50 protein-coding genes, 1 tRNA gene and 3 pseudogenes (2 of these 54 running past the window's edge) are annotated in these 56,996 nt (G+C 66.7%); 27 read left to right on the top strand and 27 right to left on the bottom strand.

Annotated features, from left to right (window positions below; translation table 11 throughout):
• The 3 genes and pseudogenes from AVT10_RS02715 to AVT10_RS18670 form a co-directional block, all read right to left on the bottom strand.
• Window positions 1–628, bottom strand: the 5' portion of a protein-coding gene (locus AVT10_RS02715) for an NAD(P)-dependent alcohol dehydrogenase (RefSeq protein ID WP_066687959.1). It extends 494 nt beyond the left edge of the window; the window shows 628 of its 1,122 coding nt (coding positions 1–628); it begins with the start codon at window positions 626–628; the stop codon falls past the left edge of the window.
• A gap of 11 nt (window positions 629–639) precedes the next feature.
• The gene (locus AVT10_RS02710; RefSeq protein ID WP_066687956.1) at window positions 640–1,386 is read right to left on the bottom strand and encodes an SDR family oxidoreductase; all 747 of its coding nucleotides are present in this window, start codon (window positions 1,384–1,386) and stop codon (window positions 640–642) included.
• 29 nt (window positions 1,387–1,415) lie between these two features.
• Window positions 1,416–2,864, bottom strand: a pseudogene (locus AVT10_RS18670) (aldehyde dehydrogenase family protein).
• A 193-nt stretch (window positions 2,865–3,057) separates the two neighbouring features.
• Between AVT10_RS18670 and AVT10_RS02700 the strand changes: the two are divergent.
• Window positions 3,058–3,948, top strand: coding sequence for a LysR family transcriptional regulator (locus AVT10_RS02700; RefSeq protein ID WP_066687953.1), 891 nt, complete (start codon window positions 3,058–3,060; stop codon window positions 3,946–3,948).
• A 2-nt stretch (window positions 3,949–3,950) separates the two neighbouring features.
• Here the strand turns inward: AVT10_RS02700 and AVT10_RS02695 are convergent, their stop codons facing one another.
• Window positions 3,951–5,660 (bottom strand): GMC family oxidoreductase, encoded by a 1,710-nt coding sequence (locus AVT10_RS02695; protein ID WP_066688133.1) that lies wholly within the window; start codon window positions 5,658–5,660, stop codon window positions 3,951–3,953.
• 27 nt (window positions 5,661–5,687) lie between these two features.
• Window positions 5,688–6,569 (bottom strand): transporter, encoded by an 882-nt coding sequence (locus AVT10_RS02690; protein ID WP_198158473.1) that lies wholly within the window; start codon window positions 6,567–6,569, stop codon window positions 5,688–5,690.
• A 131-nt stretch (window positions 6,570–6,700) separates the two neighbouring features.
• Here AVT10_RS02690 and AVT10_RS02685 point away from each other — a divergent pair, with 131 nt between their 5' ends.
• Window positions 6,701–7,612: a LysR substrate-binding domain-containing protein gene (locus tag AVT10_RS02685; RefSeq protein ID WP_164523818.1), complete on the top strand. Its 912-nt coding sequence runs from the start codon at window positions 6,701–6,703 to the stop codon at window positions 7,610–7,612.
• A 332-nt stretch (window positions 7,613–7,944) separates the two neighbouring features.
• Window positions 7,945–9,609: a carboxylesterase/lipase family protein gene (locus tag AVT10_RS02680; protein WP_066687940.1), complete on the top strand. Its 1,665-nt coding sequence runs from the start codon at window positions 7,945–7,947 to the stop codon at window positions 9,607–9,609.
• A gap of 15 nt (window positions 9,610–9,624) precedes the next feature.
• Here AVT10_RS02680 and AVT10_RS18040 read toward each other — a convergent pair whose 3' ends face one another.
• On the bottom strand, window positions 9,625–10,035 hold the full coding sequence (locus AVT10_RS18040; protein ID WP_157092665.1) for a hypothetical protein: 411 nt from the start codon (window positions 10,033–10,035) through the stop codon (window positions 9,625–9,627).
• On the opposite strand from AVT10_RS18040, the pseudogene AVT10_RS02675 reads away from it, so the two are divergent.
• Window positions 9,916–10,806, top strand: a pseudogene (locus AVT10_RS02675) (SDR family NAD(P)-dependent oxidoreductase). The gene AVT10_RS18040 and the pseudogene AVT10_RS02675 overlap by 120 nt on opposite strands.
• Before the next feature lie 357 nt (window positions 10,807–11,163).
• Here AVT10_RS02675 and AVT10_RS02670 read toward each other — a convergent pair.
• Window positions 11,164–11,253 (bottom strand) — tRNA-Ser (locus AVT10_RS02670).
• 116 nt (window positions 11,254–11,369) lie between these two features.
• On the opposite strand from AVT10_RS02670, the gene AVT10_RS02665 reads away from it, so the two are divergent.
• The 10 genes from AVT10_RS02665 to mazG all read left to right on the top strand — a co-directional run bounded on the left by AVT10_RS02665 (window position 11,370) and on the right by mazG (window position 20,733).
• Window positions 11,370–12,392, top strand: coding sequence for a lytic murein transglycosylase (locus AVT10_RS02665; RefSeq protein WP_066687939.1), 1,023 nt, complete (start codon window positions 11,370–11,372; stop codon window positions 12,390–12,392).
• Window positions 12,389–13,159: an SPOR domain-containing protein gene (locus AVT10_RS02660; RefSeq protein WP_066687937.1), complete on the top strand. Its 771-nt coding sequence runs from the start codon at window positions 12,389–12,391 to the stop codon at window positions 13,157–13,159. Before AVT10_RS02665 ends, AVT10_RS02660 begins: the two co-directional genes overlap by 4 nt.
• A gap of 17 nt (window positions 13,160–13,176) precedes the next feature.
• Window positions 13,177–14,343: a D-alanyl-D-alanine carboxypeptidase family protein gene (locus AVT10_RS02655; RefSeq protein WP_066687935.1), complete on the top strand. Its 1,167-nt coding sequence runs from the start codon at window positions 13,177–13,179 to the stop codon at window positions 14,341–14,343.
• A complete protein-coding gene (gene tmk / locus AVT10_RS02650) occupies window positions 14,340–14,966 on the top strand; it encodes a dTMP kinase (protein ID WP_066687932.1) in 627 nt (208 codons plus the stop codon). The genes AVT10_RS02655 and tmk overlap by 4 nt, the downstream gene beginning before the upstream one ends.
• The gene (locus AVT10_RS02645; protein ID WP_066687929.1) at window positions 14,963–15,949 is read left to right on the top strand and encodes an AAA family ATPase; all 987 of its coding nucleotides are present in this window, start codon (window positions 14,963–14,965) and stop codon (window positions 15,947–15,949) included. Before tmk ends, AVT10_RS02645 begins: the two co-directional genes overlap by 4 nt.
• Window positions 15,950–15,960: 11 nt before the next feature.
• Window positions 15,961–17,508 (top strand): methionine--tRNA ligase, encoded by a 1,548-nt coding sequence (gene metG, locus AVT10_RS02640; RefSeq protein WP_066687926.1) that lies wholly within the window; start codon window positions 15,961–15,963, stop codon window positions 17,506–17,508.
• Window positions 17,505–18,284, top strand: coding sequence for a TatD family hydrolase (locus tag AVT10_RS02635; RefSeq protein ID WP_066687923.1), 780 nt, complete (start codon window positions 17,505–17,507; stop codon window positions 18,282–18,284). The genes metG and AVT10_RS02635 overlap by 4 nt, the downstream gene beginning before the upstream one ends.
• Window positions 18,281–19,045 carry an MBL fold metallo-hydrolase gene (locus tag AVT10_RS02630; protein WP_066687921.1) on the top strand — a complete coding sequence of 255 codons (765 nt, stop codon included), beginning with the start codon at window positions 18,281–18,283 and terminating at the stop codon, window positions 19,043–19,045. The genes AVT10_RS02635 and AVT10_RS02630 overlap by 4 nt, the downstream gene beginning before the upstream one ends.
• Window positions 19,042–19,647, top strand: coding sequence for a retropepsin-like aspartic protease family protein (locus AVT10_RS02625; RefSeq protein WP_232307841.1), 606 nt, complete (start codon window positions 19,042–19,044; stop codon window positions 19,645–19,647). Before AVT10_RS02630 ends, AVT10_RS02625 begins: the two co-directional genes overlap by 4 nt.
• A gap of 342 nt (window positions 19,648–19,989) precedes the next feature.
• Window positions 19,990–20,733: a nucleoside triphosphate pyrophosphohydrolase gene (mazG, locus tag AVT10_RS02620; protein WP_269746888.1), complete on the top strand. Its 744-nt coding sequence runs from the start codon at window positions 19,990–19,992 to the stop codon at window positions 20,731–20,733.
• 251 nt (window positions 20,734–20,984) lie between these two features.
• On the opposite strand, the gene hflX is transcribed toward mazG, so the two are convergent.
• From hflX to dusB, 7 genes and pseudogenes are all read right to left on the bottom strand, one after another.
• Entirely contained in the window at window positions 20,985–22,271 is a 1,287-nt protein-coding gene (gene hflX / locus AVT10_RS02615; RefSeq protein WP_066687916.1) for a GTPase HflX, read from the bottom strand.
• A pseudogene (gene hfq / locus AVT10_RS02610) lies at window positions 22,268–22,774 on the bottom strand (RNA chaperone Hfq); the annotation flags it as partial. The pseudogene hfq and the gene hflX, both read right to left, overlap by 4 nt.
• Before the next feature lie 117 nt (window positions 22,775–22,891).
• Window positions 22,892–24,274, bottom strand: a complete 1,383-nt coding sequence (gene ntrX, locus AVT10_RS02605; protein WP_066687913.1) for a nitrogen assimilation response regulator NtrX — start codon at window positions 24,272–24,274, stop codon at window positions 22,892–22,894.
• On the bottom strand, window positions 24,271–26,538 hold the full coding sequence (locus AVT10_RS02600) for a sensor histidine kinase (RefSeq protein ID WP_066687911.1): 2,268 nt from the start codon (window positions 26,536–26,538) through the stop codon (window positions 24,271–24,273). Before AVT10_RS02600 ends, ntrX begins: the two co-directional genes overlap by 4 nt.
• A 68-nt stretch (window positions 26,539–26,606) precedes the next feature.
• Complete coding sequence (ntrC, locus tag AVT10_RS02595) at window positions 26,607–28,061, bottom strand: nitrogen regulation protein NR(I) (RefSeq protein WP_066687909.1); 1,455 nt, start codon at window positions 28,059–28,061, stop codon at window positions 26,607–26,609.
• Window positions 28,058–29,128 (bottom strand): two-component system sensor histidine kinase NtrB, encoded by a 1,071-nt coding sequence (locus tag AVT10_RS02590; protein ID WP_420038487.1) that lies wholly within the window; start codon window positions 29,126–29,128, stop codon window positions 28,058–28,060. Before AVT10_RS02590 ends, ntrC begins: the two co-directional genes overlap by 4 nt.
• Window positions 29,104–30,099, bottom strand: a complete 996-nt coding sequence (dusB, locus tag AVT10_RS02585; RefSeq protein ID WP_066687907.1) for a tRNA dihydrouridine synthase DusB — start codon at window positions 30,097–30,099, stop codon at window positions 29,104–29,106. Before dusB ends, AVT10_RS02590 begins: the two co-directional genes overlap by 25 nt.
• Window positions 30,100–30,190: 91 nt before the next feature.
• On the opposite strand from dusB, the gene AVT10_RS02580 reads away from it, so the two are divergent.
• Genes AVT10_RS02580 through AVT10_RS02570 form a run of 3 tightly spaced genes read left to right on the top strand, consistent with a single transcriptional unit; the run spans window position 30,191 to window position 32,389 of the window.
• Window positions 30,191–31,333, top strand: a complete 1,143-nt coding sequence (locus AVT10_RS02580; protein ID WP_066687905.1) for a bifunctional 2-C-methyl-D-erythritol 4-phosphate cytidylyltransferase/2-C-methyl-D-erythritol 2,4-cyclodiphosphate synthase — start codon at window positions 30,191–30,193, stop codon at window positions 31,331–31,333.
• On the top strand, window positions 31,330–31,845 hold the full coding sequence (locus AVT10_RS02575; protein ID WP_066687903.1) for a hypothetical protein: 516 nt from the start codon (window positions 31,330–31,332) through the stop codon (window positions 31,843–31,845). The genes AVT10_RS02580 and AVT10_RS02575 overlap by 4 nt, the downstream gene beginning before the upstream one ends.
• Before the next feature lie 4 nt (window positions 31,846–31,849).
• On the top strand, window positions 31,850–32,389 hold the full coding sequence (locus AVT10_RS02570; RefSeq protein ID WP_066687901.1) for a CinA family protein: 540 nt from the start codon (window positions 31,850–31,852) through the stop codon (window positions 32,387–32,389).
• Here the strand turns inward: AVT10_RS02570 and AVT10_RS02565 are convergent.
• The gene (locus AVT10_RS02565; RefSeq protein ID WP_066687893.1) at window positions 32,311–32,811 is read right to left on the bottom strand and encodes a type II toxin-antitoxin system RatA family toxin; all 501 of its coding nucleotides are present in this window, start codon (window positions 32,809–32,811) and stop codon (window positions 32,311–32,313) included. The genes AVT10_RS02570 and AVT10_RS02565 overlap by 79 nt on opposite strands.
• Window positions 32,811–33,737, bottom strand: coding sequence for a lipoyl synthase (gene lipA, locus AVT10_RS02560; RefSeq protein WP_066687890.1), 927 nt, complete (start codon window positions 33,735–33,737; stop codon window positions 32,811–32,813). Before lipA ends, AVT10_RS02565 begins: the two co-directional genes overlap by 1 nt.
• Before the next feature lie 106 nt (window positions 33,738–33,843).
• Here lipA and AVT10_RS02555 point away from each other — a divergent pair, with 106 nt between their 5' ends.
• Complete coding sequence (locus AVT10_RS02555; RefSeq protein WP_126012803.1) at window positions 33,844–34,470, top strand: carbonic anhydrase; 627 nt, start codon at window positions 33,844–33,846, stop codon at window positions 34,468–34,470.
• 144 nt (window positions 34,471–34,614) lie between these two features.
• Here AVT10_RS02555 and aspS read toward each other — a convergent pair whose 3' ends face one another.
• Entirely contained in the window at window positions 34,615–36,408 is a 1,794-nt protein-coding gene (gene aspS, locus AVT10_RS02550; protein WP_066687878.1) for an aspartate--tRNA ligase, read from the bottom strand.
• 190 nt (window positions 36,409–36,598) lie between these two features.
• On the opposite strand from aspS, the gene rnd reads away from it, so the two are divergent.
• On the top strand, window positions 36,599–37,774 hold the full coding sequence (gene rnd, locus AVT10_RS02545; RefSeq protein ID WP_066687875.1) for a ribonuclease D: 1,176 nt from the start codon (window positions 36,599–36,601) through the stop codon (window positions 37,772–37,774).
• Window positions 37,771–38,076: an I78 family peptidase inhibitor gene (locus AVT10_RS02540; RefSeq protein WP_066687872.1), complete on the top strand. Its 306-nt coding sequence runs from the start codon at window positions 37,771–37,773 to the stop codon at window positions 38,074–38,076. The genes rnd and AVT10_RS02540 overlap by 4 nt, the downstream gene beginning before the upstream one ends.
• A 203-nt stretch (window positions 38,077–38,279) precedes the next feature.
• On the opposite strand, the gene AVT10_RS02535 is transcribed toward AVT10_RS02540, so the two are convergent.
• From AVT10_RS02535 to AVT10_RS02520, 4 genes are read right to left on the bottom strand one after another with little or no spacing between them, the layout of a single operon-like run.
• Window positions 38,280–39,776 (bottom strand): Ppx/GppA family phosphatase, encoded by a 1,497-nt coding sequence (locus AVT10_RS02535; RefSeq protein ID WP_232307840.1) that lies wholly within the window; start codon window positions 39,774–39,776, stop codon window positions 38,280–38,282.
• On the bottom strand, window positions 39,773–41,947 hold the full coding sequence (locus AVT10_RS02530) for an RNA degradosome polyphosphate kinase (RefSeq protein ID WP_066687869.1): 2,175 nt from the start codon (window positions 41,945–41,947) through the stop codon (window positions 39,773–39,775). The genes AVT10_RS02535 and AVT10_RS02530 overlap by 4 nt, the downstream gene beginning before the upstream one ends.
• On the bottom strand, window positions 41,944–42,582 hold the full coding sequence (locus AVT10_RS02525) for a chromosomal replication initiator DnaA (protein ID WP_066687867.1): 639 nt from the start codon (window positions 42,580–42,582) through the stop codon (window positions 41,944–41,946). The genes AVT10_RS02530 and AVT10_RS02525 overlap by 4 nt, the downstream gene beginning before the upstream one ends.
• On the bottom strand, window positions 42,579–43,823 hold the full coding sequence (locus tag AVT10_RS02520) for a hypothetical protein (RefSeq protein WP_066687864.1): 1,245 nt from the start codon (window positions 43,821–43,823) through the stop codon (window positions 42,579–42,581). The genes AVT10_RS02525 and AVT10_RS02520 overlap by 4 nt, the downstream gene beginning before the upstream one ends.
• Window positions 43,824–43,882: 59 nt before the next feature.
• Between AVT10_RS02520 and purM the strand changes: the two genes are divergently transcribed.
• Genes purM through AVT10_RS02505 form a run of 3 tightly spaced genes read left to right on the top strand, consistent with a single transcriptional unit; the run spans window position 43,883 to window position 45,907 of the window.
• Window positions 43,883–44,989 (top strand): phosphoribosylformylglycinamidine cyclo-ligase, encoded by a 1,107-nt coding sequence (gene purM, locus AVT10_RS02515; protein WP_066687862.1) that lies wholly within the window; start codon window positions 43,883–43,885, stop codon window positions 44,987–44,989.
• A 40-nt stretch (window positions 44,990–45,029) separates the two neighbouring features.
• Window positions 45,030–45,551: a phosphoribosylglycinamide formyltransferase gene (gene purN, locus AVT10_RS02510; RefSeq protein ID WP_084401233.1), complete on the top strand. Its 522-nt coding sequence runs from the start codon at window positions 45,030–45,032 to the stop codon at window positions 45,549–45,551.
• Window positions 45,548–45,907, top strand: coding sequence for an MmcQ/YjbR family DNA-binding protein (locus AVT10_RS02505; protein WP_066687858.1), 360 nt, complete (start codon window positions 45,548–45,550; stop codon window positions 45,905–45,907). The genes purN and AVT10_RS02505 overlap by 4 nt, the downstream gene beginning before the upstream one ends.
• Before the next feature lie 696 nt (window positions 45,908–46,603).
• Here AVT10_RS02505 and ndk read toward each other — a convergent pair.
• From ndk to AVT10_RS02490, 3 genes are all read right to left on the bottom strand, one after another.
• Window positions 46,604–47,026, bottom strand: coding sequence for a nucleoside-diphosphate kinase (gene ndk, locus AVT10_RS02500; RefSeq protein ID WP_066687857.1), 423 nt, complete (start codon window positions 47,024–47,026; stop codon window positions 46,604–46,606).
• Between the two features lie 80 nt (window positions 47,027–47,106).
• Window positions 47,107–47,544 (bottom strand): DNA polymerase III subunit chi, encoded by a 438-nt coding sequence (locus AVT10_RS02495; protein WP_066687854.1) that lies wholly within the window; start codon window positions 47,542–47,544, stop codon window positions 47,107–47,109.
• 109 nt (window positions 47,545–47,653) lie between these two features.
• Window positions 47,654–49,123, bottom strand: coding sequence for a leucyl aminopeptidase (locus AVT10_RS02490; protein WP_066688126.1), 1,470 nt, complete (start codon window positions 49,121–49,123; stop codon window positions 47,654–47,656).
• A 171-nt stretch (window positions 49,124–49,294) separates the two neighbouring features.
• Between AVT10_RS02490 and AVT10_RS02485 the strand changes: the two genes are divergently transcribed.
• From AVT10_RS02485 to rsmA, 4 genes are all read left to right on the top strand, one after another.
• On the top strand, window positions 49,295–51,532 hold the full coding sequence (locus tag AVT10_RS02485; protein ID WP_066687851.1) for an LPS-assembly protein LptD: 2,238 nt from the start codon (window positions 49,295–49,297) through the stop codon (window positions 51,530–51,532).
• Between the two features lie 86 nt (window positions 51,533–51,618).
• A complete protein-coding gene (locus AVT10_RS02480; protein WP_232307839.1) occupies window positions 51,619–52,980 on the top strand; it encodes a peptidylprolyl isomerase in 1,362 nt (453 codons plus the stop codon).
• A gap of 13 nt (window positions 52,981–52,993) precedes the next feature.
• Window positions 52,994–53,992 (top strand): 4-hydroxythreonine-4-phosphate dehydrogenase PdxA, encoded by a 999-nt coding sequence (pdxA, locus tag AVT10_RS02475; RefSeq protein WP_084401231.1) that lies wholly within the window; start codon window positions 52,994–52,996, stop codon window positions 53,990–53,992.
• Window positions 53,989–54,822 carry a 16S rRNA (adenine(1518)-N(6)/adenine(1519)-N(6))-dimethyltransferase RsmA gene (gene rsmA / locus AVT10_RS02470; RefSeq protein ID WP_066687840.1) on the top strand — a complete coding sequence of 278 codons (834 nt, stop codon included), beginning with the start codon at window positions 53,989–53,991 and terminating at the stop codon, window positions 54,820–54,822. The genes pdxA and rsmA overlap by 4 nt, the downstream gene beginning before the upstream one ends.
• A 189-nt stretch (window positions 54,823–55,011) precedes the next feature.
• Here rsmA and AVT10_RS02465 read toward each other — a convergent pair whose 3' ends face one another.
• From AVT10_RS02465 to guaB, 3 genes are all read right to left on the bottom strand, one after another.
• A complete protein-coding gene (locus tag AVT10_RS02465) occupies window positions 55,012–55,533 on the bottom strand; it encodes a tetratricopeptide repeat protein (RefSeq protein WP_066688125.1) in 522 nt (173 codons plus the stop codon).
• 28 nt (window positions 55,534–55,561) lie between these two features.
• Window positions 55,562–56,743, bottom strand: a complete 1,182-nt coding sequence (locus tag AVT10_RS02460; RefSeq protein WP_066687839.1) for an RsmB/NOP family class I SAM-dependent RNA methyltransferase — start codon at window positions 56,741–56,743, stop codon at window positions 55,562–55,564.
• 147 nt (window positions 56,744–56,890) lie between these two features.
• On the bottom strand, window positions 56,891–56,996 hold the 3' end of the coding sequence (gene guaB / locus AVT10_RS02455; RefSeq protein ID WP_066687836.1) for an IMP dehydrogenase. 1,352 nt of this gene lie beyond the right edge of the window; 106 of the gene's 1,458 nt are visible here — the last part of the coding sequence; its start codon lies off the right edge, out of view; it ends in the stop codon at window positions 56,891–56,893.

The following is a 56,996-nucleotide window of genomic DNA, read 5'->3' as shown; positions in this document are numbered from 1 at the left end:
CCGCCGCGGCCGCCATGGCCGCCGACAGCCCGACCGAGCCCGCGCCGAAGATCGCGATCGACGAGGCGGCGGGCGGCTTCAGCGCGTTCAGCACCGCGCCCGCGCCGGTCTGGATACCGCAGCCCAGCGGCCCCATCAGCTCGAGCGGCACGTCGCTGCGGATCTTGATGGCGTTGCGCTCGGTGGCGATGGCATAGGTGCCGAAGCTCGATTGCGCGAAGAAGGCGCTGCCCAGCGGATGGCCATGCGCGTCGCAGACGGCCTGGCTGCCGTCCATGCGGCTGCCCTTGAAATTGCGGTCGTAGAATTCGACGCAATAGCCCGGCCGGCCCGAGCGGCACTCGCCGCAGCGGCCGCAATGGCCATAGGACAGGACGACATGATCGCCGGGGGCCAGGGTGGTGACGCCGTCGCCGACCTGCTCGACCACGCCCGCGCCCTCATGCCCTAGGACCAGGGGCAGCGGCACGGGATAGCCCTGATCGCGCACCACCATGTCGGTGTGGCACACGCCGGTGCCGACGATCCGGACCAGGACCTCGCCGGTGCGCGGCGCCTCGAACCGGGCGTCGACGATCTCCAGCGGCTGCGATTTCTCGCGCGCGACGGCGGCTTTTCCTTCGATCATCCCTTCGCTCCTCAAATCGTGCGACCGCCATCCACCGGCAGTTCGACGCCGGTGATGAAATCGGACTGGGCGAGATACATGGCGGCATCGGCGACATCGCCGGGTTCGCAGAACCGACCGAGCGGGATCGAGCCCAGGAATTTCTGACGGTTTTCGGGCGTGTCGGGCATGCCCATGAAATCCTCGAGCATGCCGGTGACGCCCATGACCGGACAGATCACGTTGACGCGGATCTTCCACGGCGCCAGTTCGACCGCCAGGCTCTTCGACAGCATGTTGGTCGCGCCCTTGGAGCCATTATACCAGGTCAGGCCCGGACGCGGCCGGATGCCGGCGACCGATCCGACGTTCAGGATGACCCCGCCGCCATTGTCGCGCATGGCGGGCACCACGGCGTGCACCATGTGATAGATCGACTTGATGTTGACGTTCAGGACGCGGTCGAACGTCGCCTCGTCCACGTCGAGCAGCGGCTGGTTCTTGTGGGTATAGCCGGCATTGTTGACGACGATGTCGGGCACGCCGAACGTGTCGATCGTCGCCTGGACCGCCGCATCGATGGCGGCGCGCGCGGTGACGTCGGCCTGCACGCCGATCGCGCGGCCCTCGCCGATCGCGTCGGCGACCGCGCGGGCCTTGTCGCCGTTCAGATCGACGATCACCACCCGGGCGCCGGCCGCGGCATAGCGGTGGGCGATCGCTTCCCCAAAGCCACTGGCCGCGCCGGTGACGATGGCGATCTTACCGTTCAAGTCCATACCCTATCCTCTTCCTAAGTCCGCGGGGCTCACCCGTGGTTGAGCACCATCGTCTTGGTCTTGCTGAAATCATGCAGGGCGGCGAAGCCCTTTTCGCGGCCATGCCCGCTCTTGCCCGAACCTCCGAAGGGCAGCTCGATACCGGCGCCCGCGCCATAGCAGTTCACGAAGACCTGGCCGGAGCGGATGCGCTTGACGAGCCGCATCTGGCGCGCGCCGTCGCGGGTCCAGACCGCCGCGACCAGCCCGTAATCGGTGCCGTTGGCGAGGCGTATCGCATCGGCCTCGTCATCGAAGGGCTGGATGGTCAGCACCGGGCCGAACACCTCCTCCTGCGCGATGACGTTGCCGCGCGGCACCGGGCCGAACAGCGTCGGCTTCACATAATAGCCGTCCGCCGCGATACCCTCGGCCAGCACGCCCTGCGCGAGCACCGGCACGCCGTCCGCCTCGGCGCGGTCGATGAAGGACTGTACCCGGCGCTGCTGCTTGGCGGTGATGATCGGGCCGCAGTCGAGGTTCATCTCGGGCGCGCCGACACGGACCTTGGCGAAGGCGTCGGCGAGCCGTTCGACAAAGGCGTCATAGGCCGAGCGCTCGACCAGCACGCGGCTGCCCGCCGAACAGGTCTGGCCGCTATTCTGGATGATCGCCTTGACGATCACCGGGATGGCCGCATCGAAATCGGCATCGGCGAAGACGACCTGCGGCGACTTGCCGCCCAGTTCGAGGGTGCAGGTGATGTAATGATCGGCGCACAGCTTCTAGATGACCTGGCCCACTTCGGGCGAGCCGGTGAACGACATGAAGTCGACGCCCTGATGCGCGGCCAGCGCGGCGCCCGCGACCTGCCCCTTGCCGGTGACGATGTTGATCGCGCCCTCGGGGAAACCCGCCTCGGCCGCGAGTTCGACCAGACGCAGCGAGGTGGCGCAGGCGTCCTCCGCCGGCTTCAGCACGGTCGCGTTTCCGACCGCCAGCGACGGCGCCAGGGTGCGGCCGAACATCTGCGCGGGATAGTTCCAGGGCAGGATATGCCCGGTCACGCCGTGCGGTTCGTGCAGCACGCCGACATGATAGCCGGGCAGATAGGGAATGGTCTCGCCGTGCAGCTTGTCCGCCGCGCCGCCATAGAATTCGAAATAGCGGGCGAGCGCGACGATATCGGCATCGGCGACGCCCTTGGGCTTGCCGGTGTCCTTGGCCTCGATCGCCGAGAGTTCCTGTGCGTGCGCCAGGATCGCGTCGCCCAGCCGCATCAGCATCCGGCCGCGCTCGGTGGCGGTGGTGCGGCCCCAGGCGCCCTCGTCATACGCCTTGCGCGCGGCCGCGACCGCCAGGTCGACATCGGCGGCCGTGCTGTCGGCGATCGTGCCGAAGCTCTTGCCCGTCGCCGGTTCGTAGATGGGCATGGTCGCGCCCTCGACCGGATCGGCCCAGGCCCCGTCGATGAAATTGCGGCTGAAGTCGGTTTTCATACGCTCGCTCCCGGTCACCGTCGCGGCCTGGCGGACCAACGATCGGGGGGAGGCGCCGGGTCGCCGGACAGGCGGACGGCCGGACATGATCACCTCTCCCGATCGGGCGCTTACGGCCTCTATGACTTGTAGATATTCGGTCCTTTCAATATCGTCCAATAGGTCGAACCGAGGTTTTTGATTAGTTTTCGATATGGAACTCCGCCATCTCCGATACGCGCTCGCGGTGGCCGACGAGCGGCATTTCACCCGGGCCGCCGCGCGGCTGGGCATCGCGCAACCGCCGCTCAGCCAGCAGATCAAGGCGTTGGAGGACGAACTGGGCGTGCGGCTCTTCCACCGGCTGACGCGCGGGATCGAGCTGACCGAGGCCGGGGTGGCGTTCATGCCGTTCGCGCGGGCCGCGCTGGAGGCGGCGGACCATGCCGCCGATGCGGCGCGGCGCGCGGCGCGCGGCGAGATCGGCGGCATCTCGATCGGCTTTACCAGCTCGGCATCCTTCAATCCGCGCGTGCCGCATATCATCGGCCGGTTCCGCGAGGCCTATCCGACGCTGGAGATCATGCTGGAGGAGAAGGCCACCACCGCGCTCCTGCAATCGCTGCAGGCCGGAACGCTGGATGTCGCGTTCCTGCGGCCGACCCTGGGCGAGACCGACGGACTGGTCAGCCGGCGCCTGCCCGACGAGGATCTGTGGATCGCGCTGCCCGCCCGGCACCGGCTGGCGGGGGCGACGTCGCTGGCGCTGGTCGAGCTCGCCGGCGATCCCTTCATCCTCTATCCGCGCGCCAATGGTCGGCTGCTCTATGACAGCATCATCGCCGCCTGCCGCAATGCGGGCTTCAGCCCCCGGATCGCGCAGGAAGCACCGCAGATGGCATCGACCGTGAACCTGGTCGCGGCGGGGGTAGGGGTCGCGCTGGTGCCCGAATCGCTGTGCCGCCTGCATGCGCAGGGGGTCACCTATGCGCGGATCGCGGGCGACGGTCCCAAGGCGCAGCTCGTCGTCTCGCACCGCCGCACCACGCTGGTGCCGCCCGCCGTGCGCAACTTCATGAGCTGCGTCGCAGCGGACGGCGGATAGCGTCAGGCGTTCGCCGCGATCAGCCTGGCGGCGCGCCAGCCGATCAGGATCGACGGCGCATTGGTGTTGCCGGTGGTGATCGACGGCATGACCGAGGCGTCGGCGACGCGCAGCCCCTCGACCCCGTACACCCGCAACTGCGGATCGACGACGGCGGTCGCATCGGTGCCCATCTTGGCGGTGCCGACCGGATGGAAATAGGTCGACGCCGACTTCTTCAGGAACGCGCGATATTCGACCGGCGACGATGCCGCCCGGCCGGGTAGCAGCTCGGCCTTGCGAATGTCCTTATAGGCATCGGAATTGCCGATGGCGCGCGCCAGATTGGTCGCCTCGCGCAGCGCGATCAGGTCCTGTTCGACCGCCAGATAGTTCGGATCGATCAGCGGGGCCGCGCGCGGATCGGCCGAGGTCAGCCGGATGCTGCCGCGCGATTTCGGACGCATCACGCCCGACAGGATCGCATAGCCGTTGGTCTGTTGAAGGTTCAGTTCCTTGGTCGCGAACGGCACGCTGACATAGAGCGCGTTGATGTCGGGCACCGGCTGCGACGGCGTCGACCGCCACCACATATAGACTTCGGAATGGTTGTACTGGGTGGGCGGTACCGGGCGCTTCGCCTCGTAATTGACGCCGGCACCCAGGACATGGTCCTGCAGGTTCTGGCCGACGCCCGACAGCGCGACCAGCGGCTGGATGCCCAGCGACTTCAACGTCGCCGGGTCGCCGATACCGGACAGCATCAACAGCTTGGGCGTCACCAGCGCGCCGGCCGACAGGATGACTTCCTTATTGGCGCGCACGATGACCGGCTTGCCGGCGTGCAGATACTGAACGCCGACGCAGCGACCCTTCTCGACCAGCAGCTTGAGCACCGGCGCCTCGGTCAGGACCGTCAGCTTGGCGCCCTTCTCCATCGCGGGGCGCAGGAAGGCGACCGCCGAGCTCTGGCGCTTGCCGGCATGGACCGTCATGTTGACCCAGGCGGGACCTTCGAGCGTCCCGCCATTGAAGTCGGGGGTCTCGGGATAGCCGAGCGACTTGGCGCCTTCCATGAACGCACGCGCGCCTTCATGCCCCTTGGCGGGGTCGGGCCGCGATACGTGGAGCGGGCCGCCGGCGCCGCGCATGGCGCTGGCACCGCCCTCCCAATCCTCGAGCGCCTTGTAATCGGGCAGGACCGAGTCCCAGTCCCAGCCGGTCGCGCCGTTATACGCCCAGTCGTTGTAATCCTGCGCGCTGCCCCGGCAGTAGATCATGCAGTTCACGCTGCTGCACCCGCCCAGACCCTCGCCGCGCGGATAGGGAACGACGCGATTGGCGGCGTGCGCCTGGGGCGTGGTCTCATATCCCTTGGTGAAGGCGGAAGCCAGCGCGGCGGGCCATTGCGCAGGGTCGGCAATCAGCGGGCTGTCATCCTGGATGCCGCTTTCCAGGACGAGCACCGACGCGCCGGTGCGCTGCGCCAATTGCCCCGCCACGGTCGCCCCGGCCGAGCCCGCGCCGATCACGATATAGTCGGCCGCCCGAGGCGCGGCCGACGTCCGCGTCGACTGCGCCCATGCCTTGCCCCCGGCCAGCCCGAGCGCGTTGGCGACCGCGAAGCCGGCGCCGGCGGCCATCGCCGCGCTCAGGAAGGCGCGGCGATCGAACGCGCCCCGCGAATAGGCGTTCAGGGCGTCGCCCAGGCGCCGGCCGTCAATGTCGTCCATCATCCTCATCCTCTGTTCTTCGTTTTTTCAGAATACCTTGAGCAGGCGTAGCTGGACCCGCGCGCCCTCGCGAAAGCCGTTATGGACCGACAGGTCGGTGCCGACCTGCGTCAGCAACTGCCATTTCGGCGAGAAGGTGTGCCGGTAGGTTCCCAGCACCGACAAGGTGCGCGTGATGTTGCGCTGGTCGACCCGATCGATGCTGGTTGCGCCACCGTTCAGGTACATCAGGCGGACATTCGCCTCGTTGGCGGGATCGATCAGATAGCGGGCGAAACCTTGGACCCGGTATTGCGCCTTCTGCCGGAGCGCCGCTGTCCCCAATTCGCTATTCTTGCCGAACACCATGGCGTCGCCGCCCAGCTCGGCGACGAAATGGTCGCCGAACCCCTTGGAATAGACGACCTGCAACGACCCCTTCCACCGGTTCTCGCCCAGGTTCAGCGCCTTGGTCCGATCATATTCGCCGGTCGGGATGAACAGATAGGGGGTGATGCCGAGATAGGATTTGTTCGCTGGGTCGTTGTGCACCCACAGGGTCGATACCAGGATGGTGTCGCCAAAGCCGGTCGTCTTGCCGAGCGCGGCCGTCGAGCCTCCGGCTTCGATATGGCCGAAGGGCTGAAGCACCTGATAGTCGAGCGTCATGCCCGCGACCTTGGTAAAGCCGACATAGCGGAAGATGGTGACGGCCACGTCCAGCTCGGCCTTGTCGTCGACCTTCCTGCCGTTCGCATAGAGTGAACCGGAATGCGCGAATTGCTGATAGACCAGGCCCAGATGCGTACCGGACGGCGCCGGTACGTAATCGCCCGCGTCGATCGCCTGGGCCGATGCCGGCGACGCTGCGCCTGTCGCCCATCCAAAAGCCGCTACGGCCGCTGCAACCGTGCAGAGACGCTGTCCCATCATCATCCCCTCGTCCATTTTTCGTGGCTCTCATGACGGAGCCTGAACACAGGAATTATCGCTTTCGTCAGCCTAGTATATCGCCGTATGAACAACGTTGATTTCGCCGTTCGCGAACGATGGAGGCGGCCATGCTGCAGGATCTGGTCTCGCTACGGCTGTTCGTTCGTGCCGCGGAAAGCGGCAAGCTGGGCGAGGCGGCACGACAAGGCAATCTGGCGATCGCGGCCGCGTCGCGGCGCATCGCCCTGCTGGAGGCGCAGTTCGGCGTGCGGCTGTTCGATCGCAGCCGATCGGGCCTGACGCTGACCCCGGCGGGCAGCGCCCTCCTCGTCACCGCGCGCACCCTGTTGGAACAGGCGCGGGCGATCGACGATGAAATGGCCGATTTCGCCGGGGGCATGCGCGGGGTGGTGCGGCTGCACACCAATCCCTCGGCGATCATCCAGTTCCTGCCCGCCGACCTCGCATCCTTCGCCGCGACGCGGCCCGACGTCCGCATCGACCTGGAGGAAAATATGAGCGCCGCAATCGTCGAGGCGGTGGCGGCCAATCGTGCCGACCTCGGCATCATCATCGGTGGCACCGCCAGGCGCGGGCTCGCGACCATGGGGTATCGCCAGGATACTTTGGCGCTCTTGAGTCCAAGGGGGATGTACTCGGATCGGCAGACGATCGAGTTCGCCGAAGTTCAGGACCGCGACTTTGTAGGTCTGGTCGGATCGACCGCGCTCACCCGGACGATGCTCGCCGAGGCGGCAAAGGCCGACCGCGCGCTGCGCCTGCGCGTGCAGGTGCAGAGTTTCGACGGCGTATGCCGCATGGTGGAATCGGGGTTCGGCTTGGGCGTCCTGCCGGAAAAGGCGGCGCGCGCCTTTGCCCGGTCGATGGCGCTCGACGTCGTTCCGCTGTCCGACCCCTGGGCCACCCGGCAGATGGAGATATGCATCTCGCCTTCGGTGCGACCGGGGTCGCTGGCGCGTGTCCTGGCCGAACATCTTTCCGGCTTTGCCGAAGCGCCGGGCGAGGTTTTCGAAGGTTAGGAGGCGCCGACTTTTGGCCTCCCCAAAAACGTCGGGCTCCGATCGAGGTCAATTTTGGTAATAGGGGATCAGGAGCGTACTGGACTAGCTGATCAAGTGCGGCGAGCAGTGGGAGCGGACGTCCCGCAACATCATTGGTGGTGCGATGACGAAAGAGCGTTGGCTTCTGGATAGTCGAATAAGCAGGTGAGAACAGGTTTGCGGGCAACGCTGCCCGTTGGCCTCCAGCTACAAGCGACGACCACTTCCAATCTGATCCAATCTACCGCTACGTTGAACGGCGCCTGGCTCCGCTCCGCTTCCGGGCCCCGCTTCCGCAAGGGATCACACCCATGAACCGTGTTACCACAGCCCTTATCCTCGCCACCGCACTGGCCGCCAGTCCTGCCGCAGCCCAGTCTGCCGGTCCGACGATCCGTACCGACGACGGTACCGTCCGCGGACAGGCCGCTGAGGGCGTCGAAAGCTGGAAAGGTATTCCCTTTGCCGCGCCGCCGGTCGGCCCGCTACGCTGGCGCGCACCGCAGCCGGCAGCGAAGTGGACCGGTGTCCGCGACGCCACCCGATATAGTCCGGACTGTATGCAGAAGCCCTTCCCGAGCGACGCCGCTCCGCTCGGCACCACTCCGGCAGAGGACTGCCTGTACGCCAATGTCTGGCGGCCGACGGGAGCCAGGGGCAAGTTGCCGGTGCTGGTTTGGATCTATGGCGGTGGCTTCGTGAACGGCGGGGCGTCGCCACCGACCTATGCCGGTGCGAACATGGCCACGAAGGGCGTCGTGTTCGTCAGCTTCAACTACCGCCTTGGCCGCTTTGGCACCTTTGCCCTTCCGCAACTGACCGCGCAGAATGCCGATGGCGGCCGGTTGGGCAATTACGGGATCATGGATCAGGTCGCGGCGCTGCAATGGGTCAAGCGCAACATTGCGGCGTTCGGCGGCGATCCGGCGGACGTGACGATCTCGGGCGAGAGTGCCGGCGGCATCTCGGTCCATGCGCTGGTCACTTCGCCCGAAGCGAAGGGCCTGTTCAACAAGGCGGTCGTGATGTCTGGCGGCGATGCGAAGGCGTTCACCGGCAATACGTTGGCGGATGTCGAGACGATTGGCGGCAACTTCGCCCGGAGCAAGGGGATCGATCCCGCCGCCCCCGACGCGCTGCAACGCCTGCGCGCGCTGTCGGCGGAGGACGTGCTCGACGGGCTCAACATGGCGCAGATGTCCGGCCGCCCCGGCGCACCGCCGACCAATTCGGGACCGTTCGTCGATGGCAGGGTCGTGGTCGATGTCCGCAAGGCCTATGAACAGGACCGCTTTGCCCGGATGCCGATGATGATCGGCGCGACCAGCGCCGATATCGGCGGCAAGAGCGGGTTCATGATCGCGGGCGGGCGCGAGGCATCGGCGATGATCGCCGACAGGGGCGTGCCGGTCTGGCAGTATCGCTTCTCCTACGTCGCCGATTCCATCGGGCAGGGCGGCGCCCAGCACGCGACAGACATCCCCTATTTCTTCGACAATGTTCGCATCAAATATGGCGCGCAGACGACAGCGAAGGACGAAGCCGTCGGCGCGGCGATGAGCACGTACCTGGCCAACTTCGTAAAGCGCGGGGATCCGAACGGCGGCGCGATGGCGCTGTGGCCACGCTACACCCGTGCCAACGACACGCTTGCCGACTTCGCGGCCTCCGGCAAGGTCGTGGTAGCGCGAGACCCGTGGGGCGCCGAGATCGACCGCGTGTCGCAGGCGCTGGCGGCGGCGAAGGCTTCGGGGCGCTACACCACGCTGACCACGCCCATCGGCGAGCTCCTCGACAATCCGGCCACGCGCGCGGTGCTGGAGCGGCATGTTCCGGCGTTCCTGAAGAACCCGCAACTCGACATGGCGCGCGGCACGACGCTGTACGGGTTGCAGACCTATCTGCCCGACCAGTTTACCGACGCGTTGCTGGCTAAGATCGACCACGATCTCGCAGCCGTTCCGGTCAGGAAGTAGGATACTGAACTCGGGCTAAAGGGACCGGGACCGGATGATAGTCGCTGCCGGTACAGTGGCATTGGCGGCCGGGTGGTTCGAAGGCGTTCGAGCCGATCCCGTCACCATCAACCGGTTGCAGTAATCGCGGTCGGAAACGCGGTTGAACGGGCTTCCGACCGTCAGTGATGCCTTCGTCGAGTGTTGTGCGATCTTCCCGTTACCCGAATGCCAATGGCCCAGCGCACGGTCCTGGGCGTTCGCTGACCGGCTATGATTGAAGCATGTCGAATGGCCGGTGAATGGCGAGTTTCGGCGTGTACCGCCATGCACCGTCAGGATCATGATCGTCCACTCGTCTGCGATCTCGTCCAGCACCGGGCGGATAAGAGGCGCGTCTATCATCACCGTGCACGACAGGGCCTGCAGGTCGGCATCGCTCGCCATATCTATGCTACTCCGAGCGCGTTCTTGATAGCAGATATGCTTCGTATGTCTGGTTCGCCATCTCGAATGAAAGGGCTGAAGATGGCAAGAATGGCAGGCAAGGTCGCGCTAGTAGTCGGTGGGGCGAGCGGAATTGGTCTCGCGACCGGACGTCGGTCGCACGAGGTTGCCGCCGCGGCTGAGAGTATCGGTCCATCGGCGCACGGCGTAGAAGCCGACGCGGCGTGCCAAGGCGATCTTGAGCAAGTCGTGGCGGAGGCCAAGCGTCTGCATGGTCGCATTGACGCGATGGTGCTTAACGCCGGATTGTCGGAGCCGGCAACAATCGTCGAGGAAACTGGCGAGCATTTCGACCGGCACTTCGCCATCAACGTGCGCGGCGCGCTGTTTGGGATTCAGGCGGCGCTGCCCGTGCTCAGCGACGGAGCATCGGTGGTGCTGGTCGGCTCGATCGCCGACGCGATGGGCGTGACGCCGTTCAGTACTTACGGAGCGACCAAGGCGGCACTGCGCTCCTACGCGCGCAGCTAGGCGGCCGGGCAGGCGCCGCGATGCATCCGCGTCAATGTCGTCGCACCGGGACCAACCGATACGGACATGATGGCTGCGGCACCCGAGGAGATGCGGCAGATGCTCATCGCGCCGATTCCGCTCGGCCGCATGGCGCGCGCCGACGAGATTGCCGCCGCTGCCGTCTTCCTACTCAGCGACGAAGCCAGCTTTATTACAGGTGCCGAACTTTGTGTCGATGGCGGCATGCGACAGGTGTAGCCAGATGAACAGGCGGCGCCTGACGTGCGGATCGGCTAGACCTCACGATCAGCATCGCCCGTCTTCAGTAGGCAGCGAGATCGGCCGATCCGCCCGAACCCGCTTAGGGAAGCACGTCTCGCGCACTTGAATGAATGACCGAAGTTAGGCGGCAAGGAACTAGCCGCGAATGTCTAAATATGGGTCGACCCAGTCCTTTGGGATTGTCCCGTAGGTTGGCTTTCGAAAAGAGAGAAGCCGGCATTCGCCTTCGAGCGTTCTACCAAGCCATCGAGCGTCTATAGACGCTTGCGTTGAGCGTAAGCCATTGGGGTAACTTCAAAATGGAACCGCACCCGCCCTGCTGGCACGACGCGTTGGCGGAAGAGGTGGGATTCGAACCCACGGAGAGCTTGCACCCTCGCCGGTTTTCAAGACCGGTTCCTTAAACCACTCGGACACTCTTCCTTCGGCGATGTCGCGACTAGAGCGGGTAGGCCGCTTTGTGCAAGCCTTTGTCGCGCGGGGGGTTCCATCGGCGTGGGGCCCTGTGCCAATACCGGGTGGTAGCGGGAGGCCGGTGTATGCGTTTGGCAAAAGCGGGGATGGCGTTCGTTCTCAGCCTGATGGCCGGGACATCGGCGTCGGCCCAGGACGCGGAGGGGTTCCAGGCCTATCTGCGCGAGGTCGCCGTCCGTGCGCGGGCGCAGGGCGTGCAGCAATCGACCATCGACGCGGTCCTGCCGACGCTGACCTACAACCCGCGGGTCGTCGAGCTCGATCGGCAGCAGCCAGGATCGTCGAACACGACCACCGTATCGCGTTTCGCCCCCTATCGCATGCGCCATGTCGATGCCGCCCGGATCAATCGTGGGCGTACCGCCTATGCCGCGCAGCGACCGCGGCTGGCGTCGATCGAACGCCAGACCGGCGTTCCCGAGGAGATCATGGTCGCGATCTGGGGCCATGAAACCAATTATGGCAGCTATACCGGCGACTTCGACCTGCCACGCAGTCTCGCGACGCTTGCCTATGAGGGCCGCCGCCGCGCGCTGTTCGAACCGGAGTTCATCGCGACGCTGAAGATGATCGACCGCGGCGTGCCGCGCGACCGGTTGAAGGGCAGCTGGGCCGGCGCGTTCGGCTATCCGCAGTTCCTGCCGTCGATCTACCTGCGCCTTGCGCGGGACGGGGATGGCGACGGGGTGCCGAATATCTGGTCGAACCCGGCCGACACGCTCGCCTCGATCGCCAATTATTTCGTCGATGCCGGCTGGCGCCCGGGCCAGCCCTGGGGCTTTGCCGTCAGCGTCCCGGCCGGCTTCGAACGGTCGATCCTGACGCCGCGATCGCTGTCGCCACGCTGTCCGCGCGTGTTCGAACGGCATAGCCAGTGGCGGAGCCTTGCCGAGTGGCGGACGCTCGGCGTGGTGCCAAACGACGGACGGCAGCTCGACCCGACGATCCAGGCGACGCTGATCGAGCCTGACGGCCCGGGCGAAACGGCGTATCTGCTGACCGGCAATTACCGGGTCATCCTCGATTACAACTGCTCGAACTACTATGCGCTGTCGGTCGGGTTGCTGGCCGACGCGGTCGCACGATGAGCTTCGGCGCTGCGGCACTGCTGATCGCCGGGTGGACGCAGAGCGGTGCGGATACGCCCCCGCCAGTCGTGCATGAGCAGCGACTGGATGATGTCGGGGCGGTAGCGATCGCGACCGGTCCTGCCGATGCGAAACTGACCGTGGCGCATCGCGGATTGCCGCCGGGCAGCTTTGCCGAAGTCACCGATCTCGCCAGCGGACGGACGATCATCGCCTTGGTCGAACCGGAAGCCGTACCGGCCGGCGGTACGATCGGTAGCCTGTCGGCAGCGACCGCGCGCGCGCTCGACCTTGGCACCGAAGGGCCGCGCACCGTCCGCATTCGCCCGGCGATACCCTCACCGGCCGAACAGGCGGCAGTCCGGGGCGGCACGGTCGTTCGTCGGCTCGATGCCCCGACGGCATTGCTCACCGCCTTGCGTAAGCGACTGCCGCAGCCGCCGCCGATGGTCGCCGCCGCCGCGCCGCAACCGGCACCGCCAGCCGTCGCCCCGGTCAAGCCCACGCCCCGACCGGCAACCCAACCCGCGCCCGCAAAGACGCCACCCGCTGCGGCCCGCGGACGGTGGTTCGTGCAGGTCGCGACACTTTCCGACGCTACCCGCGCCGCCGCGCTCGCAAAATCGGTCGATGGCGTTGTGCGTTCGACGGGCAGGCTGTACCGGGTGCAGGCAGGCCCATTCGCCACCCGAGCCGCTGCCGAAACCGCCCGTGCGTCGATCGCCCGTCGCGGCTTCGGCGACGGCCGGATCATCGCCCAGGACTGAACGGAACCACGTGCCCCATGCGTAAGATCGCCCTTTCGAGCATCGCCGCCATCGCCATTGCCACCCCCGGCATCGCCGCCGCGCCGCCGTTCGAAACGCCGGCACCGGTCGCGTTCATGACCGACCTGTCGTCTGGCGCGACGCTCTATGCCAAGGATGCCGACCGGCGAATGCCGCCCGCGTCGATGGCGAAGATGATGACCGCCTATGTCGCGTTCGACCTGATCAAGAAGGGCGAGCTGAAGCTGAACGACATGGCGACCGTCTCGCCGGAAACGTGGAAGAAGTGGCACGGGCCGCAGGCCGGTTCGACCATGTTCCTGTCGGTGAACGAGAATGTCAGCGTCGAAAACCTGCTCTACGGCATCATCGTGCTGTCGGGGAACGATGCCTGCGTGGTGCTGGCCGAAAAGATCGCCGGTTCGGAAGAGGCGTTCACCAACCTGATGAACCAGCGGGCCAAGGAACTGGGCCTGAGCAACAGCCATTTCGGTACGTCGAATGGCTGGCCGGACGAAGGGCGCACCTATGTGACCGCGCGCGATCTGGCGAAGCTCGCCACCGCGACGATCCAGAACCATCCGCAGCTGTACAAGAAATTCTACTCCAAGACCGATTTCACCTGGGGCAAGACGCTGGGCGAAGGCGCCGCGATTACCCAGGCGAACCGCGACCCGCTGCTCGGCCGCGTCCGGGGCGCCGACGGGCTGAAGACCGGCCATACCGAGGAAGCCGGCTATGGCTTCACCGGATCGGCGGAACAGGACGGTCGCCGTCTGGTGATGGTGCTGGCCGGGCTGACCAGCTCGAACCAGCGGATCGCGGAATCGGTAAAGTTCATGAACTGGGGCTTCGGGGCCTGGCGTGCACGTCCGATCGTCGCCGCCGGCAAGCGCGTCGAAACGGCTGAGGTTCAGCTGGGCGACTCCGCGACTGTCGGCCTGGTTGCGCCGCGTGCGCTGACCGTGACCATGCCGGCCGGAACCAACAGCCCGATCACAGCGAAGGTGGTCTATACCGGTCCGATCAAGGCACCGATCGCCAAGGGGCAGCATATCGCCGATCTGGTCATCGCATCGCCCGACACCGGGGAACAGCGCATGCCGCTGGTCGCCGAAAAGGACGTGGCCGAAGCCGGCTTCTTCGGTCGCGTCTGGGCAAGCCTGACCTCGCTGTTCGCTTGAGTGCGGGCCGGTTCCTGACGCTGGAGGGCGGGGAAGGGGTCGGCAAATCGACCCAGGCCCGCGCCCTTGCGGCGGCACTGGAGACGCGCGGCATCCATGTGGTGCTGACGCGCGAGCCGGGCGGCAGCGAGGGCGCGGAGGCGATCCGCGACCTGCTGATGCAGGGCGATGTCCGGCGGTGGAGCGCGCATGCCGAAGCGCTGCTGTTCGCCGCCGCGCGCGCCGACCATGTCGAAAAGCGCATCCGGCCGATGGTGGATGCGGGCAGCTGGGTCATCTGCGACCGCTTCATCGACAGCACGCGCGCCTATCAGGGGGCACAGGGGATCGACGACGCCGCCATCCTCGCGCTGCACGGCTTCGGATCGCGCGGCTTGCTGCCCGACCGGACGCTGCTGCTGACGCTTCCCGATGGTGAGGGGGATCGGCGGGCGCAGGCGCGTGACGGCGGCGCGGCCGATCGGTTCGCCGCGCGCGACGATGGGTTTCACCGCTCGGTCGCGGCGACCTTCGACCGTATCGCGCGCGACGAGGCCGATCGGGTCCGCCGGATCGACGCGTCGGGGCGGGTCGAGCAGGTCACGCAGCGCCTGATCGACGCGATAGCCGACCTGTTGCCGTGAGGCTGATCGGCAATGATGCCGCGCGCGACGCCTTTGCCGCAGCGGCGGACGGCACCGCCCTCCATCACGCGTGGCTCCTGACCGGTCCCGAAGGGGTCGGCAAGGGCATGTTCGCGCGCGAAATGGCGCTGCGGCTGCTCGCGACGGCGCTCGACGGTCGCAGCCGGATGCGCGGAGAGATTGCCGAGGATCACCGGGTCGCGCAGTTGATGGCGGCCGGCGCCCATCCCGATTATCGCGAGCTTGTCCGCCTTCCCAAGGACCCGGACAAGCCCGATCAGGACATTGCCCGCAGCATCAAGATCGATGAGGTTCGCACCCTGCAACCGATGTTCGCGACCAAGCCGGCGCTGTCGTCGCGGCGGGTGATCGTGATCGACGCGATCGACGACCTGGAGCGCCCCGGCGCCAACGCGCTGCTCAAGAATCTGGAGGAGCCGCCGGTCGGCACGATCTTCCTGTTGGTCAGCCATTCGCCCGGTCGATTGCTCCCGACGATCCGCTCGCGCTGTCGCCAGTTGCGGTTCGACCCGCTGACCGACGATCAGGTGGCGGCAGTCGTCCGCACGCACATTCCGGAGATCGAAGCGGCGGAGGTCGCGGCACTGGTCGCAGCGGCCGACGGATCGCCGGGCCGCGCGCTGGCCTATGCCGGGCTGTCGGTGGCGGCGCTCGACCGCGACCTGTCGGAAATCGCCGCGACCGGCGATACCGACAACCGCATCCGCTCGCGCCTTGCCAAGTCGCTCGCCGGCAAGACCGCGCAGCCGCGTTATTCGGTCTTTCTCGACCGGGCTCCGGCGCTGATCGCCGCGACTGCCCGTACCCGAACCGGACCGGGGCTGCGCGATGCGCTGGACGCCTATGACAAGGCGCGGTCACTGGCGGCGATGGCACCTGCGCTGTCACTGGTGGCGGAAACGACCGTCTTCGAAATGGCGGGCCTCGTCGCACGACTGGCGCCGGGGCGCGGGATCGCCTAGAGGCTCGGACCATGTCCGATCCATTCTACATCACCACCGCGATCCATTACCCGAACGGCCGGCCGCATATCGGCCATGCCTATGAAATGATCGCCGCCGACGCGATCGCCCGCTTCCAGCGGCAGGCCGGACGCGACGTCTTCTTTCAGACCGGGACCGACGAACACGGTCTGAAAATGGTCAAGACCGCACGCGACCGCGGCGTCGAGGTTCGCGATCTCGCGGACGAAATGTCCGGGTATTTTCGTGACATGGTGGGCATTCTGAACATTTCGTGCGATCGGTTCATCCGTACCGTCGAGCCGCAGCATTATGCCGCTTCGCAGGCGATCTGGACCGCGATGCGCGATGCCGGCGACCTCTACCTCGACCGGTATGAGGGCTGGTATTCGGTCCGCGACGAAGCCTTTTACGAGGAAAAGGAACTGACCGACGGGGAGGGCGGGGTACGCCTGTCGCCGCAGGGTACGCCGGTCGAATGGACCGCCGAGGAGACGTGGTTCTTCCGCCTGTCGAATTATCAGCAGCCGTTGCTCGATTTCTACGCGGCCAACCCGGACTTCATCCAGCCGGAAAGCCGTCGTAACGAAGTGCTGCGCTTCGTCGAAGGCGGACTGACCGATCTGTCGGTATCGCGCACCAGCTTCGACTGGGGCGTGCCGATCCCCGACAGTCCCGGCCATGTCATGTATGTCTGGGTCGACGCGCTGACCAATTATCTGACCGGGGCGGGTTATCCCGATGCGCCGAACCATTACTGGCCGGCGGCGCTGCACCTGATCGGCAAGGACATCGTCCGCTTCCACGCGGTCTATTGGCCCGCCTTCCTGATGTCGGCGAAGCTGCCCTTGCCGCATAAGGTGTTCGGCCATGGCTTCCTGCTGAACCGGGGCGAAAAGATGTCGAAGTCGACTGGCAATGTGGTCGACCCGATCAAGCTCGCCGAACTCTATGGCGTCGATGCGCTGCGTTATTTCCTGCTGCGCGACATCAGCTTCGGGCAGGACGGCACCTTCTCGGACGAGGCGATCGTCGCGCGCGCCAACAGCGATCTCGCCAACAGTTTCGGCAACCTTGCCCAGCGCACCCTGTCGTTCATCGCCAAGAATTTGGAAGGCGCGCTGCCGGACGAGGGGCGGGGTGATCCCGCCGATGCCGCGCTGTTGACGGCCGTGGGTGAGGCGATCGACGGCTACCGCTCCGCCTTTGCCGAACTGGCGCTGGGGCAGGCGCTGGAGGCGTGGATGCGCGGTGTCTTCGCCTGCAACCAGTATATCGACGTGCAGGCGCCGTGGGCGCTGCGCAAGACCGATCCGGAGCGGATGCATGCCGTTCTCGGCACGCTGGTCCGCGCGATCCGCGATCTCGCCATCGCCATCGAACCGGTGGTTCCGGCCTCGGCTGCCGCCCTGTTGGCGCAGTTGGGGCAGTCGGGCAGGGGGCATGAGGCGCTTGGCGATCATGGCTGGTATGGCGAACAGCAGGGCGCCGGGTTCCGCATCGCGCCGCCGACGCCGATCTTCCCGCGACTGGCGCTTGCCGAGGTCGAACCCGCATGAAGCTGGCCGACAGCCACTGCCATCTGAACTACAAGGGTGTCGCCGATGCCTCGGAGGAGGTGCTGGCACGGGCGCGCGCTGCCGGCGTCGTGGCGATGCTCAACATCTCGACGCGCGAAAGCGAGTGGGATGCGGTGATCGGCACCGCCGAGCGCGAACCCGATGTCTGGGCGACGATCGGCATCCATCCGCATGAGGCCGACGAGCACCCGCACGTCGATACCGACCGCCTGATCGCCGCCGCTGCGCATCCCCGCGTCGTCGGCATCGGCGAAAGCGGCCTCGACTATTATTACGACCATAGCGACCGCGCCGCCCAGCAACGCAGCTTCCGCGCCCATCTGGCCGCCTGCCGCGAAACCAGGATACCAATCGTCGTCCACACGCGCGACGCCGAGGCAGATACCGCCGCGATCCTGCGGGACGAGCTGGGGAAGGGGGCCTTTCCCGGCGTCCTCCACTGTTTCACCGGTTCGGCCGAACTCGCCCGCATCGCGCTCGACCTCGGCTTTTACATCTCGATTTCCGGCATCGTGACGTTCAAGAGCGCGCTGAGCTTGCAGGCGGTCGCCCGTGACCTGCCGCTCGAAAGACTGCTGATCGAAACCGATGCGCCGTTCCTGGCGCCGGTGCCGCATCGCGGGAAGCCCGGCGAGCCGGCGTTCGTCGCCGACACCTGCCGCTTCCTGGCGCAATTGCGTGGCGAGGAACCGGAGCATCTGGCTGACGCGACCCGCGGGAATTTTCACCGTCTCTTTGCCAAGACGCTGGCATGAAGATCCGTATCCTCGGCTCGGGCACGTCGTCCGGCGTGCCGCGGATCGGAAACGACTGGGGGGCCTGCGACCCCGCCGAACCGCGCAATCGTCGGACGCGCGTGTCGGCGTTGGTCGAACATGCCGGGTCGCGCATCCTGATCGATACCGGCCCCGACATGCGTGAACAACTGCTTGCCGCCAATGTCGCGACCGTCGACGCCGTGCTGTGGACGCACGACCACGCCGATCATTGCCACGGCATCGACGACCTGCGACAGCTGTTCCACAACGCCCGTGCGCCTGTGGCGGGCTATGCGCGCGCAGCCACATTGGCGAGCCTGACATCGCGGTTCGATTATGTGTTCGCGGGTCGGGCAGGGTATCGCGCTACGGTCGCCGGCGCCTTGCTGCCCGACGAACTGACCATCGGCTCGATTACGGTTCGGTGTACCGATCAGCCGCACGGATCGATCGAATCCGCCGGATTGCGGTTCGACAGCGATCGGGCTTCGATCGGCTATGCTACCGATTTCAGCAACGTGACGCCGGAAATGCTCGAACTCTACCGCGATGTCGACATTCTGGTCGTCGACGCCCTTCGCGTCGCGCCGCACCCGACGCATCCTTCGCTTGACCAAGCCATTAAATTCGCGCGGAACTGCAGGGCAGGTCGGACCGTCCTGATCCACATGGATCATTCGATGGACTATGCGACGCTGCGTGACAGCCTGCCGGACGGTGTCGAGCCCGGCTATGACGGGATGGAATTGGTCCCGTGACCGACAATCGGGCGATCTACGTCGTGCTCGGCCTGATGATGCTGATCCTGCCGTTATCGTCGCTGCTGGCACGACGGCCCTCGGCTGGCGTGGTCGTTCGGTCGCTGTTCGGCTGGGCGGTGATCGTGGCGATCCTGTACGTCGCGTTCAGCAATCGCGAGCGCATTACTGAATTGGCGGGAACGATGGGAGAACAGCTAGGTGTTGCCGAGCAAAGCGTCGAGGGCGATACCGTGCGTATCCGACAGTCGGTCGATGGCCATTTCTGGGCGGTGGCGCAGCTCAATGGAGTCGAGCGCCGGATGCTGATCGACAGTGGTGCGACGTCCACGGCGATCTCCGAAGCGACCGCGCGGGCGATCGGTGTGACGCCGCGACGGGTGCCGCCGGTGATACTGTCGACGGCGAACGGGACGATCCAGGCAGCACGCGGGCGGATCGAGACGGTGCGGATCGGCTCGCTCGAAACGCGGGACTTGCCAGTGGTGATTTCGCCGACCTTCGGTGAACTGGACGTGGTAGGTATGAATTTCCTGTCGCGGCTCGGAAGTTGGCGAGTGGTACGCGGAACGTTGGTCCTCGAAGCCGAGAAACCGATATGATTTTACATAATGTTTATTATCGGAATATGATAGATGGGTGTCGAAACCGGGCACGATGGCATTCACATGACGCGTGACGCGCGTGCGACGGACGGTATTTCTGACCGGGATATCCGTCATAGCGCCGGTCCGGCGTCCGGTGGTGGTGGCGACGATGGTGCCACCGGAGCTACCGGCCGGCATTTCGGTTCCGACGTTAGCACGCGGGCGGATATCGATCGTGCCGCCCTTGCAACAACCACCGCCGGGCAACATGCTGTTGCGGAAGTTTGCACAGAGGTTGGACAGACCGATCCGGCGGCCGCGGGGGATGGTGGCGACTTGGTCGCTCCGCCGCGGGATATCGTTGGTCGCATCGTCGGAATCATGGCGCGGCTGCGTGATCCGGAGCGCGGATGCGAATGGGATCGGGTCCAGACGTTCGAAACCATCGCGCCGTACACCATCGAGGAGGCTTATGAGGTGGCCGACGCCATCGCGCGCGGCGACATGACCGATCTGAAGGACGAACTGGGCGACCTGTTGCTGCAAGTGGTGTTCCACAGCCGGATCGCGGAAGAAGCCGGGCTGTTCGATCTCGGCGACGTGGTCGATGCGATCAGCGACAAGATGGAGCGGCGGCACCCGCATATCTTCGGGGACGCCGAAGTTGGCGGTCACCATCTGTGGGAGCAGGTCAAGGCGGCGGAGCGTCGGGAGAAGACCGGACAGGGCGGCGCGTTGGCCGGCGTCGCGCTGGGCCTGCCGGCATTGGCGCGAGCGGAAAAGTTGCAGAAGCGGGCGGCGCGGGTCGGGTTCGATTGGCCCGATGCGGCGGGGCCGCGAGCCAAGATCGACGAGGAACTGGCGGAGGTGGAGGCGGCGAGTGATGCCGACCGGATGGAGGAGGTCGGCGACCTGCTGTTCTCCGTCGTCAACTGGGCGCGGCATCTGGGTATCGATCCGGAAGCGGCGTTGCGTGCTGCCAACGCGAAGTTCGAACGACGGTTCGCGGCGATGGAAGCCGAGGATGCAAACTTCGGCGACCGAACGCTGGCGGAATTGGAAGAAGCGTGGGTCCGGGCGAAGATCAGCCCCCTTCCCTGACGAAATTTCCAGCGATTTCAGGAAATTCGGCCGTAGAGTCGCTGATGCGGCGCCCGATAGCTAGCATCGGGCACGCGCCTGTCGAGTCCTGAAGGGCGTTTTTCGGACTCTGGCGGACTCCTGCCCTTTTCGTCGGATGAATCCGGGCGTTTAGAGGCCCCTTCCCCATCCAGCGTAACCTTTGTCGCCGATGGAGAAGAAACGTTTCCCCGGGGGATAAGTCCCCGGGAACCAGAATATGGAGCGCGGCCCTATCGGGTGAGAAACCGATCATAATCGGCCGGCGCCATTCGCACATCGTAGAATGCACGGTCGTCGTCGACCCAATGATCGGTCACTTCACCATGGGCATGGAGCCATGCGGCACTGGCACCGTCTTCGGGTGCCAGCGCGATGCGGTAACGGCGATGCCCTTCGGTCAGCCGGTCGCCGACGGTGCGGATCAGGCGATCCACGCCCTCCCCGGTCAGCGCGGACAAGGCGACGATATCCTCGCGATGCGCCGCCTCCCCCAGCATCTCGGTGCGGTCGTCCTCGCTCAACAGGTCGAGCTTGTTCCACGCCTCGATCCGCGGGGTCGTGTCGTCGACCCCGATCTCGCGCAGCACCGCCTCCACATCCGACGCTTGCGCCGCCGTGTCGGGATGCGCAACGTCGCGGACGTGAATCAGCAGGTCGGCCGACACCACCTCTTCGAGCGTGGCCTTGAACGCCGCAACGAGCTGAGTCGGCAGGTCGGAAACGAAACCCACCGTGTCCGACAGGATCGCCTTGTCGATGCCAGGCAGCGAAACCTGCCGCAGCGTCGGGTCGAGCGTTGCGAAGAGCAGGTTTTCCGCCATCACGTCCGCCCCGGTCAGGCGGTTGAACAATGTCGATTTGCCGGCATTGGTGTAGCCGACCAGCGCGACGACCGGCCACGGGGCACGCTGCCGCCGGTCCCGGTGCAGCGTCCGGGTGCGCGAAACCGCATCCAGTTCGCGCCGCAGCCGCGCCATCCGGTCGCGGATCAGGCGGCGATCCGCCTCGATCTGGGTTTCACCGGGACCGCCGAGAAAACCGAAACCGCCGCGTTGCCGCTCAAGGTGGGTCCAGCTACGGACCAGGCGACCGGCCTGATAGTCGAGGTGGGCGAGTTCGACCTGCAACCGCCCCTCGGCCGTGCGCGCGCGTTCGCCGAAGATTTCGAGGATCAGCCCGGTCCGATCGATGACCTTGCAACCCAGCGCGGTTTCGAGGTTGCGCTGTTGCACCGGCGTCAGCGCCGCGTCGAAGACCGCGAGTTGCAGATCCTCGTCGCGTACCATCTGCGCCAGTTGATCGACCTGTCCGCTGCCGATCAGCGTGCCGGGCTTGGGGGCGCGGACGCGGAAGGGCACGCGGTGTCGGACGTCGACCCCGATAGCGAGGGCTAGGCCGGCGGTTTCCTCCAACCGGGCATCGGCATCGCGCGCCGACCCGCCCATGTCGGGCAGGACGACGATCGCCGAAGCGCCGCGGGTGAACTCCTGTGCGTCGCGGTCGAAACCGGTGCTCAAGCCTCGTCCGCTCCCGATGCCTGTTCCTCGGCAAGGTTCAGCGGATTGGCCGGCTGAATGGTCGATACGGCATGCTTATACACCAGCTGCGACATGCCTTCGCGCTGGAGCAGCATGCAGAACAGGTCGAACGCCGCGATCTGGCCCTGCAACATCACGCCGTTGACCAGGAACATGGTGACGTTTTCCTGCGCCTTGCGCACGGCGTTGAGGAAGATTTCCTGCAGCGGTGCGTGCTTCGACGTATTCTCCGCCGCGGCCTCGATCACCGACGACAGGTCGGTCGGGCCGGCGGGCATGATCGTCGAGATGGCGTGCTTGTAAATCAGCTGCGACTGTCCGTCGCGGCGCAGCAACACCGAAAAATTGTCGAACCACGTCACGATCCCCTGGAGCTTCACGCCCTTGACGAGGAACATCGTGACCGGCGTCTTCGACCGGCGTAGCGAGTTGAGAAACAGGTCCTGAAGCGACCCTTGCCGTTCGGCCATGACTTGCCCTTGTTCTTGGCGGGAATTTCCCGCTGAGTGTCTTTAACCGTCACCCGGTTGCCGCACCCCTGTGGCGCGGAGCCAGTAATTTAGGCCCTACCCCGCGCCGCCGCAATGGTTCGAACGGCGCTATTCGTCGCCGCGCGTTTCGGTAATGCCGAGCAGCTTCAATTTGCGGTGCAGCGCAGAGCGTTCCATGCCGATGAAGGTCGCGGTGCGCGAAATATTGCCCGAAAAGCGGCGGATCTGAACCCGCAGATATTCGCGTTCGAACGACTCCCGTGCCTCGCGCAGCGGCGATCCCATGATCGCACTGGCGGTGGCGCCCCCCGCCCCGTCGCCTGCCGAGCCGAGCACTTCGGGCGGCAACAGATCGATATCGATCCGCGCGATACGGTTGCCCGGTGCCAGAATGACGGTGCGTTCGACGACGTTGCGCAGCTGGCGGACATTGCCCGGCCATTCATAGCTTTGCAGCGCGATCATTGCGTCGGGCGCGACCTCCGGCGTCTGGACCCGGCGTTCGTTGGCGTAATGCGCGACGAAATGTTCGACCAGCGGGGGGATATCCTCACGCCGTTCGGCCAGCGAGGGGATTTGCACCGGCACCACGTTGAGGCGGTAATAGAGATCCTCGCGAAAATTGCCGTCGATGATCTCCTGCTGAAGATCGCGCGCGGTCGCCGAGACGACGCGGACATCGACCTTCACGACCCGCGTGCCGCCGACGCGGGTAAAGCTCTGGTCGGTCAGCACCCGCAGGATACGCGCCTGGGTCGCGATCGGCATGTCGGCGATTTCGTCGAGGAACAGCGTCCCGCCATGCGCCTGTTCGAGCAGGCCGGGCCGGACGAGATTGCCGCCCTCCTCTACGCCGAACAGTTCTTCGTCGACACGTTCGGGCGTCATGCGCGCCGCGCTGACGATGACGAATGGCGCCTGTGCCCGCTGGCTCCATCCATGGAGCAGCCGGGCGGCGACTTCCTTGCCGACCCCTGCCCCGCCGGTGATGAGCACGCGGCTACCGGTGCCGGCGACGCGCTTCAGCGTTGCGCGGACGCTGTTGATCGCGGTCGAGCTGCCGGTCAGGTCGTCCTCGCGGCCGGCCGAGGCACGCAGCGACGCGACCTCCTGCCGCAGGCGCTCGGTTTCGGTCGCACGCTGGACGAGGAAGAGCAGCCGTTCTGCCTCGAACGGCTTTTCGATGAAGTCGACGGCGCCGCGCCGGATCGCGGCGACGGCGGTATCGATATTGCCATGGCCGGAAATGACCAGCACCGGCAACGACGGATCGCGCGCCTTCAACTCGTCGAGCAACTCAAGCCCGTCGAGGCGCGAACCCTGCAGCCACACGTCGAGCAGCACCAGCGATGGACGCCGCTGGGCCACCGCTTCGAGTGCGGCATCGCTGTCAGCCGCGCCGCGCGTCTCATAGCCTTCGTCCTCCAGAACGCCGGCGACGAGTTCACGGATGTCGGTTTCGTCGTCGACGACGAGAATGTCGAGCTTCATGCGGGCGTTCCGGTCCGGGTAAGCATGGGGTGGCGCGTTGTAACCTCCTGTGAATCGTCATCTTCCGCTGTCCCGGTCCCGGCCAGCGCGGCCAGGATCGCGGGATCGAAGATGATCGATACGATCGTCCCTCCACCGGGACGGTCGGCGAACGATATGGTTCCGAAATGTTCTTCGACGATCTTGCGAACGATGGCGAGGCCGAGGCCGGTGCCGCCCTTGCGCGTGGTCATATAGGGTTCGGCGATGCGATCGCGCTCGATCGGCAGGCCGATGCCGTTGTCGCTGGTATCGATGTGCATCCGCCCCTGCGCATCGTAACGGACGTCCATTTCGATCCGGCCGCGGGGGGCGCCTTCGGGACGGGCGGCGACGGCTTCGGTCGCGTTCTTGACGATGTTGGTGAGTGCCTGTCCCAGCTGGCGACGGTCGCAGACGAGCGGCGCGGCGCCGGCGGATTCGAGCGCGAAATCGATGTCGGGATGCGCAACCTCGTGCAGGAACAGGCTCTGCCGGGCGAGCTCGGCGATCGATTCGTGGCGGAATACGGGCTTCGGCATCCGCGCGAAGGACGAGAATTCGTCGACCATGCGGCGCAGGTCACCGACCTGTCGGACGATCGTCTCGGTCAGGCGGGCGAAGGTGCCATCGTCTTCGGTCAGCTTGGTGCCATAGCGGCGCTGGAGCCGTTCGGCGGCGAGCTGAATCGGGGTCAGCGGGTTCTTGATCTCATGCGCGATGCGACGGGCAACGTCGGACCAGGCGGCGCGGCGCTGGTCGAGCAGCTGCTGGGTGATGTCGTCGAAGGTCAGGATGTGTTGGCCATCGTCGCGAGTGATGCGGACGGCGAGCGTCTTGGCCTCGCCACCCGACGCCAGCTGGATGATCGCGTCCTGCGTCTCGCCGCCCAGCAGCGCGTCGAGTTCGGGGGCGACATCGCCCAGCGGACGGCCGACCAGCGGGGTGTTGCCGGTCTTGAGCAGCGCGGTGGCCGAGCTGTTGACGAGCTTGATCGTACGGTCGGGGCCGACCGAGACGACGCCGGCGCTGACGCCCGACATGACCGCCTCGATCAGGGCGCGGCGGCTGTCGATCTGGGCGTTGGCGGCGACGAGTTCGCCGGTCTGTTCCTGCAACCGTTCGGTCATGCTGTTGAAGGCGCTGGCCAGCGTGCCGATCTCGTCCTTCTGTCGTGTGCCGTTTGGCTCAGGCACGCGCGCCGACAGGTCGCCCCCGGCCACGCGGCGGGCGGCGCCGACCAGCGCGCCGACCGGGCGGACGAGGCGGTCGGCGACGGCTAGCGCCACGAAGACGGCGAGGCCGACGATGATGAGCGAGACGACGAACAGTGCGATGTTCAGGCGGAGCTGGACGCTGCGGGAGCGGGCAAGTAGCGCGTCGTAATCGGACAGGATCGCACGGGTGCGGCTGAGACGTTCGGTATAAGTCGCGAGGTCGATGTCGCGTGCGGAATAGACATAATAAGGCGTGTCCATCACCCGCGTTACCGACTGCACCTGCCGGTTGCGGACGCTGACATAGCTGGGCTTGCCGGCGCGCAGGGCAGCGATCGACTTCGGATCGATGCTCCAGCGCAACGGGCCTTCGTAGATCGAGGCAGACGCCAGCGAACGCGGGCGGCCGTCGGGCGGAATCTCGAATACCACCGAATCGCTCAGCGAGCGGAACACGATGCTGTTCTGGTACAGCAGGCGGAATTCGTCGCTGTCGATCGAGTAGCGATTATTCAGCAGCATGCGACGAATGTCGGAGGCGACCGCGACGTTCTGACCGTCAACCGCATCGAGAAATTCATTGTAGGACGACTGCGCCAGTACCTGGGCATTCTCGAAAATGCCGCGCGCACGTGGCGAGGACCAGAATTCGACGCCATATTGGAACAGGAACGACGCGACGATGGTGACCAGCAGCATCGGTACGCTGGCGAGGATCGAGAACAGCGCGACAAGCCGGACGTGAAGCGTCCCCGTACCGCCAATCTGCGACCGGGCGGCGCGGCGCATCGCGATCCGCCGGCCGACCAGCACCAGCAGCGCCATGGCGGGGATCAGGTTCGCGATCAGCACCAGCGCCATCAGCGACGGCGTCGGCAACTGGCCCCGCGTGCTCTGCGATCCGTCGAACAGCAGATAGCTGCCGACACCGACGGCGATCACCGCCCCCAATACGGCGACCTCGATCGCCGGGAACCACTGCGCCGGGATCGATGTGGCGCGCTTCGGTTCCGTTAACGCTGCAACCATAGTTGCCGTTTTACAACATTCCCGGCTCAAAGCACGTCAAATCGCACCTCGGCCGTATCGCAAAGCGATTAGCGTTCCTTCTCCGCATGATAGGCGCGGACCGCCGGGTCGATCCCCAACTCGTCGAGCCGCTTGCGCAGCGTGTTGCGATTGAGACCCATCGCCTTTGCGGCACGCAACTGGTTGTTACCGTGGCGATCGAGCATCGCTTCGATCAACGGGCGTTCGACATCGGAGATCAGACGGTCGTAGAGCGTGCCATCCTCCATCGCCACCGGCTCCTCGCGGGCGACGCGGCGCAGCCAAGCGCGGACGGCGTCACCCAGATCGGCATCGGGCTGCGCCGTCGTTCGTCCGGCGGTATCGCCCAGCGCGCCGCGCAAATCGCCTGCCTCGATCGCCGCATCACGGCCCAGCACCGCGACGCGGCGCATCAGGTTTTCGAGCTCGCGGACATTGCCCGGCCAGTCATGCGCCTCCAGCAATTCCTGCGCATCGGGTGTCAGCGTCTTGCGCGGCAATCCATCGCGTGCCGCCTGGTCGAGGAAATGCCGCGCCAGCAACGCCACGTCCTGCCGCCGTTCGCGCAACGGCGGAAGCGCGATCGGCACGACGTTCAGTCGGTAGAACAGATCTTCGCGAAACTGACCCGACTGGACCTGCGCCGCTAGCGTTTTATTGGTCGCCGCGACGATGCGGACATCGGCGCGGATGACCCGCGCGCCGCCGACGCTGGTGAACTCCCCCGATTGCAGGACGCGCAGCAGCCGGGTCTGCGCCTCCATCGGCATGTCGCCGATCTCGTCGAGGAACAGCGTCCCACCCGCCGCCTGTTCGAACTTGCCCGCCGAGCGTTGCGCCGCGCCGGTAAAGGCACCGCGTTCATGGCCGAACAGCTCGGCCTCGATCAATTCGCGCGGGATCGCCGCCATGTTGAGCGCGATGAACGGCGCGCGGCGGCGGCGGCCGAGGTCGTGGATCGCCCGCGCGACCAGTTCCTTGCCCGTGCCCGATTCGCCGGTGACCAGCACGGTCAGGTCCGTCGCGACGACGCGCGCGATCACGCGGTACACGTCCTGCATCGCCGGGGAGCGCCCGATCAGCGGCAAGGATGAATCGATCGCGTCGACCGGCTGTTCCTCTGCGCCGCGCGATCGCCGGGCGAGCGCACCGCGCACCGCCAGCGCCAGCGTGTCGAGATCGAACGGCTTGGGCAGATAGTCGAACGCCCCCGCCTCCGTCGCTCGGACGGCGGTGGTCAGCGTGTTGCGGGCCGACAGGACGATGATCGGCAGGTCGGGAAATTCGGCATTCAGCTTTGCCGCCATTTCCAGCCCGTCGCCATCGGGCAGGACCACATCGGTGACGAGCACGTCGGGCAACCCGGCGCGCAGCTCCGCACGGAGCTGTCCCAGCGTACCCACGGTCTGCACCGCATGCCCCTCCCGCCGAAGCGCCTGCGCGACAACGGTCCGGATCGCCGCGTCGTCATCGACCAGCAGGATGCGCGACGTGTCGGTCATGCGCGCGGCAGGTGGATGCGGAACACGGTCATCGGCGGATATCCTTCACGGGCATAGCGGACGAAGCCATTCATCTCCCCGACCAGCTTTTCAACCATCGGCAGGCCGAAGCCCCTCCCCTCGCGCTTCCCCGAAACGAAGGGTTCGAAGAGGTGGCCGGCGATATCGGCGGGCGCGCCGGGACCGTTGTCGGTAATGGTCAGCTCGATAGGCACCGCTCGACGCTGTCCCCCGCCAATGCTGTGCGACATGCCGTGGCGATAGGCGGTGCCGAGAATGATCCGGGGGCGTTCGATCTCGTCCAGCGCCTCAGCCGCATTCTTGAGCAGATTGACGAGAACCTGCACGAACGCATCGCGGTCGATCCGCACCGGGGGAAGCGAGGGGTCGAAGCGTTCCTCGATCACGATCCCGCGCGCAAAACCGGCCGAGGCCAGCTGTACCGCATGGGCGAGGACCGGGTAGATGTTCTGCGCCTGCAACGCGCGCGGGCGATCGTCGGTAAAGTCCTGCATCCGGTCGATCAGCGCGGCGATGCGGTCGACCTCCGCGATGATGAGGTCGGTCAGGACACTGCGATCGTCGACCTCGCCCGACAGCAGCTGCGCCGCGCCGCGAATGCCCGACAGCGGGTTCTTGATCTCATGGCCTAGCATCGCGGCGGCGCCGATCGCGGCGCGGGCGCCGGCAGCCTGCGAACCGCTATGCCCGTCGCGCACGCCGTACAGCATGATGACCCGCCATGCCGATCCGTGCGCGGCGGGCGTATCGTGAAAATCGACGCGAAGCCGTCCCCCGCGCCGCAGCTGCAATTCGCAGTCGTAGCTGGCAAAGGCGCGCCCGTCGCGCTGTTCGGCATAGCCTGGCGGCAGCGACAATATCTGTTCGAGCGACAGGCCACGCATCGCCCGGTCGGACTGGTTGAGTAACAGCTCCGCCGCGCCATTGGCATGGGCGATACACCCCGCCTCGTCCAGCACCAGCGCCGCCACCGGAAGTCCGGCAAACAGCTCCGTAAAGGACGGCATGGCGCCGGTTGCGATCACGCCGCCGCGCGCGTGCACCACGGCGCGTAGAAATCGGCGAGCATGCCGAGCACGGTGCGCGAATCGGGCTGCTGGTTCACCTTGTTGCGGAACTCGGCCGAGCCGTGCAGCCCCTTGGTGTACCAACCGATATGCTTGCGCATCATGTTGACGCCGGTTTCCTCGCCATAATGGTCCAGCATCATGTGATAATGTTCGACGATCAGGCGATATTGTTCCTCGACCGAGGGATCGGCCGGGCCATGGCCGCCCAACAGCGCCGCCATCACCTGCGCCAGCAGCCAGGGACGACCATAGGCGCCGCGGCCGATCATCACGCCATCGGCACCCGACTGGTCGAGCGCGGTGCGCGCGTCGTCGACCGAGCAGATATCGCCATTGACGATCACCGGCACCTTTACCGCATCCTTCACCCGGCGGACGAACGCCCAGTCGGCATGGTCGCGATACATCTGATTGCGGGTGCGGCCGTGCACGGTGACCATCTGCGCGCCCAGATCCTCGGCGATATGCGCCAGTTCGGGGGCGTTGAGGCTCGAATGATCCCAGCCCATCCGCATCTTGACGGTGACCGGCACCTTCACCGCCTTTACCACCGCCGCGATCAGGTCGGCGGCGAGCGGCAGGTCGCGCATCAGCGCCGAACCGGCATCGCCGTTCGTCACCTTGCGGACCGGGCAGCCCATGTTGATGTCGATGATCGCCGCACCCTTGTCCTCGGCGAGCTTGGCGGCCTCGCCCATCTCGACCGGGGTGCAACCGACCAGCTGCATCGACACCGGTTCCTCGGCCGGGTCCCACATCGCCTTCTGAATCGACTGGCGCGTTTCGCGGATCGCCGCCTGGCTGGCGATCATCTCCGTGACATTCAGCCCCGACCCGTGCCGCCGCACCATCTTGCGGAACGGCAAGTCGGTGACACCGGTCATCGGCGCGAGGATCACCGGCGTGTCGATGACGACGTCGCCGATACGGATGGGAGCTAGGGTCATGGATTGTGCCTGAAAATTGGGCAGCCCTTACCGTATCCGCCCGCCAAGGGCAAGGCTGGCGGGCCGCCACCGCTTGCGCTAGGCGGGCGCCATGCAGACCGGACCCACAGTCGCCCTGATCGTTGCCGCCGGAACCGGCATCCGGTCGGGCAGCAGCCTGCCCAAGCAATATGCCCCGATCGCCGGGCGGGCGATGATCGCGCACGCCCATGCGGCGCTGGACGGCCATCCCGGCATCGACCACGTGCTGGTCGTGATCGGCGAGGGACAGGAGGCCTTGCTCCGCGCCGCAATCGGCGAGGTCGCGTTCGTGACCGGCGGTGCCACGCGGCGTGAGAGCGTCGCCGCCGGGTTGGCCGCGATCGGGGATGCCGCGCGCGTGCTGATCCACGACGCGGCACGGCCGTTCGTGCCCGCCATCGTCATCAACCGGTTGCTGGCAGCATTGGACCATACACCCGGCGCGGTGCCGGTGCTGCCGGTGGCCGATACGCTGGCGCTGGCTGGTGAGGCGCTGGGCGACGTGGTGCCCCGCGACCGGTTGGTTCGGGTGCAGACACCACAAGCCTTTGCGGTGTCCGCCATCCGCAACGCCCATGCGGCGTGGGACGTTACCGCCGAGGCGACCGATGACGCGCAGATGCTGCGCGCGATCGGGCTGGACGTGGCGATGGTCGAAGGGGACATCATGCTCGAAAAGATCACCTATCCGGCCGACTTCGCCGCCGCCGAAGCCCGTGCGCTGCCCGCGCTCGTGTCGCGCAGCGCGACCGGTTATGACGTCCACCGGCTGGAGGCGGGCGAGGAATTGTGGCTGGGCGGCGTGCTCATCCCGCACGATCGCGGGCTATCGGGGCATAGCGATGCCGATGTCGTGCTGCATGCGATCACCGATGCGCTGCTCGGCACGATCGGCGCGGGCGATATCGGCACGCACTTCCCGCCGAGCGACCCGCAATGGCGCGGCGCGGAATCGGGTCAGTTCCTGCAACACGCCGCATCGCTGGTGCGGGTAGAGGGCGGGGTCATCGATTTCGTCGACCTGACGCTGATCTGCGAGGCGCCGAAGATCGGCCCGCACCGTGGCGCGATGCGCGAACGGATCGCGGCGTTGCTGGATATTCCCGAACGTCAGGTGAGCATCAAGGCGACGACCAGCGAGCGGTTGGGCTTTACCGGCCGGCAGGAAGGGATCGCCGCACAGGCGATCGCGACCATCCGGGTGCCGGCATGAAGCGGCTCGCCGCCCTGCTGGCGCTGACCGCCTGCGCCAACGCTCCGGCGCAGACTGCGCAAAGCTGCGTCACGCCGGCCGAGGCCGAGGCGCTGGTCCTGTTCGTTGCCCCTGAACTGATCCGGCAGGCCGGCACGCGCTGCGCCAGTGCCTTGCCGCCGACCGCGCTGCTGCGGCGCACCGGCGGGCCATTCCTCTCACGCTATGAAGCGGAAACCGATGCGGCATGGCCACAGGCCAAGGCGGCATTGTCCCGGCTGACCGCGCCGCAGGCGATCCAGCTGCTCGATTCGGCGTTCGCCGCGCCGATCGTCGCCTCGCTGATCGCGCCGATGGTCGTCGGCAATATCGATGCGGCCGATTGCCCCCGGATCGAACGGGCGGCGAACCTGGTACAGGCCTTGCCCCCGCGCAACGTCGCCGGGCTGATCGTTCTCTTCGCGCAGGTCGATGCCGACCGCGCCAACCCCCAGATGCGGCTGCCCTTGTGCCGGCAGGCCGCGCGGAATTGATAGCATGGACAGCATTCTACCCCCCGAACTGATCGAAGCCGCGCGTCGCGTGGTCGACGAGAACCGCAACGCCGGCCGCCGCGTCGCACTGGCCGAGAGCTGCACCGGCGGACTAGTCGCGGCGGCGATCACCGAGATCCCCGGCTGCTCCGACGTGTTCGAAGCCGGGTTCGTGACCTATTCGAACGAGGCGAAGATCGAGCTGGTCAAGGTCAGCTCCGACGTGATCGAGACCTTCGGTGCCGTATCCATCGCGACGGCATGGAGCATGGCGCAGGGGGCGCTGGAGGTGACGCAGGCTGACGTCGCGGTCGCGATCACCGGCGTCGCGGGTCCCGGTGGCGGCAGCGAGAAGAAGCCGGTCGGTACCGTCGTGTTCGCGCGCGCGGAAAAGGGCGGCGATCCGGCGAAGGTCGTTGCCGACCTGCGCCAGTTCGGCGACCTGGGGCGTGGGAAAATCCGCCTTCAGGCGGCGTTGTGCGCGCTCGAGCTGCTGCTGCCGCCGGAAGTGGCGCCCGAGGAACCCGTGCCGGAATCGCCGTAAAGCGCGGCGGCGCGATCCTCGAACGCGCCGATCATCTTGCGCAGCGCGCGGTCGAACACCTGTCCCGCCAGCATTTCGAACACGCGGTTCTTGAACTGAAAATCGACGCAGAAGTCGACGAGCGTGCCACCCTGCCCATCCGGCTTGAACCGCCAGTCGTTGTTGAGATATTTGAGCGGCCCGTCGAGATAGTCGACGCGGATATGGTTGGGGCGCTCCTTCTGCACCTTCGACGTGAAGCTCTCCCGCAGGCCCTTGAACCCGACGATCATGTCGGCGACCATTTCGGTTTCGCTATCCGACCGCACCCGGATCGCGCTGACCCAGGGCAGGAACTCGCCATAGCGCGCCACATCGGCGACCAGGTCGAACATCTGCTCCGGCGTGTAGGGCAGGTGGCGGGTTTCGCTATGCTTGGGCATCAGGCGCGAACAACGCCCAGCTTGGCGTCACGGTTCGCCCGCATCCGTTCGAAATCGTCGCCGGCGTGATAGCTCGACCGGGTGAGCGGCGAGGATGCGACCAGCAGAAAGCCCTTGGCACGGGCGATGGCGGCGAAGCCGTCGAACGCCTTGGGCGTGACGAAGTCGATGACCTTGGCGTGCTTGGGCGTCGGTTGCAGATACTGGCCCATGGTCAGGAAATCGATATCGGCCGATCGCATGTCGTCCATCACCTGATGCACCTCAAGCCGCTCTTCGCCGAGGCCGAGCATGATGCCCGACTTGGTGAAGATCGACGGGTCGAGCTTCTTGACGCTCTCCAGCAGGCGCAGCGACGCGTAATAGCGGGCGCCCGGCCGGATCGTCGGGTAGAGGCGCGGCACGGTTTCGAGATTGTGGTTGTAGACGTCCGGGCGCGCCGCGACGATCATCTCGACTGCCGCTTCGTGCTTGTTACGGAAATCGGGGGTCAGGATCTCGATCGTCGTTGTCGGGTTCGCGGCGCGGATCGCCTCGATCACCTTCACGAACTGCCTGGCGCCGCCATCGGGCAGGTCGTCGCGATCGACCGACGTGATGACGATGTGATTGAGGCCCATCGCCGCCGCCGCTTCGGCAACATGCTGTGGCTCCATCGGGTCGACCGCGCGCGGCATGCCGGTCTTCACGTTGCAGAAGGCGCAGGCCCGCGTGCAGGTGTCGCCGAGGATCATGACGGTCGCGTGCTTTTTCGACCAGCATTCGCCGATATTCGGACAGGCCGCTTCCTCGCACACCGTCGTCAGGCTCTTCGACCGCATCAGCGCACGGGTTTCCTGCACGACCTTCCCGGTCGGAGCCTTTACGCGAATCCAGTCGGGCTTGCGGGTCCGCTCGGGGCGGGGCAGCGGCGTCATCTCGTTCATGGCTGCCAGATAGCGACGGACGGGCAAACGAACAACCGCCTGCAACGATCGCGTCGCCTGTGCGTCTAGCGACCGAGGGAAGATTTATACCAAACATGGAGACCCACTGATGCACTTCAGCGACCTCAAAGAGGGCTATTATCGCTTCCGCGGCACCGAATGGCAGCAGGAGCGCGAGCGCTGGAGCGAACTGGCCACCGGGCAGAGCCCGAAGGTGATGGTGATCGCCTGTTCGGACAGCCGCGTCGATCCGGCAACGATCTTCGGCGCACGGCCGGGCGAGATTTTCGTGGTGCGTAACGTCGCCAACCTCGTGCCACCGTTCGAGGACGATGGCGGTCGGCATGGCGTCTCGGCGGCGCTGGAATTTGCGGTGACGAAGCTGGAGGTCGAAGAAGTTCTCGTCCTCGGCCATGGCGCGTGCGGTGGCGTCAACGCTTGCCTCACCCAGTCGCTGGCCAATACCAAACCGGGTGAAGGCGGCTTCGTTGCGCACTGGATCGACCTGCTCGACGATGCGCGCGAGAAGGTCGTCGCGGAACATGGCACCGGGCCGGAAGGGCAGAAGGCTCTGGAGCAGGAGGGCGTGAAGGTCTCGCTTCAGAACCTGATGACCTTCCCGTTCGTCAAGGAACGGGTCGAGGCCGGCAAGCTCAAGCTCCACGGCGCGGTCTTCGCGATCGAGGACGGGCGGCTGCGCGTCCTTGAAGGCGATACGTTCGAGAACGCTTGAGCCCTTCAAATCCTCCCCGCTTCGCGGGGAGGGGGACCATGCACCGCATCGTGGAGGGGGATCGCCGCAACCGCGACGGTGGTGGAACAGGGTAGCCCCCTGCACCAGCCTGCGGCCGGTCCCCCTCCCCGTCCCGGGGAGGATTTACTCCTTCGGACCGTCGACAGTCACGCGGATGTTCAGTTCGCGCAACTGCTTGGGCGTCGCATAATTGGGCGCGCCCATCATCAAATCTTCCGCCTTCTGCGTCATCGGGAAGGTGATGACCTCGCGGATGTTCGGCTCGTCGGCCAGCAGCATGACGATACGGTCGACGCCCGGCGCAGAGCCGCCGTGCGGCGGGGCGCCGAACTTGAAGGCGTTGATCATGCCCGCGAAGTTCGTGTCGACGTCGGCCTGCGAGTAGCCGGCGATCTCGAACGCCTTGTACATGATTTCCGGACGATGGTTCCGGATCGCGCCCGACGACAGCTCCACGCCGTTGCAGACGATGTCGTATTGGTAGGCCAGGATATCGAGCGGGTTCATCGTCTCCAGCGCTTCCATCTCGCCCTGCGGCATCGAGAAGGGGTTGTGGCTGAAATCGACCTTCTTCGCGTCCTCGTCATATTCGAACATCGGGAAGTCGACGATCCAGCAGAATTCGAACCGCTTGTCGTCGATCAGCCCCAGCGTCTCGGCAACGCGGGTGCGGGCAAGGCCGGCGAGCTTGGCCGCCTGCGCTTCCTTGCCGGCGGCGAAGAACACGCCGTCATCGGGGCCGAGGCCGAGCGCCTCGGCGATCCTGGCCATGCCTTCCTCGCCATGGTTCTTGGCGATCGGGCCGCCCCATTCGCCGCCCTTGCGCGTGGCGTAGCCGAGGCCGGCGAACCCTTCGGACTGCGCCCAGGCGTTCATGTCGTCAAAGAACTTGCGGCTCTTGTCAGCGGTGTTCGGCGCCGGCACCGCGCGAACGACGTCGCCCGCCTCGACGATCGAGGCGAAACGGCCGAAGCCCGATCCGACGAACAGGTCCGACACGTCGGTGATGACCAGCGGGTTGCGCAGGTCGGGCTTGTCGTTGCCGTATTTCAGCATCGAATCGCGGTAGGGGATGCGCTTGAACGGCAGCGGGCTGACGGTGCGGCCCTTGCCCTGCCAGTTGGCATATTCCTCGAACACGCCGTGCAGGACGGGTTCGATCGCGGCGAACACGTCCTCCTGCGTCACGAAGCTCATTTCGAAATCGAGCTGGTAGAATTCCCCGGGGCTGCGGTCGGCGCGGGCGTCTTCGTCGCGGAAGCAGGGTGCGATCTGGAAATAGCGGTCGAAGCCGGCGACCATCAGCAGCTGCTTGAACATCTGCGGCGCCTGCGGCAGCGCATAGAACTTGCCCGGATGGACGCGGCTGGGCACCAGATAGTCGCGAGCGCCTTCGGGCGACGAGGCGGTCAGGATGGGCGTCTGGAATTCGGTGAAGCCCTGATCGATCATCCGGCGACGCAGCGACGCGATGACGTTCGAGCGCAGCAGGATGTTCGCGTGCAGCCGCTCGCGACGCAGGTCGAGGAAGCGGTAGCGCAGGCGGATGTCTTCCGGATACTCCGCCTCGCCCGCGACCGGCATCGGCAGTTCCTGCGCCGCCGACTGGAGCGTCGCGGCGCGGGCGTAGATTTCGATCGCGCCGGTGGCGAGGTTCGGATTCCGGGTCGCCTCGCTGCGCAGCTTCACATTGCCGTCGATCGTCAGCACCGATTCGGTGCGCGCCGATTCGAGCAAAGCGAGCGCGGGCGAATCGCTGTCGGCGACGATCTGGGTAATGCCGTAATGATCGCGCAGGTCGATGAAGAGCACGCCGCCATGGTCGCGCTTGCGATGCACCCAGCCCGACAGGCGGACGGTATCGCCGTCGTTCGCGTCCGTGAGCTGGCCGCAGTTATGGGTGCGATAGGCGTGCATCAAACGTAACCTTGCTTGGTCGTCATTCCCGCGCAGGCGGGAATCCATAGCCGCTGACGGTGCGGCTCTCACGCGAACGTTCGCGTGTATGGATCCCCGCCTGCGCGGGGATGACGGTTGAATTGTTGATTGGCCGCTTCCCTCCCCCACCCCCTTTTGTCAAGGCGGGGAACCTTGCTATGCGGGCGTGATGCATATCCATCCGTTGATCGAAGACAGCCAGACCCTCGCTGCCCTCTGCACCCGCCTCGCCCAGTCCGACTTCGTAGCCGTCGACACCGAGTTCATGCGCGAGAACAGCTATTGGCCGGAACTCTGCCTGATCCAGATCGCCAATACCGAGGAAGCCGCCGCGATAGATCCGATGGCGCCGGGGATCGACCTGACGCCGCTGCTCCACCTGCTGACCGATAACGAGGACGTGCTGAAGGTCTTCCACGCCGGCGGGCAGGATATCGAGATCGTCTATAACCTGACCGGCAAGACCCCCTTCCCCCTGTTCGATACGCAGGTGGCGGCGATGGCGCTGGGTCAGGGGGAGCAGGTCGGCTATTCGAACCTGGTCGACGCCTATCTGGGGATTACGGTCGACAAGGGGGCGCGGTTCACCGACTGGTCGCGGCGGCCGCTGGACGACCGGCAGATCGACTATGCGATCGCCGACGTGACCCATTTGTCGGTGATCTTTCCCAAGATGCTGGCCAAGCTGCGCAAGACCGGGCGCGGGCTGTGGCTGGACGAGGAGATGGAGCGGATCGCCGATCCGGCCAATTACTTCAACGATCCCGAACAGGTGTGGCAGCGCATCCGGGTCAACAGCCGCAAGCCCGAAGTGCTGGGGCGGTTGAAGGCACTGGGCAAGTGGCGCGAGCTGGAGGCGCAGGGGAAGAATCTCCCGCGCGGACGGATCGTCAAGGACGAGACGATCGCCGATCTGGCCGGCAATCCGCCGCGCAGGCAGGGCGATCTGGCGAAGGTGCGCGGGCTGTCGGCGGCATGGGCGCACAACGATATCGGCGGACGGATGATGGCGGCGCTGGCCGATGCCGAACCGTTGCCGGCGAGGGAAATGCCGGGCCGCGACGAGCGCAAACCCGCGCTGGGCAAGGAAGGCGCGCTGGTCGCCGACCTGCTGAAACTGCTGCTGAAGATCCGGGCGAACGAGATCAAGGTCGCATCGCGGCTGCTGGCGCGGTCGGACGATCTGGAAGCGCTCGCCGCCGGGCAGCGCGACGGGCTCTCGATCCTGAATGGCTGGCGGTTCGAACAGTTCGGCCGCGACGCGCTGGCGCTGGTCGAGGGTCAGCTTGGGTTCACCGTGCTGGGTGGAAAGCTGAAGATGACCCGAGCGGAGGTAGTGGAATGAAGCCGACCATCCTGATCGTAGCCATGGCGCTGGGCGCCTGTACGACGACGCAGCAGACGGCGGGCGATCCCGCGCCGGCCGCGCCGGAGCTTCCCGGCGGGGCATGCGAGACTACGGCGCTTGCCGCGTTGGTCAGCAAGTCCTTCACCCCGGCACTGGAAGCGGATGCCAGGGCGCGGGCGAAGGCGAGGACCGTGCGGGCGATCCGGCCGGGGATGGCGGTGACGATGGATTTCCGGCCCGATCGGCTGAACATCGCCATCGATGAGAAGAATATGGTGGCTGGATTCCGCTGCGGCTGAGGCGTGGAAGTTTGCGAAGTTGACAGGACGTCGAAACTTTCGCGACAGGATTATCATGTTATTCTAGCAACTTAAGCGTAACCTTTTGCGCCGAAGTTGACGGTTTGCGACGGGGCGAGCGTCCGCGATGCTCGGTAGGGCTGCGACGATGTGAAAGAGCGTCGCCAGCCTCGCAGAACAATGCGCTGTAGGAAAGCGACGCCTCAGCGGGTGACCAGCGCCGCGTCCATGCCCATGGCGCTCGCCAGCGCGCGGTGGCGCTTCTGCACCGCTTCGCCGTAGAGCGCGGTGTCGGCGGTGGGGACGATCAGTTCCAGCTGCCCGCGCTTGCGGCGGACGTCGGTGCGCTGGAGCGGGGTGGCGACACCGCCGCTGAGACGCTGGCCCAGACGCATGGCAAGGCCCCAGCGGTGCGCCGCCTCCAGCGCGGCGATCGGCGCCAGGCGACCGAGCGGTTCGGGCGGGCCGTCGGTGCTGCCGCCGCCCAGACAGCTGTGCAGCGCCTGCGCGACGATCGCACGACCGGCGGCGTCGATCGCGACCCAGTTGCCGTGCAGCGCAATCTCCATGCCGCGTTCGGCGCGGAATTCGGGGTTCGCGTGCCAGCCCACATCGGCCAGCAGACAGGCGGCGTGGCGCAGGCGCACCGCGGCGGGGGCGTCGTCGGGAAAGAGTGGCGCGATCCATTTGTGGAGTAGGTCGCCATGTTCGACGAAGCGGCCCTGTCGCGCGCCTTCGTCATGCGCGGCGACGATCAGCGGGTCCTGCTTGCGGACCGACGACGGGAGCGCGGCATAGAGCAGCCCTTCGCGCAGGCCATAGGCGGAAATCATCGTCGTCGCGCTACCGAGATGCCGGGCCATCGCAGCCAACACGGCGGTCGCATTGTCGAGCGTCGGCAGGCGTCCGCCCGACAGGTTCGGCACCGCCTTCAGCTCGGCGCGGGGCGTCTGCGCGATGATCCGTTCGAGTTCGGCGATGCGGGCGAGCGACATGGTGTAGCCGTGCGCGATCGGCAGCGGATAGTGGGTCAGGTGCATGTCGAACCGGGCGAGCGCCCGCCACGACCCGCCGACGAGATAGAAGGGCAGCCCCTTCCCCCGCCCGGCCCAGCCGGCTTCGGTCACCAGCCGCTGCACCACGCGGTCGAGTTCGCCCGCGCGGCGGTCGCGGATCGCGCCGATGCGCAGCACGCCCAGCGGAAACGACACGCGGTCGCCGATCTTGCCGTTTTTCACCCGCACCAGTTCGAGGCTGCCCCCGCCCAGATCGCCGACGATCCCGTCGGCGTCGGGAATGGCGGATAGCACGCCGTTGCCGGCAGCCTGTGCCTCCTCCTCGCCCGACAGCGTTTCCACCGTCAGGCCGAGCGATTCGGCGAGCGCCACCAGTTCGTGTCCGTTGGCGGCATCGCGGACGGCGGCGGTCGCGACGGTGCGTACCACCTCCGCCTCCATTTCGCGGGTCAGCCATGCAAAGCGGCGCAGCGCGGTGGCGGCGAGCGCCATCGCCTCCGGATCGATCCGCCCGGTTTCCGCCAGCGAACGCCCGAGGCCCGCCAGCACCTTTTCGTTGAACAGCGTGGCCGGAATGCGCTCCGGCCCGCCATAGACGACGAGCCGGATCGAGTTCGACCCGATGTCGATGATCGCACTATGCGCCGCGCTGACCGGGCGGCTGGCCCAGGGCAGGCGGATCAAACCGCGCCGTCCCGTGCGGCCCGCCACGCGCGGAGCGACAATTTCTGCGGCACCGTCGCCGACCCGCTTTCGATCGCGGCACCGCGTCCCGATAGCGACGGGTTGGTCATGAAATAGCGGTGGAGGTTGAACGGACGCTCACCCTTGGCGACGCGGCGATAGCTGCCGTCCGGTCCGAGTTCCCATGTCTGTTCGGTGTCGAGCAGGTTGGCGACCATCACCTGATCGAGCACCTGGTCGTGGACGGTCGGGTTGTTGATCGGCAGCAGATATTCGACGCGGCGGTCGAAATTGCGCGGCATCCAGTCGGCCGAGGACACATAGACCAAAGCATCGTCATTGGGCAGCGCCTGTCCGTTGCCGAAGCAATAGATGCGGCTGTGTTCGAGGAAGCGGCCGACGACCGATTTGACGCGAATGTTGTCGGACATGCCCGGCACGCCCGGCCGCAGGCAGCAGATGCCGCGCACGATCAGGTCGATCTGGACGCCCGCCGCCGACGCCTCATACAGCTTGTCGATCAGCGCCGGGTCGACCAGCGAGTTCATCTTCAACCAGATCGATCCTTCGCCGCCCGACCGCGCGGTCTGGATCTCGCCCTCGATCAACGCCTCCAGCCGGTTGCGCAGATCGCGCGGCGAAATGGCGAGCTGTTGCAACGCCTGCGGTTCGACATAGCCGGTGATGTAGTTGAACACCTGCGCGGCGTCGCGTCCGATCACCGGATCGGCGGTGAAGAAGCTGAGGTCGGTATAGATACGCGCGGTTACGGGATGATAATTGCCGGTGCCGAAGTGGCAATAGGTGCGATAGCCCTGCTCCTCGCGGCGGACGACCATCGAGATCTTCGCATGGGTCTTCCACTCGATAAAGCCGTAGACGACCTGCACCCCGGCGCGTTCGAGGACCGAGGCGAGGTTGAGATTCTGCTCCTCGTCGAAGCGGGCCTTCAATTCGACGACGGCGGTGACCGACTTGCCCGCTTCGGCAGCGGCGACCAGCGCGGCGACGACGGCGGACTGCTTGCCGGCGCGGTAGAGCGTCTGCTTGATCGCCACGACATCGGGGTCGGCGGCGGCCTGTTTGAGGAAGGCCAGCACCACGTCGAAGGTTTCGTACGGGTGGTGGACGACGATGTCCTTCGCCCGGATCGCCGCGAAACAGTCGCCGCCATATTCGCGGATGCGTTCGGGGAAGCGCGGGGAGAAGGGCGGGAATTTCAGGTCGGGGCGATCCTCCGCGACCAGCATCGACAGGTCGCCGATGCCGAGAAACCCGCCGGTTTCGGTGATCAGCGCATCGCTGCCGCCCATTTCGTCGCGCAGCAGCTGGACCAGTTCGTCGGAGATGCCCGATTCGATTTCAAGGCGGATGATCCGTCCGCGACGGCGGCGTTTGATGGCGGTGCGGAAATAGAGGACGAGGTCTTCGGCCTCTTCCTCCAGCTCGATATCGCTGTCGCGGATCACGCGGAAGGCGGCCGACGCGCGCACGGTGTAGCCCGGAAAGAACAGGTCGGAGAAATGGCGCAGGATCGTTTCGATCGCGACATAGCGCGCGGCCTTGCCCGGCAGGCGGACGAAGCGCGGCATGGCGGGCGGGAGCAGGACGACTTCGCGCACCTCGACATCGTCCGAGCGGCGGATGAGGTCGAACAGCATCGCCGAGCCGAGGTTCGGGATGAAGGGGAACGGATGCGCCGGATCCAGCGCCTGCGGGGTCAGGACCGGAAAGATCTGGTCGCGGAAATGGCGTTCCAGCCAGACTTCGGTATCGCCGCGGATCTCGTCGGCGCCGAGCACGAAGATGTTGGCTTCGGCCAGCGCGGCGGCGATGTCGCGCCAGATGCGCTGCTGGCTGTCGACCAGCCCGGCGGCGTCGACGGTGATCGCGGCCAGCTGTTGCGAAGGGGTGAGGCCATCGACCGATTCATGGCCGACGCCCTGGTTCTGCTGCCCCTTCAGGCCGGCCACGCGGACCATGAAGAATTCGTCGATGTTGGTGGCCGAAATCGACAGGAAGCGGAGCCTTTCGAGCAGCGGATGGTCGGGGTTGCACGCTTCGTCCAGCACGCGGCGGTTGAACGCCAGCCACGACAGTTCGCGGTTGAAGTAGCGCGCTTCCGGCGCGGCGGCGACCGTGGTGCGGGCGGAGGGGACCGGATCGTTCACAGCAGGCGGTCCAAGAGCAGCGGGCTGTCGGACAGCGCGGCGCGCGCGGTCGGGATCGTCAAACGGCGCGTCGAGCGCAACATCGCATCTTCCTCCAAAGCCTCGACGATCCGAAGCACCGCAAGGTGGCTCCGTTCGACCCGGCGGGCAAGCCAGCGCACGACATCCGGCGCGGCGACGAGCTCCTTCCTGTCGAACAGATATTGCAGCAGTGTTTCGATCAGCAGTTCGTCGGGCGCTTCCAGCCGCAGCACCGGCGTCGCCCCCATGCGCGAACGCAGGTCGGGCAGGCCGATCCGCCAAATGGGCGGCGGGGCATCGGCGACGATCAGCAGCGGCTGACCTTCGCTCTGCGCGCGGTTCCAGGCGTGGAACAGTTCGGTCTCGTTCCACCGCTCCGCATCGTCGGCGATCGTGCCGCCGCTGCGCGCGACGAACGAGCGGGCGAGCAGCGTCCGGCCCGATTTGCGCGGGCCGACCAGCAGCGCGGCCTTGACTGGCCACGTCTCCCAATGGTCGAGATGATGGACGGCGGCTTCGTTCGACGGCCCGACGAGGAACAGGTCCTGCCGGGCGCCGGCGGGCAGTTCGAGCGAGAAGGAAAGCTGGGCCGATCCGGTACGCGACTGGGTCATCCCTGCGGCGTACTCGCGGGCGGCGGGGGCGTGGCGGCGGCGGCACGGCGGCGGATGCGAAGCGCGCCCTCACCCTGCTGGACTTGCCAGCCGCGGGCCTCCAGCGCGGCGGCAAGGATCGCGGCATCGCCGTCGAAGGTGACGCGCAGCACCGATACGCCGCCCAGCGCAAGGCTGGAGGTCGCGGCCGAACGGACGCCGGGAACGGCACGCAGCGCCGCTTCGGTCGATTCGACGGCAGCGACATTGGGGGTGTCGGCCTGGATCGACAGCGTGACCGCCTCGGCGGCAGGCGCGGGCGTCGGCGTGGCGGTGGGATCGGTCAGGGTCAGGTCGGTGATTTCCTCCTCGACCGGGGCGACCGGCGTGCCGGGCGGCGGCGCGGCGAGGACGACGTCGGGGCGCAGCGTGCCGGACTGCAACGCCTGTTGATACATTGCGTCGATCCGGCGGACGCCTTCGTCGAGAAGCGCGGGGACGGCGTCGCCCTGCTCCACCCGCAACGAGAAGCTGCCGAGCAGGCGGTTGTCGGGGCCGTAGCCGGCGGTGAAGGTGCCGATCACCGGGCCGCCGGGCCATTGGCGGTACAGGTGGACCTGCGGGATCAGCACGTCGGACGCGCCATATTGGTTGAGGACGGTGCGCCACCAGCCGCGCCCGCGCCGGGTCACCTGTCCGGCGTTCAGCAACAGGCCGTCGGCGCCGGTGCCGCTGGGGCGGACATAGTCCATGACGCTGCCGCCGGTGCGGAAGCGCGCCCATGCCGCCTGCCACGGGGTTGCGCGTTCGAACACCGTGCCCGTCCCACCGTCCCAGATGAGCGGCAGGACGAGCATGGCGGGACTGCGTTCGGAAACCCCGGCTATCCCTAGGATCGACGCGGCACGGCCGCGATTGAACAGCACGCCCAACCGCGCGATGTAGCGCTTCGGCCCGATCTGTTCGCTTTCGACGACGATGCCGCTGACCAGCGAATCGAGCGTGCCGTCGGGCAGCGAGCGGGCTTGCCCGGTCAGGCGCTGCGACAGCATTTGCCACCCCTTGCGCTGGGCGATGCGCCAGCCGGCGGTACGGGCGGCATCAGCAGAGGGGCCGGCGACATCGACGCGCACGCCGTTCACCTCGAAACTGCCCGAGCTGTCGATCGCGGCGACGCCGCCTTGTTGCGCCACGACCGCGCCCGTGGCGACGACGCCCAAGGCGACGGCGGCAAGGATGCGGCGGGGCTGATACAAAGTCATGGCCGCCTTTTGACGAAGCAGGCGTGGAAATCCAAGCGCGATGTAGCTAACCGGCAATCATGAGCAACGAAGCGGACCGCGGCGGCGGCTATACCTACGCACAGGCAGGCGTATCGATCGCGGCGGGCAATGCCCTGGTCCGTGCCATCGGGCCGTTGGCGAAATCGACGCGGCGCCCGGGGGCGGATGCCGAACTGGGCGGGTTCGGCGGGGTGTTCGATCCCAAGGCGGCGGGGTTCAAGGACCCGTTGCTGGTCGCCGCCAATGACGGCGTGGGCACCAAGTTGAAGCTCGCGATCGAGCACAACGCCCATGACGGCGTGGGCATCGACCTGGTCGCGATGTGCGCCAACGACCTGATCGTGCAGGGCGCCGAGCCGCTGTTCTTCCTCGACTATTATGCCACCGGCAAGCTGGTCGCCGAGACCGCCGAGCGGGTCGTCGGATCGATCGCCGAAGGGTGCCGCCAGGCGGGCTGCGCGCTGATCGGCGGCGAGACGGCGGAAATGCCGGGCATGTATGAGGGCGAGGATTACGACCTCGCCGGCTTCTGCGTGGGGGCAGTCGAGCGCGAGCAGTTGCTGACCGGCGACAAGGTGGCGGTCGGCGACGTGATCCTGGGCCTCGCTTCGTCGGGGGTGCATTCGAACGGCTTTTCGCTGGTGCGGCGGCTGGCGGCGGACAAGGCGTGGAAGCTCGACCGCCCTGCCCTGTTCGATCAGGACGTGTTGCTGATCGACGCGCTGTTGGCGCCGACGAAGATCTACGTGAAGTCGCTGCTGCCGCTGCTCCGCGAGGGGCGCATCCATGGCCTCGCCCATATTACCGGTGGCGGGTTGCTGGAGAATATCCCGCGCGTCCTGCCCGAGGGCGCCCATGCGCAGGTCGATGCCGATGCGTGGGAACAGCCGCGGTTGATGGCGTTCCTGCAGGCGCAGGGCAATATCGAGCCGGAGGAGATGGCGCGGACCTTCAACTGCGGCATCGGCATGGCGGTGCTGGTCGCGGCCGACGATGCCGAGGCGGTCGCCGCAGCGCTGACGCAAGCGGGCGAGACGGTCGTGCGGATCGGTACGGTCGAGGCGGGCGACAAGGGCTGCACCGTGAAGGGCAGCGCGGGCACGTGGAGCGCGCGCGCGGACTGGAGCGCGACGCATCTTGGCTAGGCATCGTGTCGGTGTCCTGATTTCGGGGCGCGGGTCGAACATGGCGGCGTTGGTCGCGGCGGCGAAGGCGGCGGACTGTCCCTATGAGGTCGTGCTGGTGGCGTCGGACAAGCCCGATGCCGCCGGCCTGACCCATGCCGCCGAACAGGGCATCGCGACCTTTTCCCTTTCGCCCAAGGGCATGGCGAAGGCGGAGTATGAGGCGGCGATCGACGGCGCGCTGCGCGAGGCGGGCGTCGAAACGATCGCGCTGGCGGGCTATATGCGGCTGTTGTCGGGTGACTTCGTGGCGAAGTGGCGCGACCGGATCGTCAATATCCACCCTTCGCTGCTGCCCGCCTACAAGGGCCTCGACACCCATGCGCGCGCCATTGCGGCGGGTGACCGGGAAGCCGGCTGTTCGGTGCATGTCGTCACCGAAGAGTTGGATGCCGGGAGCGTATTGGCCCAGGCGCGCGTTCCGATCCTGCCCGACGATACGCCGGACAGTCTGGCGGCACGGGTGCTGGTGGAGGAACATCGCCTCTACCCGCAAACGCTGGCGGAGTATGTGACGCGATGACCGAGATGCTCGACCGTATCCGTGAGGCCGTGAAGGTGTTGCCGGAGGTGGACGAGCGAACCACCCACGGTGAGCCGACCTTCTTCGTCCACGACCGGCAATTCGCGCAGTTTCGCGACGACCATCATGGCGACGGACGCACCGTGTTGTGCGTGCGGACCGGCAGCAGCGACGAACAGGCGATGCTGATCGAGGCGGCACCCGACACCTATTCCCTGCCCGCCTATCTCGCGGCGAAGGGCTGGGTCGCGATAACGCTGACCGGCGATGTCGACTGGACGCTCGTCGAGGATCGCATCGCGCGCAGCTGGGAACTGGCGGCACCACGCGCATTGCTGGAGGCGGGCGGTCGGTGAGCGGCGCGGAGGATGCGCGGGCCGAGCGGCGGCGCTGGATCGCGCTCACTTCAATTCGATGAAGTGGCGTAGATCAGTCCGGCTACGCGACCATGTTGTATCGTTCGGAGTTAGCTGTTCGTGGAGTGCGGTACAAACCGCACCCCACACCGTGATTTACGGACATTGAATGTTGTACTGCCAACAATAGGGTGGGTTCGGATCGGTCGGTGGTTTCGAAGGGGGGCCAGGAATTCCTTCGAGACAATCCTCGTACTCGGTCCCAACACATTCCTGATACGATGCGTATTCGTCGGGGTTGGCATCGCAGTAGTTTTTCGCAGCGCGAGCGCAAACAGCTTGCCTGCTCTCGGCCAAAGCCGGCACAGACATTGTGCTTGCGAGCGAAAAGGCACAAGCTACAAATAGACGCATTCTCGAAGATCTTGTCATACTTGTTTCCTTTGCAACGTGAGTCGCAAGGCAAACTTACTCGCACCAAACGCAACATCAATGCAAATAGAACCATTACATATATATTTAAGCGATCGGACAAATGTGCGGTCGCGTTTCAAAATTAGAAAATCGCGTTCTCCCCAAAACTCGGCAGGCTCGAGGCTGCTCGAACCGAACGGGTGGGGTGGTATGAGCCTTCAGACAAAGAAAAAGGCCCGCCTCCCAATGGGAAGCGGGCCCGTCTCCATCGACCGACCAAAATCAGCCGACGATCTCTTCCGGCTTGAAGAAGAAGTCGATCTCGATCTTCGCATTCTCTTCCGAATCCGAACCATGGACCGAGTTGGCTTCGATCGATTCGGCCAGTTCCTTGCGGATCGTGCCCGGCTCGGCGTTCGCCGGATTGGTCGCGCCCATGACGTCGCGGTTCTTCTGCACGGCGTTCTCGCCTTCCAGTACCTGCACGACGACCGGGCCGGAGATCATGAACGACACCAGGTCGTTGAAGAACGGACGCTCGCGGTGCACGCCGTAGAAGCCTTCGGCCTGTTCGCGGGTCATCTGGATGCGCTTCGAGGCGACGACGCGCAGGCCGGCTTCCTCCAGCATCTTGGTGACGGCGCCGGTCAGGTTGCGGCGGGTCGCGTCGGGCTTGATGATCGAAAAGGTACGGGTAGCGGCCATGGTGGTCGCGGCTCCTGCGTTATGGTGTTGGAAGGATTGTCGCCGGTCCCCCTAGTCGGGCGGCGCGCGACAGGCAAGCGTTACGCCGCCTGCTCCCAGCCGCCGTCACCCTGCCGCCAGTAGCGGCGCTCGACGTCCTCGCGGTCGGCCAGCCCCTTCCATGCGGTGCGGGCGGCGGCGATGTGATCCTCGCCGAAGAAGTGGAACGCGCGGTCGAAGGTGAGCGCTTCGTCGCGCCAGCGACCGTCGACGATCGCGACGTTGCGTGCGGCGTTGGCGTCGGTCGGTTCGGGGGCGATCAGCACGGCTTGGCAAGCGTCGTCGCCTGAGCCGGCCTCGGCATGCGGCAGGAAGCTGTCGGGGGCATAGGTCCACAGCAGCATGTCGAGGTGACGGCGCTGGTCGGCGTCGTCCGACAGCAGCAGCAGGCGCTCGCCATCGTCGTGGAGACGCTGGGCGATGCGCGGCAGCACCCGGTCGAGCGGGCTGCGGGTCAGGTGGTAGAAGTCGACTTTCATGTCCGCGCCCTTTCGTCGTTCCCGCGCAGGCGGGAACCCATAGCCGCTAACGATCGCGATGGAGCCGCGACGTCAGCGTGTATGGATTCCCGCCTGCGCGGGAATGACGTCATTGCTCGAAATTATCCGCCACGAACCGGTCGAGCAGGCGCACGCCGAAACCGGTCGCGCCCTTGTCGTGATGGTTGCCGGGCTTGTCGGCCCACACCATGCCGGCGATGTCGAGATGCGCCCAGCGTACGCCGTCCTCGATATAGCGCTTGAGGAACTGCGCGGCGGTGATCGACCCGGCGCCGCGCGGGCCGATATTCTTCATGTCGGCGATCGGGCTGTCGAGCAGCTTGTCGTACGCCGGCGACAGCGGGAAGCGCCACAACAGGTCGCCCGATTCGCGCGAGGCGGCGAGCAGCTCGTCGGCCAGCGAATCGTCGTTGGCGAACAGGCCGCCATGTTCGTTGCCGAGGCTGATGATCATCGCACCGGTCAGGGTGGCGAGATCGACGATGGTCTTGGGGCGATGCGTCTTCTGGACCCAGGTGAGCACGTCGCACAGGACGAGGCGGCCTTCGGCATCGGTGTTCAGCACCTCGATGGTCTGGCCCGACATCGACGTCACCACGTCACCCGGACGCTGCGCCTTGCCGTCGGGCATGTTCTCGACCAGCCCGACCACGCCGACGACGTTCGCCTTCGCCTTGCGGCTGGCCAGCGCCTTCATCGCGCCGACGACGGCGCCCGCGCCGCCCATGTCCCACTTCATGTCCTCCATGCCGGGCCCGGGCTTGAGCGAAATACCGCCGGTGTCGAAGGTCACGCCCTTGCCGACCAGCGCGAGGTCGACATCGCCCTCGGCCTTGCCGGTCCAGCGCATCGCGAGCAGGCGCGATTCCTTTTCGGAGCCCAGACCGACGCCCAAGAGCGCGCCCATGCCGAGTTCGGCCATCTGCCGTTCGTCGAGGATCGTCAGTTCGACGCCCAGCGCTTCCAGCTCGCGGCACTTCTCGACGAAGCTGACCGGGTACAGGATGTTGGGCGGATCGGTGACGAGGGTGCGGGTCAGGTCCAGCCCCTTGGTGATCGCATCGGCGGCGACGAAGGCATCGTCGATGCCCTCGGGCGCGCCGACGATGGTCAGGCCGGTCAGCGTCGGCTTCGACTTTTCGGGCATCTTGGTGCGATAGCCGTCCTGCCGCCAGCCGCGCTGCGCCGCGGTTGCCGCGAAGCGGGCGATGGCCCTGGCCGACACGTCGGTGCCGGTGAAGTCGACGGTCAGGTCGGTCAGGCCCGACAGCAGGAAGCGGCCGGTCAGCGCACCGCCGGCCTTTTCGAGCGCCGGCCCTTCGCCGTCGCCGATGCCGAGCAGGATGACGCGACCGGCGCTATCCCCCTCGCCCGGCACGAAGATTTCGGCCATCGACCCGGCTTCGCCGTCGAAGCGCTCGGCCTTGGCGGCACCCGCCACCAGCGAGGCGACCTGCGGCTCCAGACCCGCGGCATCGACCCGCGCCAGACCGCCGGCGGCGATGGGCAGGACGAGGGCGGTGGCGGTTCCCCGCTGGGACGCGAACTGGATCGAAATCGACATGGGTTTCCTCAAGACAGTGGCGCACGCGGCGCAGGCACCTTCTAGGCGCGTCGCGATGGGCAGGTAAAGCGGGCCAAGGGCGATTGCGGTTCCCGCGCCACGATGCAATAGCGCGGAACGAGCGTCCGCGGGTCGGGCGCCAAACGGTTTGGGGAAGCGAGACTAGTGAAGCGTTCGTTGGGGTCGCTTGCCCTTGGCCTGACGCTGGCGATCGCCGGCCCTGCGGTCGCACAGGACCTGCAGGATCGCAGCCTTCCGCCTCCGCCACCGGGAAGCGCGCTGCCGACGCCCGCGACCAGCGACCAGATCGATTTTTCGTCAGACCTGCTGGAATATGACAGCAACGCCGATGTCGTGACCGCGACCGGCGAGGTGCGGCTGCTGCGCGAGGGCAACCGGTTGCGTGCCGACCGGGTGACGTGGAACCGCAAGACCGGACAGGTCGTGGCCGACGGCAATATTGCGGTCACCAACCCGGAAGGTGACGTCGCCTATGGCGACCGGATCGAGCTGACCGACAGCCTGAAGGACGGCGTGGTCGACAACATGCTGGTCGTGCTGGACGAAGGCGGCCGGATCGCGGCGAAGCGCGGCACCAGGTCGGAAAACGGCGTGGTGACGGTCGAAAGTGCCGCCTATACACCCTGTTCGGTCACGAACTCCGCCGGCTGTCCCAAGGAGCCGTCGTGGAAGATCACCGCGCTGAAGGTCCGGTACGACCCGACGCGCAAGCGCATTCGCTATACCGGCGCGGGGCTGACTATCTTCGGCCTGCCGACCATCCCGCTGCCGTCCTTCTCGCACACGATCGGCGATGGCAGCGATTCGGGGCTGCTGGCGCCGTCGATCCGGCTCGACCGGGTCAACGGGCTGGAAGTCGCGGTCCCCTATTATTTCAACCTCGCGCCCAATCGCGACCTGACAATCACCCCACATGTCTTCACCGCCGTCCTGCCGATGCTGCAGGCCGATTACCGGTCGCTGTCGAGCAAGGGCGCGTACCGGGTGCAGGGCTATGCAACGGTCAGCCGGCGCAGCGACGACCTGGTGCTCGGCGCGTCGCCGACCGGGACCGAGCGGTCGTTCCGCGGCTATATCGATACGGTCGGCCGATTCCAGCTCGACCCGAACTGGAGCGTGTCGGGGTCGCTGCGCTATGCCACCGACCAGACGTTCCTGCGCCGCTACGACATTTCGCGTGACGACCGGCTGCGCAACAATGTGACGGTCGAGCGGATCGACCGCGATTCGATGCTGTCGATCAGCGGCTGGGCGGTGCAGACGCTGCGCGTCGGCGACGATCAGGGGATGCAGCCGATCGCGCTGCCCGAGATCGACTATCGCCGCCGCTTCAACGGATTGCTGGGCGGCGTCGCGCAGGTGCAGCTGAACACGCTGGCGATCAGCCGCAGCGAGGGACAGGATACGCAGCGCGCCTTCGTCGCCGCGCGCTGGGACCTGACCCGCTATACCCCGCTGGGGCAGGAGGTGACGTTCACCGCCTATGGCCGTGCCGATGCGTACAACGCGCGCGACACGATCGATACGGCGGTGCTCAGCTATCGCGGCGACGAAGGGTTCACCCCGCGCGGGATCGCCGCGCTGGCGGTCGATGTCCGCTGGCCGTTCGTCGGCGCGATCGGGCGCGGCACGCAGCGTATTTCCCCGCGGGTGCAGTTGGTCGCATCGCCGAGGATCTCCAATCTCGCCGTGCCGAACGAGGATGCGCGCGCGGTCGATCTGGAGGATTCGAACCTCTTCGCGCTCAATCGCTTCGCCGGATATGACCGGTTCGAGGATTCGTCGCGCGTCACCTATGGCCTCGACTATGCGCTCGACCTGCCGGGCGTGGCGGTGGCGGCGACGGTCGGGCAAAGCTATCGCACCAGCCAGCGGGCGAGCATCCTGCCCAGCGGCACCGGGCTGGACGACCGCTTTTCCGATATCGTCGGTCGCACCGACATGCGGTTCCGCGAACTGGTGACCTTCACCCACCGCTACCGGCTGGACAAGGACGGGTTGAAGATCCGCCGCAACGAAGTGGACGCGACGGTCGGCAGCCGGCGGACCTATGTCCAGGTCGGCTATCTGCGGCTCAACCGCGACATCGACGAGCTGGAAGATTTGCAGGATCGCGAGGAAATCCGCGTCGGCGCGCGGGCGGCGTTCGGGCCGTTCTGGTCGGCCTTCGCCTCCGCCACCGTCGACCTGACCGACAAGTCGGAGGATTCGCTGTCGCTGTCGGACGGCTATGACCCGATCCGCCACCGGCTGGGCGTGCAGTATGAGGACGACTGCCTGCGGCTGGGCCTCACCTGGAAGCGCGATTACCAGCGGATCGGCGACGCGCGCAGCGGCAGCAGCTATCTGGTAACGCTGGCATTGAAGAACCTGGGACGATAAGGCTCTGTTCAGGCGCGGCGGGCCATGAATTTGCCCGAATGATGCGGCACCGCCCTGATCATCCGCGCATGGGATATGACGACCAAGTGACCAAGAACATCGTGAATGCCGGCCGTATCGGCCGTTCGATCGCCGGTTTCGTCGCGATCGCCGCCGCCGCAACGCTGGCCGCGCAGACGGTTAGCGACGGGCAGGACGTGCCCGGCGCGAACCTGAACCTGCCGGGCAACCCGACGATCTTCGGCAAGCTGGACCCCAATATCCGCAAGCCGACCGCGATCGTGAACGACACGGTGCTGACCGGCACCGATGTCGACCAGCGCATGGCGTTGATCGTCGCGCTGAACGATTACAAGCTGACCGCCGAGGATCGCGAAGTGCTGCGCGCGCAGGTCGTGCGTCAGCTGATCGACGAGACGCTGCAGATCCAGCAGGCGAAGGCAAAGGACATCACCGTCACGCCTGCCGAGTTGGAGCAGAGCTTCAACCGGCTGGCCAAGCAGCGTTTCAACCAGACGCCGGAACAGCTGCGTGCCTATCTGCGCACCGCCGGCTCGTCGGAGCGGTCGCTGCGCCGCCAGATCGAGGGCGAACTGGCGTGGAGCCGGCTGCTGCGGCGGCAGGTCGAACCGTTCGTGAACGTGGGCGAGGAAGAAGTCGCCGCGGTCATCAAGCGGATGGAGGAATCGAAAGGCACCGAAGAATATAGCCTTCGCGAAATCTACATGGCGGCAACGCCCGACCGCGCGCCCGAGGTGCAGGGCGCGATGCAGAAGATGATCGAACAGATCCGCCAGGGCGCTCCGTTCGAATATTTCGCGCGCAACTTCTCCGAAGCATCGACCCGCGCGGTCGGTGGCGACCTGGGCTTCGTCCGGCTCAATATGTTGCCCGACGCGTTGCAGCGCGCCGCCACCCAGATGCAGGTCGGCCAGATCGCCGGCCCGATCGAGGTGCCGGGCGGCTATTCGATCCTGTACCTGGCCGACAAGCGGCAGGTGCTGATGGCCGATCCGCGCGACGCCAAGCTGGCGCTGCGCCAGCTGTTCCTGCCGTTCGCCCCCGGCACGACCGAGGCGCAGGCGAGCGCGAAGGTCGCCGCCTTTACCGAGGCAACGCAGGCGATCCGCGGTTGCGGCGATGCGACCAAGATCGCGCAGGCGCAGAAGGCCGAAGTCGTCGACAACGACTCGGTGGTGCTGCGCAGCCTGCCGCCGGCACTGCAGGACATCATCCTGAAGCTGAACGTCGGACAGGCGACGCCGCCGTTCGGTTCCCCCAAGGACGGCGTCCGCGTGCTGATCCTGTGCGGTCGCGAAGACCCGCGCACCGCCGGCATCCCGAGCGCGGCGCAGATCCAGCAGGGCTTGGAACAGGAGCGCGTGAACCTGCGTGCCCAGCGGATGATGCGCGACCTGCGGCGCGATGCGGTGATCGAGTATCGTTGAGGGGGCGGGCGCGATGCCGGTTGTCGCTCCGCTCGCCATATCGATGGGCGATCCGGCGGGTATCGGCCCGGAGGTGATCGCAAAGGCATGGGCGCGCCGGGAGACGGAGGCGCTGCCCTGCTTCTTCGCGGTCGGCGACGTCCGGGCGGTATCGCAGGTCTGGACCGGGCCGGTAGAGCGGATCGACGATCCGCGCGACGCGGCGAAGGTGTTCAACCGTGCGCTGCCCGTCGTGTCGGTGGTCGATGGCGATGCGATCGTGCCGGGGCGGCCGGATATCGGCGGGGCACGCTGCGCGCTGCAGTCGCTCGAGCTGGCGGCGGGACTGGCGCGGTCGGATGCCGCGTCGGGGCTGGTCACCGCGCCGATCTCCAAGGCGGAGCTGTATCGCATCGGCTTCACCTATCCGGGGCAGACCGAATTCGTCGCGGAGCGGTGCGGCGTGGCGCGTGAGAATGCGGTGATGATGCTGGCGGGACCGACGCTGCGCGTGGTGCCGATCACGATCCACGAGCCGTTGGCCGACGTGCCGTCGACGCTGACCGTCGAACTGATCGTCGCGCGAGCGCGAACGACGGCGCGGGGGCTGACTCGCGACTTCGGGATCGCTGCGCCCCGGCTGGCGCTGGCGGGGCTGAACCCGCATGCCGGCGAGAGCGGCGCGATCGGCCGCGAGGAGATCGAGGTGATGCAACCGGCGGTCGCGCAGTTGCGGGCCGAGGGAATCGACATCGTCGGACCGCTGGCGGCGGACACGATGTTCCATCCGCGCGCGCGGGCGAAATATGATGCGGCGCTTTGCGCCTATCACGACCAGGCGCTGATCCCGATCAAGACGCTGCATTTCGACGATGGGGTCAACATCACGCTGGGCCTGCCGATCGTGCGGACGTCGCCCGATCACGGCACCGCGTTCGATATCGCCGGGGAAGACGTGGCCGAGCCGGGCGCGATGATCGCGGCGATCCGCATGGCGGGCGAGGCGGCCGCGCGCCGGGCCGCCGTCGCATGAGTGTCGCGCCGCTTACCCCGCTCCCGCCGCTGCGTGACGTCATCCAGCGGCACGGGCTGTCGGCGAACAAGGCGCTGGGGCAGAATTTCCTGTTCGACCAGCAGTTGCTCGACCGGATCGCGCGCGTACCTGGTGATTTGCAGGATCAGGAGGTGCTGGAGGTCGGACCCGGTCCGGGTGGCCTGACGCGGGCATTGCTGCTGGCGGGCGCGAAGGTGACGGCGATCGAGCGCGACCATCGCTGCATTCCCGCGCTGGAGGAGCTAGGGGCGTTGTTCCCGGGACGGCTGCGGCTGATCGAGGGAGATGCGCTCGAGATCGATGCTCCCGCGCTGTTCGAAGGGCGGCCGCACATCGCGTCGAACCTGCCGTACAATGTCGGCACCGCGTTGTTCGTCGGCTGGCTGTCGAGCGACTGGCGGCCATGGTGGCAGAGCCTGACGCTGATGTTCCAGCGCGAGGTCGCGGACCGTATCGTCGCGGGCGCCAATGACGATGCCTATGGCCGGCTGGCGGTGCTGGCGCAGTGGCGGAGCACGGCGCGGATCGCGATGCCGGTGCATCGCAGTGCCTTCACCCCGCCGCCCAAGGTCATGTCGGCGGTGGTCCATGTCGTGCCGACCGATGCGCCGGAGGGCGTTTCGCTGAAGGTGCTGGAGCGGCTGACGGCGGCGGCATTCGGTCAGCGGCGCAAGATGCTGCGGCAGAGCTTGAAGGCGGTGCCGGGCGCGATCGAGGCTGCGGAAGCGGTCGGGATCGATGTTACGCGGCGGGCGGAGACGGTGTCGGTCGCCGAGTTCGTGACGTTGGCGCGGGCTTTATCGGTTTAGAAAGAAGAGGTTCACGCGAAGGCGGAGACGCGAAGGGGTTGCGCTTGGCGCGACGTCACCCCGCGCCAGCGGCGTCAGTATCTGCCAGAGCCCGGCAAGACGTCTCCCGTTCGCGGGCCGCCCGCCAGAGACGCAACCCCTCCGCGTCTCCGCGCCTTCGCGTGAATCCAAACTTCCTTGAACCAGCGTCTATTGCGGCGTCGCGGGCTTCGGCGCGCCCGGAACCACCGGCGGGGTCTGCTGCGCGGTCGCGGTGACCGGCGGGCCCTTGGCGATAACCGCCGCCAGTTCGTTCGCTGCCGGACAGGTCGCGCCGCAAACCGTCTTGAGCTTGGCCAACGTATCCTTGGCACGATTGACGGCGCCCTTCTGGACCAGCGCCTCGCCCTCGCCCTTCAGCGCGGCGACGTCGTTCGGTTCGAGGCTCAGCGCCTCGCGGTACAGGCGGATCGATTTGCCGGGCAGCCCCTGCGCGCGAGCGATATCGGCAAGCGTGATATAGGCAGCGCGGTTGCGCGGATCGATTACCAGCGCGCTTTCGATCAGGCCGGTCGCGGCATTGGTGTCGCCGGCAGCCTGCGCGGCGCGCCCCTGTTGCAGCAGCGCCATCGAACGCGGATCGACCTGATTGTCGGGACGCTGACCGCTGAGCGAGGCCGATGCACAAACCAGCACCAGCGCGCCCGCGACCGAAACCGAGGTGAACCGCATCAACATCTCCGACCGAGCGAGTGGCACCTTATGCCCGGCCGAGCCGTGCGACGAAGAAACCGTCGGTAGAGTCGGATGCCGGGGTCAGGCGCATGCCCCGACCGTGGACGCGGCCGCGCGGCAATGCAAGCGGCAGCGCGCGCCAATCGGGATGACGCGACAGGAACGCATCGACCTGGCCCCTGCCTTCGGCGTCCAGCAGCGAACAGACGACATAGGTAATGGTGCCGGTCGGAGAGGTGAGACCCGCCGCCACGTCGAGCAACCGTGCCTGGGTCGCCACGACCCGGTCGAGCCGATCCGGCGTCAGCCGCCAGCGCGCCTCCGGATTGCGGCGCCAGGTGCCGGTGCCCGAACAGGGCGCGTCGACCATCACCCAGTCCGCCTGACCTGCAACATCGGACAGCATCGCCGCTTCCTTGCCCGGATCAAGCAGACGGGGCTCGGCGATGGTCACGCCGGCACGGGCGGCACGCGGCGCGAGCCGCGACAGGCGCGGCCGATCGGTATCGGTGGCGAGGATCCGCCCCCGCCCCGCCATCTGCGCGGCAATGGCGAGCGTCTTGCCGCCGCCGCCGGCGCACAGGTCGATCGCGAAGCCGTCCGGTGTCGCGCCGACGGCGAGCGACACGATCTGGCTGCCGAAATCCTGCACCTCGGCGCGGCCGTCCTGCAACACGCCGTCCTGATCGAGCGGCGCCTCGGCGGGCAAACGGATCGCGTCGGGCAGATCGGCCGCAGGCTCGCCTCCCAGCTCGGCAAGAACGGCGTCCCGGTCGGTGCGGAGGCGGTTGACCCGAATATCGAGCGGTGCGCGCTCGAGCAGCGCGGCGAGGTCGGCATCGCCCAATTCCGAGCTTCGAAAGGCGTCGACCAGCCAGGCGGGCGCCAGACCGGTTTCGGCGCGCGGTTCGTCGGCGGCAATGGGCGCTGGGCCATAGGACGATCCGTCGAACGTCGCTGCCAGCGCCGCGTCCGCGTCGGCCATCGCGACGATCGCGGCGCGGGCCGATACCGGGACCGGTCCGAATCGTCGGACGGCGTCATAGGCCAGCGTGCGGATCGCACGACGGTCCTTCGACCCGGCATAGCGGCGCGCCGCGAAGAAACGCTTCGCCACCTGATCCGCCGCCGCACCGCCGCTCTTCGCTGCATCGATGATCGCATCGACCAGATCGATTGCCGCCTGGGTCCGCGCTGCGGGATTCATGCCGAAACTTCCTGAAAATTGATGCGCGACGCTACCAACATAACCTAGATCAATCCAGCGGGATGCGGATGGCCGTCAACGTACCCGCAAACGCCCGGCACCCGATTTCGGGGCCGGGCGTTGCGTGCGCCTGTGACGGCGTGCCGATCAGCGCGTGGGGTAGTTCGGCGCCTCGCGCGTGATCGTCACGTCATGGACGTGGCTTTCGCGCAGGCCGGCATTGGTGATGCGGACGAAGCGCGCGCGATCCTGC

The organism is Sphingomonas hankookensis (assembly GCF_001619955.1).
Classification (GTDB): Bacteria; Pseudomonadota; Alphaproteobacteria; order Sphingomonadales; family Sphingomonadaceae; genus Sphingomonas; species Sphingomonas hankookensis_A.
Note: the sequence above shows the minus strand (reverse complement) of the source record. Positions and strands in the feature narration are given on the sequence as shown.

Coding starts and splice junctions, on each gene's coding strand:
- AVT10_RS02575 (WP_066687903.1), top strand. CDS start 31,330: ATGAAGCGGCTCGCCGCCCTGCTGGCGCTGACCGCCTGCGCCAACGCT.
- AVT10_RS02505 (WP_066687858.1), top strand. CDS start 45,548: ATGACCGAGATGCTCGACCGTATCCGTGAGGCCGTGAAGGTGTTGCCG.
- AVT10_RS02690 (WP_198158473.1), bottom strand. CDS start 6,569: ATGGGACAGCGTCTCTGCACGGTTGCAGCGGCCGTAGCGGCTTTTGGA.
- AVT10_RS02685 (WP_164523818.1), top strand. CDS start 6,701: ATGCTGCAGGATCTGGTCTCGCTACGGCTGTTCGTTCGTGCCGCGGAA.
- AVT10_RS02660 (WP_066687937.1), top strand. CDS start 12,389: ATGAGCTTCGGCGCTGCGGCACTGCTGATCGCCGGGTGGACGCAGAGC.
- lipA (WP_066687890.1), bottom strand. CDS start 33,737: ATGAACGAGATGACGCCGCTGCCCCGCCCCGAGCGGACCCGCAAGCCC.
- AVT10_RS02600 (WP_066687911.1), bottom strand. CDS start 26,538: ATGGTTGCAGCGTTAACGGAACCGAAGCGCGCCACATCGATCCCGGCG.
- AVT10_RS02525 (WP_066687867.1), bottom strand. CDS start 42,582: ATGACCCAGTCGCGTACCGGATCGGCCCAGCTTTCCTTCTCGCTCGAA.
- AVT10_RS02630 (WP_066687921.1), top strand. CDS start 18,281: ATGAAGATCCGTATCCTCGGCTCGGGCACGTCGTCCGGCGTGCCGCGG.
- purN (WP_084401233.1), top strand. CDS start 45,030: ATGGCGGCGTTGGTCGCGGCGGCGAAGGCGGCGGACTGTCCCTATGAG.
- ndk (WP_066687857.1), bottom strand. CDS start 47,026: ATGGCCGCTACCCGTACCTTTTCGATCATCAAGCCCGACGCGACCCGC.
- dusB (WP_066687907.1), bottom strand. CDS start 30,099: ATGACCCTAGCTCCCATCCGTATCGGCGACGTCGTCATCGACACGCCG.
- rnd (WP_066687875.1), top strand. CDS start 36,599: ATGCATATCCATCCGTTGATCGAAGACAGCCAGACCCTCGCTGCCCTC.
- AVT10_RS02710 (WP_066687956.1), bottom strand. CDS start 1,386: ATGGACTTGAACGGTAAGATCGCCATCGTCACCGGCGCGGCCAGTGGC.
- AVT10_RS02520 (WP_066687864.1), bottom strand. CDS start 43,823: ATGACTTTGTATCAGCCCCGCCGCATCCTTGCCGCCGTCGCCTTGGGC.
- purM (WP_066687862.1), top strand. CDS start 43,883: ATGAGCAACGAAGCGGACCGCGGCGGCGGCTATACCTACGCACAGGCA.
- metG (WP_066687926.1), top strand. CDS start 15,961: ATGTCCGATCCATTCTACATCACCACCGCGATCCATTACCCGAACGGC.
- AVT10_RS02570 (WP_066687901.1), top strand. CDS start 31,850: ATGGACAGCATTCTACCCCCCGAACTGATCGAAGCCGCGCGTCGCGTG.
- AVT10_RS02695 (WP_066688133.1), bottom strand. CDS start 5,660: ATGGACGACATTGACGGCCGGCGCCTGGGCGACGCCCTGAACGCCTAT.
- rsmA (WP_066687840.1), top strand. CDS start 53,989: ATGAGTGTCGCGCCGCTTACCCCGCTCCCGCCGCTGCGTGACGTCATC.
- aspS (WP_066687878.1), bottom strand. CDS start 36,408: ATGCACGCCTATCGCACCCATAACTGCGGCCAGCTCACGGACGCGAAC.
- ntrC (WP_066687909.1), bottom strand. CDS start 28,061: ATGACCGACACGTCGCGCATCCTGCTGGTCGATGACGACGCGGCGATC.
- AVT10_RS02465 (WP_066688125.1), bottom strand. CDS start 55,533: ATGCGGTTCACCTCGGTTTCGGTCGCGGGCGCGCTGGTGCTGGTTTGT.
- AVT10_RS02680 (WP_066687940.1), top strand. CDS start 7,945: ATGAACCGTGTTACCACAGCCCTTATCCTCGCCACCGCACTGGCCGCC.
- AVT10_RS02665 (WP_066687939.1), top strand. CDS start 11,370: ATGCGTTTGGCAAAAGCGGGGATGGCGTTCGTTCTCAGCCTGATGGCC.
- AVT10_RS02580 (WP_066687905.1), top strand. CDS start 30,191: ATGCAGACCGGACCCACAGTCGCCCTGATCGTTGCCGCCGGAACCGGC.
- ntrX (WP_066687913.1), bottom strand. CDS start 24,274: ATGAAGCTCGACATTCTCGTCGTCGACGACGAAACCGACATCCGTGAA.
- AVT10_RS02540 (WP_066687872.1), top strand. CDS start 37,771: ATGAAGCCGACCATCCTGATCGTAGCCATGGCGCTGGGCGCCTGTACG.
- AVT10_RS02700 (WP_066687953.1), top strand. CDS start 3,058: ATGGAACTCCGCCATCTCCGATACGCGCTCGCGGTGGCCGACGAGCGG.
- AVT10_RS02495 (WP_066687854.1), bottom strand. CDS start 47,544: ATGAAAGTCGACTTCTACCACCTGACCCGCAGCCCGCTCGACCGGGTG.
- AVT10_RS18040 (WP_157092665.1), bottom strand. CDS start 10,035: ATGGCGAGCGATGCCGACCTGCAGGCCCTGTCGTGCACGGTGATGATA.
- pdxA (WP_084401231.1), top strand. CDS start 52,994: ATGCCGGTTGTCGCTCCGCTCGCCATATCGATGGGCGATCCGGCGGGT.
- AVT10_RS02460 (WP_066687839.1), bottom strand. CDS start 56,743: ATGAATCCCGCAGCGCGGACCCAGGCGGCAATCGATCTGGTCGATGCG.
- AVT10_RS02655 (WP_066687935.1), top strand. CDS start 13,177: ATGCGTAAGATCGCCCTTTCGAGCATCGCCGCCATCGCCATTGCCACC.
- AVT10_RS02635 (WP_066687923.1), top strand. CDS start 17,505: ATGAAGCTGGCCGACAGCCACTGCCATCTGAACTACAAGGGTGTCGCC.
- AVT10_RS02565 (WP_066687893.1), bottom strand. CDS start 32,811: ATGCCCAAGCATAGCGAAACCCGCCACCTGCCCTACACGCCGGAGCAG.